This window comes from Pseudomonas sp. GOM7, from assembly GCF_026723825.1.
Lineage (GTDB): Bacteria > Pseudomonadota > Gammaproteobacteria > Pseudomonadales > Pseudomonadaceae > Aquipseudomonas.
The window spans coordinates 3,297,283-3,354,953 of sequence record NZ_CP113519.1; the positions used below are offsets into that span (position 1 = coordinate 3,297,283).

52 protein-coding genes, 3 tRNA genes and 1 pseudogene (2 of these 56 only partly in view) are annotated in these 57,671 nt (G+C 57.9%); 6 read left to right on the forward strand and 50 right to left on the reverse strand.

From position 1 onward, the window contains the following. Positions 1-1,473 carry the 3' portion of an MDR family MFS transporter gene (locus OU800_RS14445; RefSeq protein WP_268184331.1) on the forward strand. The gene continues 21 nt to the left of window position 1, outside the view, so 1,473 of the gene's 1,494 nt are visible here — the last part of the coding sequence; the start codon falls outside the window, past its left edge; its stop codon occupies positions 1,471-1,473. A gap of 178 nt (positions 1,474-1,651) precedes the next feature. Here OU800_RS14445 and uvrB read toward each other — a convergent pair whose 3' ends face one another. After that, positions 1,652-3,667: an excinuclease ABC subunit UvrB gene (gene uvrB / locus OU800_RS14450; protein WP_268177986.1), complete on the reverse strand. Its 2,016-nt coding sequence runs from the start codon at positions 3,665-3,667 to the stop codon at positions 1,652-1,654. Between the two features lie 245 nt (positions 3,668-3,912). On the opposite strand from uvrB, the gene OU800_RS14455 reads away from it, so the two are divergent. Both OU800_RS14455 and OU800_RS14460 read left to right on the forward strand, forming a co-directional pair. Next, positions 3,913-5,109, forward strand: a complete 1,197-nt coding sequence (locus OU800_RS14455; protein WP_268177987.1) for an amino acid aminotransferase — start codon at positions 3,913-3,915, stop codon at positions 5,107-5,109. A 193-nt stretch (positions 5,110-5,302) separates the two neighbouring features. Then, a tRNA-Asn gene (locus OU800_RS14460) sits at positions 5,303-5,378 on the forward strand. A 476-nt stretch (positions 5,379-5,854) separates the two neighbouring features. Here OU800_RS14460 and OU800_RS14465 read toward each other — a convergent pair. The 26 genes and pseudogenes from OU800_RS14465 to OU800_RS14590 all read right to left on the reverse strand — a co-directional run bounded on the left by OU800_RS14465 (position 5,855) and on the right by OU800_RS14590 (position 33,514). Then, complete coding sequence (locus tag OU800_RS14465; protein WP_268177988.1) at positions 5,855-6,178, reverse strand: ComEA family DNA-binding protein; 324 nt, start codon at positions 6,176-6,178, stop codon at positions 5,855-5,857. A 79-nt stretch (positions 6,179-6,257) separates the two neighbouring features. Continuing rightward, a pseudogene (locus tag OU800_RS14470) lies at positions 6,258-6,398 on the reverse strand (hypothetical protein); the annotation flags it as partial. Positions 6,399-6,477: 79 nt separating this feature from the next. After that, complete coding sequence (locus tag OU800_RS14475) at positions 6,478-8,163, reverse strand: glucosamine inositolphosphorylceramide transferase family protein (RefSeq protein ID WP_268177990.1); 1,686 nt, start codon at positions 8,161-8,163, stop codon at positions 6,478-6,480. Between the two features lie 334 nt (positions 8,164-8,497). Continuing rightward, complete coding sequence (locus tag OU800_RS14480) at positions 8,498-10,501, reverse strand: polysaccharide biosynthesis protein (RefSeq protein ID WP_268177992.1); 2,004 nt, start codon at positions 10,499-10,501, stop codon at positions 8,498-8,500. Positions 10,502-10,578: 77 nt separating this feature from the next. Then, entirely contained in the window at positions 10,579-11,136 is a 558-nt protein-coding gene (locus OU800_RS14485; protein ID WP_268177993.1) for a sugar transferase, read from the reverse strand. Then, the gene (locus OU800_RS14490) at positions 11,120-12,076 is read right to left on the reverse strand and encodes a UDP-glucose 4-epimerase family protein (RefSeq protein WP_268177994.1); all 957 of its coding nucleotides are present in this window, start codon (positions 12,074-12,076) and stop codon (positions 11,120-11,122) included. Before OU800_RS14490 ends, OU800_RS14485 begins: the two co-directional genes overlap by 17 nt. Beyond that, positions 12,073-13,200, reverse strand: a complete 1,128-nt coding sequence (locus OU800_RS14495) for a glycosyltransferase family 4 protein (protein ID WP_268177995.1) — start codon at positions 13,198-13,200, stop codon at positions 12,073-12,075. The genes OU800_RS14490 and OU800_RS14495 overlap by 4 nt, the downstream gene beginning before the upstream one ends. 26 nt (positions 13,201-13,226) lie before the next feature. Then, positions 13,227-15,425, reverse strand: coding sequence for a lysylphosphatidylglycerol synthase domain-containing protein (locus OU800_RS14500; RefSeq protein ID WP_268177996.1), 2,199 nt, complete (start codon positions 15,423-15,425; stop codon positions 13,227-13,229). Between the two features lie 95 nt (positions 15,426-15,520). After that, the gene (gene asnB / locus OU800_RS14505) at positions 15,521-17,497 is read right to left on the reverse strand and encodes an asparagine synthase (glutamine-hydrolyzing) (RefSeq protein WP_268177997.1); all 1,977 of its coding nucleotides are present in this window, start codon (positions 17,495-17,497) and stop codon (positions 15,521-15,523) included. Between the two features lie 54 nt (positions 17,498-17,551). Beyond that, a complete protein-coding gene (locus OU800_RS14510) occupies positions 17,552-18,739 on the reverse strand; it encodes a glycosyltransferase (protein WP_268177998.1) in 1,188 nt (395 codons plus the stop codon). Between the two features lie 15 nt (positions 18,740-18,754). Continuing rightward, positions 18,755-19,426: a class I SAM-dependent methyltransferase gene (locus OU800_RS14515; RefSeq protein ID WP_268177999.1), complete on the reverse strand. Its 672-nt coding sequence runs from the start codon at positions 19,424-19,426 to the stop codon at positions 18,755-18,757. A 33-nt stretch (positions 19,427-19,459) separates the two neighbouring features. Continuing rightward, positions 19,460-20,650, reverse strand: coding sequence for a lipid II flippase MurJ (locus tag OU800_RS14520; RefSeq protein ID WP_268178000.1), 1,191 nt, complete (start codon positions 20,648-20,650; stop codon positions 19,460-19,462). Positions 20,651-20,981: 331 nt separating this feature from the next. Continuing rightward, the gene (locus OU800_RS14525) at positions 20,982-22,016 is read right to left on the reverse strand and encodes an SDR family oxidoreductase (protein WP_268178001.1); all 1,035 of its coding nucleotides are present in this window, start codon (positions 22,014-22,016) and stop codon (positions 20,982-20,984) included. A gap of 113 nt (positions 22,017-22,129) precedes the next feature. Continuing rightward, positions 22,130-23,407, reverse strand: a complete 1,278-nt coding sequence (tviB, locus tag OU800_RS14530) for a Vi polysaccharide biosynthesis UDP-N-acetylglucosamine C-6 dehydrogenase TviB (RefSeq protein ID WP_268178003.1) — start codon at positions 23,405-23,407, stop codon at positions 22,130-22,132. Positions 23,408-23,446: 39 nt separating this feature from the next. Further along, positions 23,447-24,907 carry an MBL fold metallo-hydrolase RNA specificity domain-containing protein gene (locus OU800_RS14535; RefSeq protein ID WP_268178004.1) on the reverse strand — a complete coding sequence of 487 codons (1,461 nt, stop codon included), beginning with the start codon at positions 24,905-24,907 and terminating at the stop codon, positions 23,447-23,449. A gap of 213 nt (positions 24,908-25,120) precedes the next feature. Next, positions 25,121-25,405, reverse strand: coding sequence for an integration host factor subunit beta (ihfB, locus tag OU800_RS14540; RefSeq protein WP_129483565.1), 285 nt, complete (start codon positions 25,403-25,405; stop codon positions 25,121-25,123). 318 nt (positions 25,406-25,723) lie between these two features. After that, positions 25,724-25,800: transfer RNA gene (locus tag OU800_RS14545), tRNA-Pro, on the reverse strand. Positions 25,801-25,875: 75 nt separating this feature from the next. Beyond that, complete coding sequence (locus OU800_RS14550; RefSeq protein ID WP_013716019.1) at positions 25,876-26,232, reverse strand: MerR family transcriptional regulator; 357 nt, start codon at positions 26,230-26,232, stop codon at positions 25,876-25,878. After that, positions 26,213-26,515 carry an integration host factor subunit alpha gene (gene ihfA / locus OU800_RS14555; RefSeq protein WP_003243414.1) on the reverse strand — a complete coding sequence of 101 codons (303 nt, stop codon included), beginning with the start codon at positions 26,513-26,515 and terminating at the stop codon, positions 26,213-26,215. Before ihfA ends, OU800_RS14550 begins: the two co-directional genes overlap by 20 nt. A 3-nt stretch (positions 26,516-26,518) precedes the next feature. Further along, the gene (gene pheT, locus OU800_RS14560) at positions 26,519-28,897 is read right to left on the reverse strand and encodes a phenylalanine--tRNA ligase subunit beta (protein WP_268178005.1); all 2,379 of its coding nucleotides are present in this window, start codon (positions 28,895-28,897) and stop codon (positions 26,519-26,521) included. Between the two features lie 44 nt (positions 28,898-28,941). Then, on the reverse strand, positions 28,942-29,958 hold the full coding sequence (gene pheS / locus OU800_RS14565) for a phenylalanine--tRNA ligase subunit alpha (protein ID WP_268178006.1): 1,017 nt from the start codon (positions 29,956-29,958) through the stop codon (positions 28,942-28,944). A gap of 96 nt (positions 29,959-30,054) precedes the next feature. Next, on the reverse strand, positions 30,055-30,411 hold the full coding sequence (rplT, locus tag OU800_RS14570; protein ID WP_003243409.1) for a 50S ribosomal protein L20: 357 nt from the start codon (positions 30,409-30,411) through the stop codon (positions 30,055-30,057). Between the two features lie 29 nt (positions 30,412-30,440). Further along, positions 30,441-30,635 carry a 50S ribosomal protein L35 gene (gene rpmI, locus OU800_RS14575; RefSeq protein ID WP_044401775.1) on the reverse strand — a complete coding sequence of 65 codons (195 nt, stop codon included), beginning with the start codon at positions 30,633-30,635 and terminating at the stop codon, positions 30,441-30,443. Positions 30,636-30,695: 60 nt separating this feature from the next. After that, a complete protein-coding gene (gene infC, locus OU800_RS14580; protein ID WP_268178007.1) occupies positions 30,696-31,229 on the reverse strand; it encodes a translation initiation factor IF-3 in 534 nt (177 codons plus the stop codon). A gap of 17 nt (positions 31,230-31,246) precedes the next feature. Then, positions 31,247-33,169 carry a threonine--tRNA ligase gene (gene thrS, locus OU800_RS14585; RefSeq protein WP_268178008.1) on the reverse strand — a complete coding sequence of 641 codons (1,923 nt, stop codon included), beginning with the start codon at positions 33,167-33,169 and terminating at the stop codon, positions 31,247-31,249. Between the two features lie 268 nt (positions 33,170-33,437). Then, positions 33,438-33,514, reverse strand: a tRNA-Val gene (locus OU800_RS14590). A 183-nt stretch (positions 33,515-33,697) separates the two neighbouring features. On the opposite strand from OU800_RS14590, the gene OU800_RS14595 reads away from it, so the two are divergent. Next, positions 33,698-34,981, forward strand: coding sequence for an NAD(P)/FAD-dependent oxidoreductase (locus OU800_RS14595; protein ID WP_268178009.1), 1,284 nt, complete (start codon positions 33,698-33,700; stop codon positions 34,979-34,981). 49 nt (positions 34,982-35,030) lie between these two features. Here OU800_RS14595 and OU800_RS14600 read toward each other — a convergent pair whose 3' ends face one another. The 12 genes from OU800_RS14600 to OU800_RS14655 all read right to left on the reverse strand — a co-directional run bounded on the left by OU800_RS14600 (position 35,031) and on the right by OU800_RS14655 (position 48,673). Continuing rightward, positions 35,031-35,984: a PA2778 family cysteine peptidase gene (locus tag OU800_RS14600; RefSeq protein WP_268178010.1), complete on the reverse strand. Its 954-nt coding sequence runs from the start codon at positions 35,982-35,984 to the stop codon at positions 35,031-35,033. Continuing rightward, positions 35,969-36,376 (reverse strand): PA2779 family protein, encoded by a 408-nt coding sequence (locus OU800_RS14605; RefSeq protein ID WP_268178011.1) that lies wholly within the window; start codon positions 36,374-36,376, stop codon positions 35,969-35,971. The genes OU800_RS14600 and OU800_RS14605 overlap by 16 nt, the downstream gene beginning before the upstream one ends. A gap of 78 nt (positions 36,377-36,454) precedes the next feature. Continuing rightward, positions 36,455-38,179 carry a hybrid sensor histidine kinase/response regulator gene (locus OU800_RS14610; protein WP_268178012.1) on the reverse strand — a complete coding sequence of 575 codons (1,725 nt, stop codon included), beginning with the start codon at positions 38,177-38,179 and terminating at the stop codon, positions 36,455-36,457. Next, positions 38,163-39,326, reverse strand: a complete 1,164-nt coding sequence (gene ercA, locus OU800_RS14615) for an alcohol dehydrogenase-like regulatory protein ErcA (protein ID WP_268178013.1) — start codon at positions 39,324-39,326, stop codon at positions 38,163-38,165. The genes OU800_RS14610 and ercA overlap by 17 nt, the downstream gene beginning before the upstream one ends. Before the next feature lie 71 nt (positions 39,327-39,397). Then, positions 39,398-41,281: a S9 family peptidase gene (locus OU800_RS14620; RefSeq protein WP_268178014.1), complete on the reverse strand. Its 1,884-nt coding sequence runs from the start codon at positions 41,279-41,281 to the stop codon at positions 39,398-39,400. Then, positions 41,269-42,423 carry a pyrroloquinoline quinone biosynthesis protein PqqE gene (gene pqqE, locus OU800_RS14625; protein ID WP_268178015.1) on the reverse strand — a complete coding sequence of 385 codons (1,155 nt, stop codon included), beginning with the start codon at positions 42,421-42,423 and terminating at the stop codon, positions 41,269-41,271. The genes OU800_RS14620 and pqqE overlap by 13 nt, the downstream gene beginning before the upstream one ends. Continuing rightward, entirely contained in the window at positions 42,395-42,673 is a 279-nt protein-coding gene (pqqD, locus tag OU800_RS14630) for a pyrroloquinoline quinone biosynthesis peptide chaperone PqqD (protein ID WP_268178016.1), read from the reverse strand. Before pqqD ends, pqqE begins: the two co-directional genes overlap by 29 nt. 91 nt (positions 42,674-42,764) lie before the next feature. After that, the gene (gene pqqC, locus OU800_RS14635; RefSeq protein WP_268178017.1) at positions 42,765-43,517 is read right to left on the reverse strand and encodes a pyrroloquinoline-quinone synthase PqqC; all 753 of its coding nucleotides are present in this window, start codon (positions 43,515-43,517) and stop codon (positions 42,765-42,767) included. A gap of 87 nt (positions 43,518-43,604) precedes the next feature. Beyond that, positions 43,605-44,519: a pyrroloquinoline quinone biosynthesis protein PqqB gene (gene pqqB / locus OU800_RS14640; RefSeq protein WP_268178019.1), complete on the reverse strand. Its 915-nt coding sequence runs from the start codon at positions 44,517-44,519 to the stop codon at positions 43,605-43,607. A 46-nt stretch (positions 44,520-44,565) separates the two neighbouring features. After that, positions 44,566-44,637: a pyrroloquinoline quinone precursor peptide PqqA gene (gene pqqA / locus OU800_RS14645; protein ID WP_003243383.1), complete on the reverse strand. Its 72-nt coding sequence runs from the start codon at positions 44,635-44,637 to the stop codon at positions 44,566-44,568. Positions 44,638-45,069: 432 nt separating this feature from the next. Beyond that, positions 45,070-46,590, reverse strand: a complete 1,521-nt coding sequence (exaC, locus tag OU800_RS14650) for an acetaldehyde dehydrogenase ExaC (protein ID WP_268178020.1) — start codon at positions 46,588-46,590, stop codon at positions 45,070-45,072. Positions 46,591-46,897: 307 nt separating this feature from the next. Further along, the gene (locus tag OU800_RS14655) at positions 46,898-48,673 is read right to left on the reverse strand and encodes a methanol/ethanol family PQQ-dependent dehydrogenase (RefSeq protein WP_268178021.1); all 1,776 of its coding nucleotides are present in this window, start codon (positions 48,671-48,673) and stop codon (positions 46,898-46,900) included. 180 nt (positions 48,674-48,853) lie between these two features. Here OU800_RS14655 and OU800_RS14660 point away from each other — a divergent pair, with 180 nt between their 5' ends. Then, complete coding sequence (locus OU800_RS14660) at positions 48,854-49,249, forward strand: hypothetical protein (protein ID WP_268178022.1); 396 nt, start codon at positions 48,854-48,856, stop codon at positions 49,247-49,249. A gap of 260 nt (positions 49,250-49,509) precedes the next feature. Here the strand turns inward: OU800_RS14660 and OU800_RS14665 are convergent, their stop codons facing one another. Beyond that, complete coding sequence (locus OU800_RS14665; protein ID WP_268178023.1) at positions 49,510-50,265, reverse strand: sulfite exporter TauE/SafE family protein; 756 nt, start codon at positions 50,263-50,265, stop codon at positions 49,510-49,512. A 98-nt stretch (positions 50,266-50,363) separates the two neighbouring features. On the opposite strand from OU800_RS14665, the gene OU800_RS14670 reads away from it, so the two are divergent. Continuing rightward, positions 50,364-51,314 carry a LysR family transcriptional regulator gene (locus OU800_RS14670; RefSeq protein ID WP_268178024.1) on the forward strand — a complete coding sequence of 317 codons (951 nt, stop codon included), beginning with the start codon at positions 50,364-50,366 and terminating at the stop codon, positions 51,312-51,314. A 10-nt stretch (positions 51,315-51,324) separates the two neighbouring features. On the opposite strand, the gene OU800_RS14675 is transcribed toward OU800_RS14670, so the two are convergent. The 10 genes from OU800_RS14675 to OU800_RS14720 form a co-directional block, all read right to left on the reverse strand. Next, the gene (locus OU800_RS14675; RefSeq protein ID WP_268178025.1) at positions 51,325-51,825 is read right to left on the reverse strand and encodes an RDD family protein; all 501 of its coding nucleotides are present in this window, start codon (positions 51,823-51,825) and stop codon (positions 51,325-51,327) included. A gap of 73 nt (positions 51,826-51,898) precedes the next feature. Next, positions 51,899-52,471: an elongation factor P gene (gene efp, locus OU800_RS14680; protein ID WP_268178026.1), complete on the reverse strand. Its 573-nt coding sequence runs from the start codon at positions 52,469-52,471 to the stop codon at positions 51,899-51,901. A 43-nt stretch (positions 52,472-52,514) separates the two neighbouring features. Beyond that, complete coding sequence (gene earP, locus OU800_RS14685) at positions 52,515-53,642, reverse strand: elongation factor P maturation arginine rhamnosyltransferase EarP (protein WP_268178027.1); 1,128 nt, start codon at positions 53,640-53,642, stop codon at positions 52,515-52,517. A gap of 136 nt (positions 53,643-53,778) precedes the next feature. Next, the gene (locus OU800_RS14690) at positions 53,779-53,988 is read right to left on the reverse strand and encodes a hypothetical protein (RefSeq protein ID WP_268178028.1); all 210 of its coding nucleotides are present in this window, start codon (positions 53,986-53,988) and stop codon (positions 53,779-53,781) included. A gap of 296 nt (positions 53,989-54,284) precedes the next feature. Then, on the reverse strand, positions 54,285-54,641 hold the full coding sequence (locus OU800_RS14695; RefSeq protein ID WP_268178029.1) for a nuclear transport factor 2 family protein: 357 nt from the start codon (positions 54,639-54,641) through the stop codon (positions 54,285-54,287). A 324-nt stretch (positions 54,642-54,965) separates the two neighbouring features. Then, entirely contained in the window at positions 54,966-55,367 is a 402-nt protein-coding gene (locus OU800_RS14700) for a type II TA system antitoxin MqsA family protein (protein ID WP_268178030.1), read from the reverse strand. Between the two features lie 2 nt (positions 55,368-55,369). Continuing rightward, positions 55,370-55,552, reverse strand: a complete 183-nt coding sequence (locus OU800_RS24390) for a type II toxin-antitoxin system MqsR family toxin (RefSeq protein WP_442964705.1) — start codon at positions 55,550-55,552, stop codon at positions 55,370-55,372. 523 nt (positions 55,553-56,075) lie between these two features. Next, a complete protein-coding gene (locus OU800_RS14710; protein WP_268178031.1) occupies positions 56,076-56,834 on the reverse strand; it encodes a hypothetical protein in 759 nt (252 codons plus the stop codon). 7 nt (positions 56,835-56,841) lie between these two features. Beyond that, positions 56,842-57,612 (reverse strand): hypothetical protein, encoded by a 771-nt coding sequence (locus OU800_RS14715; protein ID WP_268178032.1) that lies wholly within the window; start codon positions 57,610-57,612, stop codon positions 56,842-56,844. 38 nt (positions 57,613-57,650) lie between these two features. Then, positions 57,651-57,671: the final stretch of a PIN-like domain-containing protein gene (locus OU800_RS14720; RefSeq protein WP_268178033.1), read on the reverse strand. It continues 1,287 nt past the right edge of the window; the window shows 21 of its 1,308 coding nt (coding positions 1,288-1,308); its start codon lies off the right edge, out of view; its stop codon occupies positions 57,651-57,653.

Genomic DNA, 57,671 nt, shown 5'->3' on the forward strand with positions numbered 1-57,671 from the left:
GCCTTCATGGCGGTGCTGGACATCCAGATCACCAACTCCTCGCTCAAGGACATCCAGGGCGCGCTATCGGCCACACTGGAGGAAGGTTCGTGGATTTCCACGTCCTATCTGGTGGCCGAGATCATCATGATTCCGCTGACCGCCTGGTTGGTGCAGTTGCTCTCGGCGCGGCGCCTGGCGGTGTGGGTATCAGTGGGCTTTCTGATCGCCTCGCTGCTGTGCTCCATGGCCTGGAGCCTGGAGAGCATGATCGTGTTTCGCGCCCTGCAGGGCTTCACCGGCGGCGCGTTGATCCCGCTGGCGTTCACCATGACGCTGATCAAGCTACCCGAGCATCACCGCGCCAAGGGCATGGCGCTGTTCGCCATCACCGCTACCTTCGCCCCCTCCATCGGCCCCACGCTCGGCGGCTGGCTGACCGAGAACTGGGGCTGGGAATACATCTTCTACATCAACGTCCCGCCTGGCCTGATCATGATTGCCGGCCTGCTCTACGGCCTGGAGAAGAAGGCGCCGCACTGGGAGCTGCTGAAGACCACCGACTACGCCGGCATCCTCACTCTGGGCCTGGGCCTGGGCTGCCTGCAGGTGTTTCTCGAGGAAGGTCACCGCAAGGACTGGCTGGAATCGCAACTGATCGTGGGCCTGGGCAGCGTGGCGCTGGTCAGCCTGATCCTGTTCGTCATCCTGCAGCTTTCCCGCCCCAACCCGCTGATCAACCTCGGCGTGCTGCGCGAGCGCAACTTCGGCCTGTCCAGCATTTCCAGCCTGGGGCTCGGCGTGGGGCTGTACGGTTCGATCTACGTGCTGCCGCTGTATCTGGCACAAATCCAGGGCTACAACGCCATGCAGATCGGCGAGGTGATCATGTGGATGGGCATACCGCAGCTGTTCCTGATTCCGCTGGTGCCCAAGCTGATGAAGATCATCTCGCCGAAATGGCTGTGCGCCCTGGGCTTCGCCCTGTTCGGCGCGGCGAGTTTCTTCTCCGGCGTACTCAACCCGGACTTCGCCGGCCCGCAGTTCAACCATATCCAGATCGTCCGCGCGCTTGGCCAGCCGCTGGTGATGGTCACCGTATCGCTGATCGCCACAGCCTACATCCTGCCGCAGGATGCCGGCTCGGCCTCCAGTCTGTTCAACATCCTGCGCAACCTCGGCGGCGCCATCGGCATCGCCCTGCTGGCCACCCTGCTGGACGCCCGCACCAAGGTCTATTTCGACTACCTGCGCGAATCCATCGTGCCGACCAACCCGCAGGTGGACGAACGCCTGCACCTGCTGGCACAGACCCTGGGTAGCGAACAGGCGGCACTGGCCAGGCTGAGCCAGATCGCCCATGAACAGGCCACCATCATGGCCTACAACGATGCCTTCCATGCCATCGGCATCGCCCTAGCGGTGAGCATGCTGGCGATTCTGCTGACACGAAAGCTGCCGCAGAACATGGCTGGGGCCAGCGCGGCGCATTGAGTCCGGTCGTAGGGTGGATGCCGCTTTTTACATCCACCAAGGCGGTGGATCGGTAAAGCGTGATCCACCCTACAGAACTTGGCTCCCATAACCGCCCGAACCCGTAGGCGAATTTATTCGCGATAGGTTTTGGCTCAGCAGGTAGCCCGGATGCAATCCGGGAATGGGAGTGGCTGCGCTACACCTGCAACAAGCGATCACGCAGCTTCTGAATCTCGTCGCGCAACTGCGCTGCGGCCTCGAACTCCAGGTCGCGAGCCAGGGCATACATCTTCTCCTCCAACTGGCGAATACGCTTGGTGATCTCACTCGGCGAGCGCAGCTCGGCCTCGTAACGGGCGCTCTCCTCTGCGGCCTTGGCCATGCCCTTGCGCTTGTTGCTGCGCGCCCCCGGCACCACGGCACCTTCGAGGATGTCCTTGATGTCCTTCTGCACGCCCTTGGGCACGATACCGTTGGCCTCGTTGAAGGCTACCTGCTTGGCGCGACGCCGCTCGGTCTCGTCGATGGCTCGGCGCATCGAGCCGGTGATGTTGTCGGCGTAGAGGATGGCCTTGCCATTGAGATTGCGCGCTGCGCGGCCAATGGTCTGGATCAGCGAGCGCTCGCTGCGCAGGAAGCCTTCCTTGTCCGCATCGAGGATGGCCACCAGCGCCACCTCCGGCATGTCCAGGCCCTCGCGCAACAGGTTGATGCCCACCAGCACATCGAAGGTGCCCAGGCGCAGATCGCGGATGATCTCCACCCGCTCCACCGTGTCAATGTCCGAGTGCAGGTAGCGCACCTTGACGTCGTGGTCACCCAGGTAGTCGGTCAGATCCTCGGCCATGCGCTTGGTCAGGGTGGTGACCAGCACGCGCTCGCCCACCGCAACACGCAGACGGATCTCCGACAGCAGGTCGTCGACCTGGGTGCGCGCCGGGCGCACTTCCACCTCGGGGTCGACCAGGCCGGTGGGGCGCACCACCTGCTCGATCACCCGCCCGGCATGCTCGCCCTCGTAGGGCCCGGGCGTGGCGGAAACGAAGATGGTCTGCGGGCAGGCGGACTCCCATTCCTCGAAGCGCATCGGCCGGTTGTCCAGTGCCGAAGGCAGGCGGAAGCCATACTCCACCAGGGTTTCCTTGCGCGAACGGTCGCCCTTGTACATGGCGCCAACCTGCGGCACCGAGACGTGGGATTCGTCGATCACCAGCAGCGCCTCGTCCGGCAGGTAGTCGTACAGGGTGGGTGGCGGCGCGCCGGCCGGGCGACCAGAGAGGTAGCGCGAGTAGTTCTCGATGCCGTTGCAATACCCTAACTCGAGGATCATCTCCAGATCGAAGCGGGTGCGCTGCTCCAGGCGCTGCGCCTCCACCAGCTTGTTGGCGCCACGCAGGTATTCCAGGCGCTGCTGCAGCTCGGCCTTGATGTGCTCCACCGCCTCCAGCAGGGTTTCACGCGGCGTGACGTAGTGGCTCTTGGGGTAGAAGGTGAAGCGCGGCAGCTTCTGGATCACCTCGCCAGTCAGCGGGTCGAAGGCGCTGATGCTCTCCACCTCATCGTCGAACAGCTCGACACGGATGGCTTCCAGATCCGATTCCGCCGGGAAGATGTCGATCACGTCGCCGCGCACACGGAAGGTGGCACGGGCGAAATCCATGTCGTTGCGCGTGTACTGCAGCTCGGCCAGGCGGCGCAGCAGCGCGCGCTGATCCATCTTGTCGCCACGGTCGAGGTGCAGCACCATCTTCAGGTACTCCTCGGGGCTGCCCAGACCGTAGATCGAGGACACGGTGCAGACCACGATGACGTCCTTGCGCTCGATCAGCGCCTTGGTCGCGGAAAGACGCATCTGCTCGATATGATCGTTGATCGAGGCGTCCTTCTCGATGAAGGTGTCGGACGACGGCACATAGGCTTCCGGCTGGTAGTAGTCGTAGTAGGAGACGAAATACTCCACCGCGTTGTTCGGGAAGAAGGCCTTGAATTCACCGTAGAGCTGCGCGGCCAGGGTCTTGTTTGGCGCCAATACCAGCGTGGGGCGCTGCACCTGGGCAATCACGTTGGCCACGGAGAAGGTCTTGCCCGAGCCGGTGACGCCCAGCAGGGTCTGGTGCGAAAGCCCGGCCTCCAGTCCCTCGACCATCTGCCGGATCGCCTCGGGCTGATCGCCGGCAGGTTTGAAGCGGGTCACCAACTGAAACTCGGACATGCAGTACCTCGACGAATGACTGTGACGCTTCTCTTCGGACTGCGTCAAAAGCCATGAATTGCAGGGCGAACTGGCGATAGGTTCAAGTAGAGTCGAATCACCTGGCAAAAGGCCTTAATTCAGGGCTTTGCGCTGTCGCCCCCTGGATTCAGGGTCGTTATACTAACGCCCCGATTACGCGCCCCCTAGCGCTTTTGTCGGGGACGCCTGGCCTCCCACCCCTCACTCGAGTTGCCGCACCCATCATGAGTCTCTTCTCCGCCGTCGAAATGGCTCCGCGCGATCCCATCCTGGGCCTCAACGAAGCATTCAACGCCGACACCCGCAGCACCAAGGTCAACCTTGGCGTGGGCGTCTACTACAACGAGGAGGGGCGAATTCCGCTGCTGCGCGCCGTCGCAGAAGCCGAAAAGGCACGTATCGAGGCCCATGCGCCGCGTGGCTACCTGCCGATCGAAGGCATCGCTGCCTATGACAAGGCCGTGCAGGAACTGCTGTTCGGCAAGGGCGCAGCGCTGATCGAAGCCGGCCGCGTGATCACCACCCAAGCCCTGGGCGGCACTGGCGCCCTGAAGATCGGCGCCGACTTCCTCAAACGCCTGCTGCCCGATGCCACCGTGGCCATCAGCGACCCGAGCTGGGAAAACCACCGCGCGCTGTTCGAGGCGGCCGGCTTCCCGGTGCAGAACTACCGCTACTACGATCCGTTCAGCAACGGCGTGAACCGTGGCGGTCTGCTCGAAGACCTGCGCAACCTGCCGGCGCGCTCCATCGTCGTGCTGCACGCCTGCTGCCACAACCCGACTGGTGTCGACCTGCAGATGGAAGACTGGAAAGCCGTGCTGGAAGTGTTGCGCGAGCGCGAGCACGTGCCCTTCCTCGATATCGCCTACCAGGGCTTCGGTGACGGTATCGATCAGGACGCCGAAGCCGTGCGCCTGTTCGCCGATTCGGGCCTGGAGTTCTTCGTCTCCAGCTCCTTCTCCAAGTCGTTCTCGCTGTATGGCGAGCGCGTCGGCGCGCTGTCGCTGGTCACCGGCAGCCGCGAAGAGGCTACCCGCGTACTGTCGCAGCTCAAGCGCGTGATCCGCACCAACTACTCCAACCCGCCGACCCACGGCGCCACTGTGGTCGCCAGCGTGCTCAACAGCCCCGAGCTACGCGCCATGTGGGAAGCGGAGCTGGGCGAGATGCGCGAACGCATCCGCAACATGCGCCTGGCCATGGTCGAGCAACTGGCTGCCCTGGGTGCCAAGCGCGACTTCGGCTTCGTTGCCGAGCAACGCGGCATGTTCTCCTACTCCGGCCTCACCGTGGAGCAGGTCGAGCGCCTCAAGGAAGAGTTCGGCATCTACGCCGTCGGCACCGGTCGCATCTGCGTCGCTGCCCTGAACAACGGCAACCTGGACAGCGTCACCCGCGCGATTCATGCGGTGCTGTAAGTCTCGACGCTAGCCCACAAAAACGCCGGTCTTTGAGCCGGCGTTTTTTATGGGAGGGGCTGTAACCTGCAGTTGCTGTTGCGGCTACCCCTCCTCCCACAGCACCAACGCGAATGTTCCGAATCATAGCCAGGCAGGAGTCACGGCAAGGTGTTGACTTCCCTTTTTTAATCAGTAACATACGCGCCGTTGTTCCGCGATAGCTCAGTCGGTAGAGCAAATGACTGTTAATCATTGGGTCCCTGGTTCGAGTCCAGGTCGCGGAGCCAGATTCAAGAACCCAGCCCAGTGCTGGGTTTTTTATTGCCTGCGGACTCTCACCAGGGCCTACGTCCCAGGTTATTCGCTTCGCTCACCCCTTCGGGGCCGCGCTGAAGCGCGTTCAGCTTCGCTGTCGAGTCCAGGTCGCGGAGCCAAATTCAAAGCCTCGGTTCATGCCGAGGCTTTTTCGTTTTCGGCGGACTCTCACCAGGGACTGCGTCCCAGGTTATTCGCTTCGCTCACCCCTTCGGGGCCGCGCTAAAGCGCGTTCAGCTTCGCTGTCGAGTCCAGGTCGCGGAGCCAAATTCAAGAACCCAGCCCAGTGCTGAGTTTTTTATTGCGCCTGTGGACTCTCACCCAGAGCACACCTTGTAGGAGCGGATTTATCCGTGATCATTCACAGCGAAGTTGTGAATGCCCTCCTCCTAACAACGAAAAAGGCCGGTCAAAAGACCGGCCTCATACAGCGCAACGTCGCCAGGCGTCAGTTCACGCTCAACTTGTCGCGATTCTTCTCCAGAGTTGCCTCGCCAATCCCCTTGACCTCCAACAGCTCGTCAACCGACGCGAAATTACCGTGCTGCTCACGGTATGCGACGATCGCCTGTGCCTTGGTCTCGCCGATACCCACCAGCTCACGCTGCAAGGTCGCAGCATCGGCGGTATTGAGATTGACCATGGTAGCCGGCGCCACCTGAGCGGCAACGGGCTTGGCGGCATCGGCCTTGGAGGTTTCGGCTGCGGAAACAGCCAGGGAGAAGGAAGCCAGAACGGCAAACAGCAGAGAAGCAAGACGAACGTTCATCATGATATGTATCCTTACGTCAGTTGATCCATGCGAGGGCACCTAGCCCACATGGATCAACATACACAATGATGGCAGCCTGTCAACTCTCCGTGCGCTTTTGCAAATAAAGCCAGTCGACGATCTCCCCCTCGGGGCGATAGCCCGAGACTACCTCGCGTAGAAGCTGCCGCACGCGCTCGTAGTCCTCACGCGCCACCGCTTCATGGAGCGCCTGCAGCACTTGCTGGTATTGCACCATACCGCGCTTTTTCGCCTGTTTTTCCTTGCGTTGGCTGCCTGGCCTACGTTTTAGTCGCCCTCTAGCGGAAAATTTTTCCGTCGATAACTTCAATAGTCTCAGATACATTATATGTGTGCGTCCCCTTCAAACCCCTTAACCAAACTGGGTCTATCCGCCCCACCAACTCCTCCTTGAAAACATCTCTGGTCAACTCAACAATTTCAAAAAACTGAATGGCATATCCATATGATTTAGAGCAGTCTTGAGCCGGCCTAATAAGTCGCCCCTCATGTTTAAATATTTTACCAGCCGGCCTTGAGCTACGCACATCAGACTTTATTGGATTGAGTGCATGCGGCATCCATGGCCCCAATGGGGAGTCAGCAAAGAACAGAAACAACTCATCACAAGTTGATCCCCCGCACTCGCTGACATTGACAAACATATACCAAGTGCCCTCATGCTCGATCAAGGTCGCATCTGCAGCATTAATATTCTCTAGCAGATTCCCAACAACTTCCCATTCCGCCGGAAAGGAAACAGCACGAAATAGAGTGACTGTTCGCCCCTGTGCCGTTTCAGGAATCATAAACACTTCCTCATTCCACTCAAACAGAAATGGATAAGAAAGATGAGTATCAGTAGACAAAGCCACCCTCGGTGAAGAAGGTTTATTTTCCTCGTCAAGCTCAATATAAGAGATGACACCTTTATCTTCGCTATACTTCAGCTCTTCAAAGAAGATAAAATTCCTACCTGAAACTTGAATAGGAAAGGGATCAGCATAAAAACGATCTTTCGGAGGAAACAAGGGTATAAATCCCTCTACCTTCGGCACAGCCAACTCAGTCTTGACCCTTGGTCTATAAGCAATAAACCACTGCTCCCTTTTTTTTGTTAACTTAGAGGCAAGAACAGTAAACGCCAGGCGAGCTAAAAAAGGCAGCATCTGCAAGTTGGTTGGCGTTCTATAGATAGATTTATCATAGGGCTGCGCTGGTTCTACGACCAACCCCTTCTCCCCATGCAAATATAGACTGCGCAAACAACGCATGACATATGCAGCAGCCTTCCAATATGTGCGACTGCGATTTGCGCTCAGCCATATTTTGTCCTCCGTGGCGCTATAAGAGCGATATATAACCTGACCGCCATCTAACGTCTCTGTCAACTTTTGCAAGATCGTTCCGGAAAGTGGATTACGCTCATACATCTCCCAAAATAAAGCCGGCCCTCCTCTGTACTCATTATTGTCACCATGATGATAAGACCACACACCATACCTAGCGCTATTTAAGATATCACCCTTTAATATATTGAACCCAAACCTAAGAATAACATCCAGATCATGTGAACCAATAATCTCCAAATCTCGCTCTACAAAGCGATCAACATACCTCCCCCTAATACTGTTAATTTGAAGCAGGGGCAATCCATCAACCAGATAGCATACATTTTTGCTGTGCAAAGCCGTTACAAGGTGACCATGCCTAGCATTATCAAATGAAATATACCGAGAATACAACGCATTCTTCATCTGCCCAGTTATTAGCCTCTTAAATCGACTTGCGGGCAACGGAGATTCTGTAACATTGGCATTCAATAGGACAAGTGAAATTTCAGCAAAACCAGAAGACTTTATGTCCGATAGTACTTTTTCCACCCAAGCAGGAACATCTAACCCGTCAAGCATGACGCCGACTCTAAGCGACGGACGATCAAAATTAACTTCTGAATATATATTGAAGGTTGGATATGTATGCATTAGCTCGCTTCATAGTATTTTAAATAGAGACCCAGCCCCATAACAATTTCGCGCCTTTCCACGCTCAACCAGTCTTACCCCCCAGAATCCACAACCAGCAGACGCAATGAAATCTTAATATGCTAAAAAAACCAGACAACATAGGCTGTCATTAAGAGCGTCCCAGAAAAAAGTGCAACCCAAGTAAGCTTAAGTAGCTCCCTCACAATATGCGAAGAAGCTCATACTATAGACTTGCGTATAACAATTCATAAAACACTGAACTCAGTCCTGCTTCACTAACTAACGTATCCCTATGCCGCTACCGCGCCATCAACTGATGCCGGCTGTAGAGCTACTCTGTGCGTTTCTGCAAGTAAAGCCAATCGACGATCTCGCCCTCGGGGCGATAGCCCGAGACTACCTCGCGTAGAAGCTGCCGCACGCGCTCGTAGTCCTCACGCGCCACCGCCTCATGCAGCGCCTGCAGCACTTGCCTGTATTGCGCCCAGGGCAACATCTCTTCGTTGGCACGCATGATCATCGAATGCTCGGTGGGGCTGACATTGTCACCGATCAATAGCTCTTCGTAGAGCTTCTCACCGGGGCGCAACCCCGAAAACTCGATGGAAATATCGCCATGGGGATTATCGACCGAGCGCACGCTCAAACCACTGAGCTGAATCATTTTTTCCGCCAGGTCGGCAATCTTTACCGGCTGCCCCATATCCAGAACGAAGACGTCACCGCCCTCACCCATCGACCCAGCCTGAATCACCAATTGCGCGGCTTCGGGAATGGTCATGAAGTAACGCGTGATATTGGGGTGCGTCACCGTCACTGGGCCACCACGGCGAATCTGCTCATGGAATAGCGGAATCACCGAACCAGAAGAACCCAGCACATTACCGAAGCGCACCATGGTAAAACGGGTCTTGTTCACCCGATGCACCTTCTCTTCGCGCCCCCAGAGCACAGGCGCCGGTTCACCACTGAGTGCCTGCAACACCATCTCGGCCAAACGCTTGGTGCTACCCATCACATTGGTCGGTCGGACCGCCTTGTCCGTGGAAATCAGGACGAAATGTGCAACCCCGGCCTTGACTGCAGCCTGAGCAGTGAACAGGGTGCCGAACACGTTGTTCAGTAAGCCTTCGGCGATGTTGTGCTCCACCATCGGCACATGCTTGTACGCCGCCGCGTGATAGACCGTATCCACCGCCCAGCTCGACATCACCTCATCGAGCCGCTCCGGGTTGCGAATCGAGCCCAGAATGGGGATCAACTGAACGGCAAGCGACTCGCGCTTGATCCGGCCCAGCAACTCGGCATGGATGCTGTAGAGATTGAACTCGCTGTGCTCGAACAACAGCAGGGTCTTAGGCTCACTGGAAAGAATCTGCCGGCAGAGCTCCGAGCCAATCGACCCCCCCGCCCCGGTGACCATGACCACCTGGTTACGAATGCAGCGCTCGAACAAGGCCTTCTGCGGCGGCACCGGATCACGCCCCAGCAGGTCGGCGATGTCAACCTCCTGTACGTCATCCACCTTCACCCGGCCACTGGCCAGATCCATGAACCCCGGCACACTGCGTACATGCAAGCTGTACTGACCGAGCAACTCGAGGATCTCTCGTCGACGCGCGCGAGAAGCAGAAGGCACCGCAAGAAGAATTTCCTGAGCGGCGGTTTCCTCGATCATTTGCAGGATATGCTTGGGCTTGTAGACCCTCAGCCCCGCTATCGCACGATTGGCAATCGACGAATCATCGTCGATAAAGGCAACGGGCGTCAGCGAACGCCCCATACGCAGCGCAGCCAGCAATTGATTCCCCGCCGCACCGGCACCGTATATAGCCACTCGTGGCAGGCCCTGGTCACGTATCTGCAGGCGATTGGGGCGCTCGGCAGAAAACCAGTCCCCCATGAAGTACTGACGCATCAGCAAGCGCAGCCCGCCGATCATCATCAGACTCAACCACCAATAATTGAGCACCATGGAGCGAGGTATCACGGCTGTCGTGTCTCGATACCAATAGACCGCCAAGGCCAGCAGCAAGGCAGAAAGGGAAACGGCCTTGAAAATGCTCTTCAGCGCATCATTGCCGAAGTAACGCATCACCGCCCGATACATGCCCATGCGGATGAAAATGGGGACGGAAATCAAGGGTGTAAAAACAAAAAGCCATGCATGCTCACCAAATGGATCAGCGGCATCCAACTCCCCCATTCGCACCACGAAAGCCAACCACAGTGCGCACCAGACCAGCACGACATCCGTCATGACCTGGAGTATGCGCTTGGAGCGCCTCGACAACCCTATCAGGCGCTCACGCAGGCGATCAGCAGCCTTCAGCATCACAACCTCTCTTCATATCCCTTGAGCATGAATATCAGCAACCACTCTTGCCTAGGCCAATAGAATGATCCCAAAGCTTATGACGAAGAGCGCACGCGATCACCAGCGCCCTTGCCTAGCACTGTCATGAAGATGTACTTGAAATAATGCGCCAGTGTCAGGTCACGGATCATCCGCTGATCGGTTTCTGCCAGCAACTGCGGTGTCGACATATCGATATCGCTCACCTGAGCCAGCCCGGTGATACCCGGCCGCACATTGAATACACCACGACAGGCCCGCTCTGCAGTCAGTTCCTGTTGATTGAACAGCCCTGGGCGCGGCCCTACCAGACTCATTTCCCCTTTCAGTACATTCCAAAGCTGTGGCAATTCATCGAGCTTGGTTTTACGCAAAAAAGCACCAAGTCGCGTAATGGAGGCACTGGAAGCCAAGTGGCTGGCGACAGAGGCCGTATCGACCGTCATGGTGCGAAATTTGATCAGGATGAAAGGCTTCTGGTTACGTCCCACCCGTTCCTGACGAAACAGAGGTGAACCTGTATCGAACAGGCCCAGCACATAGATCAGCAGCAAGACAGGAAAACCGAACACCAATCCCAGAGAAGCAAACAGAACATCAAACAGACGAATCACGAACGCACCTTCTCAATCCTTCTTTGACAGACACGGGAGGCTCCCAACCCAACAATTCTCGTGCTTTGCCGATATCCACCTGCAGTGACCCCAGCAAACGCTGAGCGACGGCACGCTTACCCAACAACGCTGCACCCAGGCTGAGCAAAGCCGCTGGCACAGGAATCAGACGTGCGGGCCGCCCCATGGCTTCCGCCACGCCACGCAAAAGCTCGGTCGTTGACAGATCCTCACCATCCCCAGCAAGGAAGACCTGATTGGCAGCTGCCGGATGGTCAATGCAACGGATGATCAGGTCAACCAGATTGTCTATACCCACCAGAGAGCGTTTGTTATGAATAGCCCCTAATGGCAGCGGCAACCCTTTGCTCACGAGCTTGATCAGGCTGGCAAAGTTGCCCTTGACGCCCGGCCCATAGACCAAGGGCGGTCGGATGATGACGATTTCCATTCCGGTCTCACCAGCCAACCTCATAAGACCTTGTTCGGCCTCTAACTTGGATAGACCATAAGGATCCTCAGGAGCAGGTACATCAATAGGACTGAAAGGCTTGCCTTGCTCGGTCGACTCACCATTGACCTTAACTGAACTGATAAAGAGGAAACGCCGCACACCTGCTGCTGCCGCTTGACGAGCTAAATTTAGTGTCGCATGGACGTTTATTTTTTGAAATTCAAAAAGAGGATCAGGTACCTGATCAGACATTACATGTACACGAGCAGCGCAATGTACGACTGTATCGACACCACTCAAGAAATCAGAAAAACAAGCTGTTTCAAGCTCCGCTAAATGTACATGTTCCACACCGAGAGGCCAATCCGGGTTGATCTTACGAGAAGCGGCCAGCGCCGAAAAATTGGAATGATCGACGATTCGTCTAACCAGAGCCGTCCCAATAAATCCATTCGCACCGGTGATCAAGATCTTCTGCCGAGTCATGATGCTTTCTCCGATCCACGGTAAATATCCAAATGTTGAGAAATGACATTATGGATAGAAAACTCACGCTCGGCAAAAGCACGACCAGCAAGTCCCATTTGCTGACGTAAAGACGGGCTCTCGACCAAAGCTTGTATAGCATCAGCAAGCGCAGCGGCATTCATTACAGGAACTAATAACCCCGTCTGCCCAGGAATGATGGCATCTCGGCAACCAGGCACATCGGTGGTGACTACGGGCCGGCCACAGGCAGCAGCCTCGATCAGACCTTTAGGTAGACCCTCGCGATAAGAGGGTAAGCATACGATATGAGCATTCGTATAATGCTGAGCCACCTGATCACTGTAGCCTGACAGCTCAACGACCCCCTCTTTCTTCCATAGCTCAATTTGCTCAGAGGTTACGGAAGACGGGTTACCTGGATCTGGCGCCCCGATCAATTTGAACTTAACGCTCACGTTCCGATGGCGCAATATCCTGGCGGCGTCCAAATACTCATATACCCCCTTATCCTTGAGCAATCGAGCAGCCATGACGACAGTCGGCACACCATCTGGCTCCGGAAAATAACCGTAACTATCGAGATCCACCCCAGAGCCGCGTATGAGACATGCTTGCTCAGAACTCACAGCACCAGAATCCAGCAATAATTGACGATCATCCGGATTTTGAAAAATCACAACCAACTTATTCTGTTTAAATGCATGACGATATAAAAAGGAAATGAGCACTTTGCGAAATCGAGCCAACACTGAATCTGCAGTGAACACGGTGCCCAAGCCTGAGACTGCAGCCACCACGGATTGCACACGTAGAAAGCGTGCAGCCACCCCCCCATACAATACAGGCTTGATGGTTACCAGATGCACGATATCAGGCCTCACATGCCTGAACAGCCCAAAAATCTGAACCAACGTCATCAACTCTTTCAAAGGGTTCTGCCCACTTCTCTCCATCTCGATCGAGTGATGCTGAAAACCCATATCCTGAATGCGCTGGACACTATCGGCATGAGGAGTAGCCACATGCACTTCATAACCGATACCTCTAGCAGCAACTGCGATCACCGCCCGATGCGACAAGAAGAAATCAGCCGAGTTAACCAAGAAAAGAAGTTTCTTCATCAAAAAAAGCCTAAACCAAGCACGCCCTAAACCTCTCTACTACTGACGCGGGGCACAGCAATACACGCACCCAGAAAGACCCAAAAAATGCGCTGATAGAACACCTCATGAAACAGACTCATAGCCGCAAAAACCAGAAAAAGCATTATCAACGCGTTACGCACAACCCTGAGACCACAACCGGAGAGTGCATATTTAAATATACAGATAAAAGGAGCGGCGAACAGAGCAAAACCAACAACGCCGAACTCAGCCAATATCCATAAAGCTGTATTATGGATTATGACATCAATACCTAGGAGTTCTGAACTTTCATGATAGAAAGCCCCCAAACCTGCGCCGAAAAGCGGATTTTTCAGCCACATATCAAAAGAAGCAGTCAAGAGCGTCAGCCTGAGCGAATCGCTTTCTTGGCTAGACACAGGCAGAGCTATAGCGGATATCCCTGCAGAGAAATCAGGAGCCCCCTCACCCCCAGAGGAGAATAGAGACACAATCAAATGATACACATAAAGAAGGTAATACTCACAAAGCCCCCAGACATACGGACCGTACTGTGCGACCAGAAAGCCTACACCGCCCAACAAAAAAGAACCGACCAGAAACTTACGCCTGGCCACACCAAAATAAAAAGCATATAAAAACACCATTGCTAGGACAATGGTAGCCGACCGCGATGCGGTTATCAAAATCGCTGTAACCATCACTGCCACAGCAAAGAACAAAACATCAAAACCAGCCAACTTCAACGGCCGCCGCAAATACCACGGCTCAAAGGCGAGCACCAGAGCAAGAACCATAAGCACCTGGAAAGCGAGAGCATTACGATTACCTGAATAGGCCTCCAGAATATAGCTAAACCCTTCAAAACGAAGCAAGCCGTGAACAGACAAAAACCACTTAACAATACTTACAACAAGAACAAGCACGAGAGATACAACCATGAATTTAGAAAGCCTGAAAAATCCAGACATTCTGAAGTACCTCACCACCATGTAGCCACAAAACAAATACCCCAACAAAACCAACCAGCCAACCAGCTTTCCTGAGGCCCACGCCGTACTGCCAAAAGAAAGATAACCGTGAAGATATGCCCCCACAAAAGCCAGGCTTATCAGCAACAGATAGACATTGAGCCACGAAACCCGCCATTGCGGCAACTCGCGCTTCAAGAACAAATTCAACATAACCACTGAAAAAATCAATACTGCAAAAGGATCAGCCAAGTTTACGTTAAGATATCCCTCACCTATCTGAACATGAACCTGGAAGAAAATCAGCCCACCCACCATCAGCGTCAAAATCCATACTGCGATTTCTTCCAACCCTAGAACAGATGAAGAGCGTATCATGGAGCTGAGCCCAACCTTGGCCTCTTGAAACTTTCGTTTGATAATTAAAACCGGAAACAGAACAAGTACCGCAGCAATTGAAACAAAGCCCAGAAGTACTGATGCAGCCAAAGCACTTGCAGCCGCGCCGCCAAGCAAAGAAATAAGGGATATGGACGAAACCTCCCGCAGCCCCCACCCGCCAAAACTTACAGGAAGTCCAGCTAAAAAAGAAACGATCGCCGCAACAGACAGAACACTAAGCGCATTGACATCCGGCAGCACAACGGAGAAAACCGTAAAAAAAGAAAGAAGAACAAGAATGTTGGCCAAAAGAGAAAGCGCGTAAACCTCAAGAAAACTCAACACTGCCCCCCAAGCAAAGACCCTCTTGATAACGACACCCTCTGCCCGGCTAGCCACCCAGTAGAAATAAGACGAAATAGATAATAAAAATATTAATGAAACCTCAAAAAGAGGAACGTCCTTAACGTAATCGACCACCTCCGAGGAAAAAATAAAAAAACCTCCCAACAGCGCCAGCACACCACTCAAGCTACCAACGACGAATCGCTCATAGAAAGCTATAGCGGCATTCTCCACTGCAGAGACGCCAGCACGCTCAAGCATTACATGCCTTCCTGCAACCTGCCCCAGCAATGGGATCATCAATAGAGACGCAATACTACCAGAAACATTAGCTTTCACTACATCTACAAAACCCACAGCATAACCAAAGTGCTTCAAGACCCTCCAGTAGCGTATGGTCACAACAACGAAGTTAAGCAGAAACAGCAGGAATACTCCAACAACGGTTGTCAGCGGAAAGCTGAACAGCGAAGCGAGGAACTTATCGAAATCTACAAAGTAGAAAACGAATGCGATCAGAATCATCGAAAAGATTAAAAGAAACTTCCTCACAACGCCCCCATGCAGACCGAGCCCGCAAAACTCAATTTATATGTACGATTCACAGCTAAAATAGTTAATTATGATGACAGTGCCGTGAATCTGGCCTCTTCATCCAACCAGGCCTGAAACATCAAGACATCCCACAACTGATACTGCCAATTACGTTTGCCTGCCAGATGCTCACTCCACTTGGCACGAACAACGGATGCATTAAAGAAACCATCGTTATTCAATCGCACCTCGCTCAGCAGATTTTCAGCCCACTCACGCAGCGGCCCACGTAACCAGCTATCTATCGGCACGCCAAAACCCATTTTGGGTCTCTCGATCAGCTCTTTTGGTACATGCCGGTACAACACCTGCCTGAGCGCCCACTTGGCTTGGCCATCACGTAACTTCACAGTCTGAGGTAGGCTCCAGGCAAACTCTACAACTCGATGATCAAGGAACGGCACTCGAGTTTCTAGCGAGACACCCATAGCCGCACGATCTACCTTGGTCAGGATGTCGTCAGGCAAATAAGTCAGCATATCGAGCGCCATCATGCGCTGCACATCATCAAGCCCCTCGAGCGCCGGCGTACTACCATTCAACAAAGTAGCTGGCTCATACCCACCAATCACCACTGATGCTGGATCATGCCAATGCGAAACCAAACCGAGATATAACTCACTCGCTGATTGGCATGACAACACATCCGCTCCTTTGTGTAGCTTGTCGCCCATGTTCGCAAGTCGAGCACTTGAGGGCATCAAAGAAGATAAACGAGCAGCCAACTTGTCCCATGATTGAGGCGCAATACTGGTCAACATCATGGCTACCATCTTGCGCATAGGTCTCGGCACGGAAGCTAGTTTACGCCAGAGATTTGCCGTCATTTGGTAACGGTTGTAGCCACAGAACAGCTCATCCCCTGCATCCCCTGAAAGAGCTACAGTGACGTGCTGCCGAGCAAGTTGCGATACGAGAAAGGTCGGTATCTGCGATGAGTCAGAGAAAGGTTCATCATACAATGAAGGTAAACGCGGAATTACTGCAAGGGCTTGCTCAGCAGTTACATACAGCTCAGTATGAGAAGTCCCCAGGTGTTTCGCTACTGCTTTGGCATGAACCGCCTCATTGTAACCCTCTTCATTAAAACCAATGGTAAATGTTTGAACAGGCCGCGATGATTGCGCTTGCATGAGCGCAACTACAGTAGAAGAGTCCACGCCACCAGACAGGAAAGCTCCAAGGGGTACATCGGCCATCATCTGCTGGCGTACCGCATCCTTCAGCAAAGCCTCCAGATCATCGACTGCTTGAGTTGCGCTGCCAGTATAGATGTTGCTCCTCCCCTCGGTGGCCACTCTGGCACCAGACCAGTAGGAGACTATAGTCGGCTCGGGTTGAGCAAGCGAGACCGTAAGTACACAGCCAGGCCGCAGTTTTGAAACACCCTTGTAAATTGAATACGGAGTGGGAATATAATTATGACGCATATACAGCGACAACGCGCCACGGTCAATCTCACCTTTCCAAGCCGGATGAACCTTTAATGCTTTTAACTCGGATCCAAATAAAAAAGCGCCATTCATCCAACCATAATAAAGTGGCTTCTCACCCAGCCGATCTCGGGCAAGTGTGAGCGTACAGCTTTGCCGATCCCATACCGCAAAAGCAAACATCCCGATAGCCTGCTCGAGCGTCTTCTGGACACCCCAAGCATCGAAACCTGCTAAAAGCGTTTCCGTATCGGAATGTCCTCGCCAAGACATCACGGCGTGATTACGCTCAAGCTCAGCACGAATATCTAGATGATTATAAATTTCACCGTTGAACGCTATTACATAGCGTCCGGATGCAGAAAACATCGGCTGGTGGCCTGCCGATGACAAATCCACTATAGACAAGCGCCTATGAGCCAGGCCGATACCAGCCACGTCATCTTGCCAGGCGCCGAAGTCATCCGGTCCCCGCGTAATAATCGTGTCAGTCATGCGCGCAAGTATTTTTGGGGCCTGCCCAGCTACGCCCCAAGCCCCCTGCCCCAAATATCCGGCAAACCCACACATTAGGCTTAAATCCTATAATAAGAACGAAATTTTATTTAAAAACTCGCAACTGACTCAGCGCAACTGCGCGCCTACTTCACGATATAGGGCTTCATAGGCATCGATACAGGCATTCATTGAAAATTTTTCTCTGACCCGCTCTCTTCCCTTATCTCCCATTAAAGCCCGGCCATCATCCAGCGCCACTTTCAACAAGGCGCCAGCGAGATGCTCCGGGCTGTGAGCAGGAACAACATATCCCGTCACACCGTCCAGCACAGCTTCCGCATTACCACCAACATCAGTTACTACCATTGGCAGCCCGGCGGCCATGCCTTCAAGCACGGCATTGGAAAAACCTTCCTCGTGCGAGCAGAGTACACCTATATCGGCTAAGCGTAGAAAAGTCGGCACATCTGAGCGCGAACCCAAAAAACGTATATTGGGGCCTATACCATGAGAGTTAGCCTGTTGCTGGAGATCAGCACCGATTCCGTCATCGCGACCAATGCACAGTACGGACCAAGGCTCGGGAAGTTCGTCTTTTATTTTGGCCAAGGCTTTGATCAGGTCAGCATGCCCCTTGTAGGGTATCAGGTTTGCAACAACGACGAACACCAGAGCATCATCCGGCACCTCGAACTCAGCACGGATCGCGTCAAGATCAAGTGAATGATCGTATGGAGGCAAGTCAATTCCATTATAAATAAGCCTAAGGCGTTGCTCACTTATCCCTTCACGGACCAACTCGTCTACAACCGCCCTCGAGTTACCACATACCAGTGTCATCCTTGGATGCAGGTACCTCTCGATTTTTGCAAAAAATGGATGAGCGGCTTGATAGTTATTCAAACTTCTGCGGCTCATGATACGAGCTGGAACTCTGGTAAATAAAGAAGCCAACCCACCAACCACATAGGCGGCAGGGAGAAAGAAATGTACTACTGCAGGCCGTCGGAACCACATCGTATAAATGAGCGCAACCGAGGTGAGCATTAGCCCTACACGTGCTTGCAGGCGCTTATTTTTAAAAAGGCGCGAAACCCAAGTAGGTAAAGTGACACCATGAATAGGCACCTTCGCGTCATTTAATAGGCGCGTCAAAGGCCCACCAGGCGTCAATACAAAAACCTCTGGCTCCCAACCACGCTTCTTCAGGCGCACGGCTATCTGAGCAACATGGCGCTCTGCGCCCCCGACCTCAAGCGAACCTATTACGTAAAAAACCCGGTTATTTTTCTGCCAAATATTTTTTTTAACCAATGCCTTTACTCTGTTCTATACTCGAGAGCCAATAACCGCGATGCTGTATGCATAGCCGCGATTCTGCATAAACCTTAGAACCGCCCGAGGTAAAAATCTACGAGCAAAAATATGCATAGGGGTAGCAGACAAATCTCCATAACCAAATTTTGCAATAACTTTTAGCCCTGCATCCTCAACCATACTTGCAAGTTGGCTCACCGTATAAATACGCTCATCAGTGATACCACCAGAATAAGTAGTATATTTCGTAGGGATTTCTATAACCACATACGGAGCACACCGAGACTGCTCTTTCAACAACTTAACAGTCACTTCACGATCAAAATGCTCAAGCACACCGCAGGAAAAAACCAAATCAAACTTCGATTCAAAACTCGACAAATCGAATGCATCCGCAACTTCAAACTTGGCCGGCACACCAATAAGTGATGCACGCTCACGCGCCAATTCAACCAATGACGGTTCGTTGTCAATCCCAGTAACATCATAACCGATTGAGGCCAAATATAATTCGGACCAGCCAGGACCACTGCCTACATTCAAGATACGAGCTGGCGCAGGACAATGACGTGAAATCATGCCGTAGAGTGTTTCATGAAATCCCCAATGTGCTACTGCCGTACCTAACCAATTTTGATCAAATGCCCCATGGGAATCGAAATATTTTTTCCAACGCTCTGACAAAATTCACCTCACAAACTCTAATAATTGATAACTCTAGGATCTTCCAAGAAAACTGTATCTCAGCCCCCAAAAACCTATAAGCAATGAAAAGAAAGCCCCCAACGTAATAGACAGTGCAATAGATAGCTCCCCAAAACGAGAGCTCAACAACCAATAACTAATACAAAGTACAAGTAAGCTAGCGACTGCCAATACAGTCATCATAAGCGGCATTCTTTGGGCTTGAAAAAATTTAGCAAATACATTTCCAAGCATGACGAATGGCAAACCAATCGATAACAACAACCAATGAGAGGAAACACGCGCAGCAGCCTCATCATCAAATCGCCCACTAAATAGCCATTCAAGCCCTATAGCGCCGAACACCCAAACACCGAGCGCGTAAAATACTCCGACAAGAGCAGACAAGAAAGCAGCTTTAACCAGAATTCTTTTCACTGCCACTGTATTGTTATGAGCGACAAGGTCAGAAAATCGCGCCAACAGCAAGGTGGAACAAGCCATTACCAAGAGCTGCAAGGCCGAAGAATGTAATCGATATGCATAGCCGAAAGCTGAAATGGCACCCTCCCCGTATTTAGCAGCCCACAAAGGAGGCAATGACACCACGACATTGGAGACAACAACCCCTGGCAAAATCCAGCCACCGAGCAACAGCATTTCCTGCCAAAGTGCTTTTATATTACTCCAGGCGGGAAGACGACCCCAAAAGATAAAGCCCGTGAATTTAAGTCCCCACAAGCAAATACAAACCTGCAGAGCCAAGCCAAGCACGGTTCCTGCAATCAAATTGAATAACCCCCCCTCGGGCCAAACGGCCAAAAGGGAAGCCCCCAAAATACCATTAGCTACAGGGGCAGCCGCAGCGATAGCGAAGCGATCACGCATTGCCAGTAAATAACCACAAGAGTCACCGATGAAGTTAAGCATCACCAAAGCCGCAGCAAATGGAAATGCAAATGCCATCGCGTTACGAACCTCGACCGTTGCCGAGGCGGCAAGTATTTCAACTAGCCAGGGACTGATGATTGCCAATAATAGAGAAATACATGCACCTAGCCCCAACATAACTAATAGTACGGATCGCTCGAACGCAAGGACTTCTGCACCACTGCAAGCAACGTTTAGTTTGGCCCTAACGGGGAATAGGCCTGTTTGCAGTACAGCGGCTGCAACGCCTGCAATCATGGTAGGCAAGACAATGGATAGGTTATAACCATCCATCTCTGAGCCAACCCCTAAGATGCGCGCGGTGAACCACAGCTTTATAAAAGCTGCTAACTGCGAGGCCACTGTAAGGACTGAAATAACAACTAGCTGCCTTCTCATATAAATGGCAGCATCGACATCGCTTCAAGCCGTATGATTTCCAGGCCAAATATTTTTTCCATCTTATCACTCATGATATTGGACTTATTAGCACACCTTGGCAGGACACGGCATTAAATATAAACAATCATCTGCAAGCCATTATCAACAACGCCCCTACACCCTCTCCCGCAAGCATGCAATGCCTAAAAACACAAGGCCCAGCACTTAACCATGCTTTGTTTTTTTATTTTTCAGACATAAAAAACGAAACATACCAAGGCATTGCCTTACTAATGCCAGCTCCTATATCCATTCTTGGCTCATAACCGAGCAGCCGTGAAGCCTTGCTAATATCCGCCTGCGAGTGACGTACATCACCAGCACGAAAATCACGATACACCGGAAGCTTGGTATAAATAACGCCATTATTCGCCAAGCTTTCTTTGATGGATGAAAATAGCTGATTAAGACTAGTTCGCCCTCCAACAGCGACGTTATAAACCTCATTTCCGGTAGAGCTAATATCACTGGTCGCAGCTAGCAGATTCGCTTGCACGGTATTTTCAATAAAGCAAAAATCTCGACTGGTTTCGCCGTCACCATTAATGAAAACATCCTCACCATTAATCATCGCGGCAGTCCACTTGGGGATGACAGCAGCATAGGCGCCACTTGGATCTTGACGCTTACCAAATACGTTAAAGTAGCGCAAACCTATCGCTTTAAAACCGTAGGTTCTGGAAAACACGTCAGCGTACAGCTCGTTGACATACTTGGTCACAGCATAAGGTGACAGCGGCTTACCTATTACCTCTTCTACCTTGGGCAAGCCTGGATGATCGCCATAAGTAGAGCTTGAAGCTGCATAGGTGAAGCTTTTTACCTCGGCGTCCCGGGCAGCAACCAACATATTGAGAAAGCCGCTGATATTGACCTCATTAGTAGTGATTGGATCAGCGATAGAGCGCGGCACTGAACCCAACGCAGCCTGATGCAACACATAGTCGACCCCGTCGCAAGCTTTTTGGCATGCGCTCAGATCACGAATATCAGCCTCAATAAAATTAAATCGCTGCCATTGCTCTACACTAACGACCTGCTGTACTTCGTCGAGATTACGCTGATGACCAGTGGCGAAGTTATCTAACCCAACGACACGTTGGTCAAGCTTGAGTAAGGCCTCCAACAGATTGGAGCCTATGAAGCCGGCCACACCAGTAATGAGCCATGTCTTAGGATTTTCAGGTAGTTCTTGCAGCAAAACATCATAGGGCATCATGGGCTCAATTCTTTGTGTGTAACTGGTTTAAATCTCGTCAGCTTGACCTAACAACGAAATCACTGTTTTAAACTAAACTTCATCAATATCTGCAAGGGGTTGCGCAGCCACCATTACAGGCGAATATCAGATTCCGAAGCACTCAACAAATACTTGAGGTCGTACAGAACATGCTCAGCCTTACCATACTTCCGGATATTTTCCGCACCCAAAGATCTAAACTGGTTATGCGCTACAGCCAGGATGATCCCGTCATACGTATTGGACGCAGGCGTCATAATGGGTTTAAGCCCATACTCATGCTTAGCCTCTTCAGGATTCACCCATGGGTCGTAGACATCGACTTGAATATTATAATCTGCCAACTCACGAACAATATCCACTACCTTGGTATTGCGCAGATCCGGGCAGTTCTCTTTAAACGTCAGTCCCATTACCAACACACGAGCCCCATCAACATGGATGCGACGCTTAAGCATAGCTTTGATAAGTTGCGATGCGACATAGGCGCTCATGCTGTCGTTAAGCCGGCGACCCGCAAGAATGATTTCAGGGTGATAGCCGATGCTCTCCGCTTTGTGGGTCAAATAATAAGGATCCACTCCAATACAGTGCCCCCCCACCAGCCCCGGCCTGAACGGCAAGAAATTCCACTTGGTACCCGCAGCTTTGAGTACTGCTTCGGTATCGATACCCATCTTATTGAAGATCAGCGCCAGCTCATTGATCAAGGCAATATTCAAGTCACGTTGAGTATTCTCAATTACCTTGGCCGCCTCAGCAACTTTGATACTGCTGGCCTTGTATGTGCCAGCCGTGATGATTTGTCGATACAGAGAATCCACCAGCTCGGCAACCTCCGGCGTGGAACCCGAGGTGACTTTCATGATAGTGGTTACGCGGTGTTCCTTGTCTCCTGGATTTATACGCTCCGGGCTATACCCTGCATAAAAATCCTCATTGAATTTGAGACCAGAGAACTGCTCCAGCACAGGAACACAATCATCCTCAGTCGCACCGGGATAGACAGTGGACTCATAAATGACTATATCGCCCTTCTTCAAAACCTTGCCGATGGTTTGCGAGGCTTTGATAAGAGGCGTTAGATCAGGCTTTTTGTGGACATCAATAGGCGTCGGCACAGTGACGATATATGTATTGCAGGCTTTGAGATCCTCGATATCGGCGCTGTAATTAAGGTGAACGGCATGCTTCAGCTCTTCATCGCTGACTTCAAGGGTCTCGTCATGCCCTGCCTTGAGCGCTTCGATGCGTTGCTGATTGATGTCGAATCCCACTACGGAACGAGATTTACCAAATTCCGCGGCAAGAGGCAGACCAACATAACCAAGACCGATGATGGCGAGCTTGATATCGTCCACTTTAAGCATGAAGTACGTCCAAATAATTGATCATAAATTTATTTAAATTCATTCAGGAATCACTACCCTTACCTGTCGCCTGGCTAGGCTATAGCGTTCCTGCAAAGTTTCGCTCAACTGGGCTTTAGCTCCAACATCCCCGTGCACGATACGCACCTCTGACGGCCAGCGCGTCATTCTGCTAACAAAGCCAAGCAGACCCTTCTGATCGGCATGGGCCGAGTAGCCGCCTATGGTATGCACCTGAGCGCGAATGTCATAGCGCTCGCCATCAATTTCTACATAACCGTTATGAGGGCCGAAGCGCTGGATCTGTCGCCCGGGTGTGCCATCTGCCTGATAGCCAACGAAAAGCACATCATGCCGCTCATCACCCAGCATTGCTTTGAGGTAGTTGACGATACGCCCACTGGAGCACATGCCGCTGCCAGCGATAACGATAGCCGGCTGAGCGGCTTGCTTCAGGCGGTTGACCATAGCCAGGTGGGCCTTGTGGCTATCGACCGTGAGCAGGTTGCGAAAGGCCAGTGGGTTACGCCCCTTGGTCAAACGCGCCCTCGCCTCTGCATCCCAGAAGTGATCGAGCTCGCGATACACCGCACTAAAACGACTGGCCAGCGGGGAGTCGAGGATGATCGGCAGGTTGGCCCAGTCCAATGCCGGAGCTTTACTTGATCTGGAGTCGTCAAACTTGACTGAGTCAGCCTTGGCCATCCCGCGATGAATGATGTCCTCGAGCTCGTAGAGCAGCTCCTGAGTGCGGCCAATACTGAAAGCCGGAATCAGAACCGTGCCCTGGTTGCTCAAGGCATGCACCAGTACTTTTTCGAGACGCTGACGGCGCGTGCGGCGGTCTTCGTGCAGACGGTCGCCATAGGTGCTTTCGATGACCAGCACATCGGCTTTATAGGGTGCTTTGGGAGCAGGCAGGATCGGCGCATGAGGGGCGCCGAGGTCACCGGAGAAAACGATGCGCTTCTTTAGGCCCGTCTCGGGGTAGCGCACATCCACCTCGACATAAGCCGAGCCCAGGATATGGCCGGCGCGCTGCAAGCGCAGGCGGGCTTGCAACTGCTTGTTGTCGACCAGAGTGAACCACTGCTTGTAGGGCAACGCGACGATGCGCTGCTCGACCAGCTTCAGGTAGCGTTCGACCTGCTTCTGATCACGGCTGAAGCCAAGCTTGAAAGCATCTTCGAGCACGATGGGCAACAGTTTGGCCGATGGCTCGCTGCAGAGGATGGGGCCCTTGAAACCGGCCGCCAGCAGATAGGGAATACGGCCGACATGATCTATGTGAACATGCGTAGCGACCAGGGCCTTGATGCCCTCTATGGGGAAGTCGATAGCGAGCTGCCCGGCACGGGCACTACCATCGGGAGAGGTTTCAGCCCCTTGAAAGAGACCGCAATCGACCAGTAATGAAAATCCATCATCCATCATCAATTGATGGCAAGAGCCTGTCACGCCCGTGACGGCACCGTGATGAATGATAGAGGGGTACCGCACGACTCAATCCCTTAGCACTTGTGAAACCTGAGAGGACTCAGCCCCAGCGGTACAGACGCAGATACGTTGAAAAGCGAAAAAAACCAAAAGCCATCTGCTGGCTAATAGTGTGAATAGCCTCACATTTTGCCGGTTTTTAAAGATTTGGCAAGCGCAGCAAAGGGACTTTAAAAGGCACGAGCGTCCCGTATCAAAGAGCCTGAAAAACCTGCATCATTCCTCCTCATTGACCCGATCCCGCAACTCCTTCCCAGGCTTGAAGTGCGGCACGAACTTGCCATCCAGGCGCACGGACTGCCCGGTCTTGGGGTTACGCCCAACGCGCGGCGCGCGGTAATGAAGAGAAAAGCTACCGAAGCCGCGAATCTCGATCCGATCGCCTGTGGCCAAGGCCTGGGACATCTGCTCCAGCATGGTCTTGATGGCCAGCTCGACATCCTTGGAGGAAAGCTGCCCCTGGTGGGTGACGATTCTTTCGATCAACTCCGACTTGGTCATGGTTTTCCCTTCTTTTTCAAGCGGCTAGAAGATTCGGCGAATTGGTTTTAGCACGCTGATCACCTTTTGAACAGCCCTAAAAACAATGCCTTAGCACGCTTATCTGGCAAACCTCGACAGCGATGGCCAAACGACGGCAACGCCCTGGAAGCCAACGACAACAACCGACGCCATGACCAGGCAAGCCGAGCACATCCTCGAACGGCAGCAAAGAGGAGAAAAGCAGGAGGTAGAGCCGCCGCAGAGATAAGCACGGCGCACGCTCCGGAAACAAAAAAGCCTGGTCATCACTGACCAGGCTTTGATGTAGGGATTTGTTGGTCGGGACGGAGTGATTCGAACACTCGACCCCTTGCACCCCATGCAAGTGCGCTACCGGGCTGCGCTACGCCCCGACAATGCTTCCGGGTCACCGGAAGCGGGAGGAACTATACATTAAGCTTTTGAAATAAGGCAACTTTTTCTTTGCCTTACTTTTTCAGGACGTGCAGAACGTCTTCGAGCTCGGCGATCATCTGCTTGATCAGTTGACGATACTGAGTGGTGTCGTCCTTGGCTTCATCGCCGGACAAGCGCTGACGAGCGCCGCCGATAGTGAAGCCCTGATCGTACAGCAATGCGCGAATCTGCCGAATCATCAGCACATCCTGACGCTGGTAATAGCGACGGTTGCCCCGCCGCTTCACCGGGTTCAACTGTGGGAATTCCTGCTCCCAGTAACGCAGAACATGGGGCTTGACCGCGCAGAGTTCGCTCACTTCACCGATGGTGAAGTAGCGTTTGCCGGGGATCGCCGGTAGTTCGTCGTTATGACTTGGTTCCAGCATAGGCCTCGACCCTGGCTTTCAGTTTTTGCCCTGGACGAAAAGTGACCACACGGCGAGCCGTGATCGGAATCTCTTCCCCTGTTTTCGGGTTACGGCCCGGTCGCTGGCGTTTGTCGCGCAAGTCGAAGTTGCCAAAACCCGAAAGCTTGACCTGTTCATTCAGTTCAAGAGCCTGGCGGATCTCTTCAAAAAACAGCTCCACCAGTTCCTTGGCTTCCCGTTTGTTCAGGCCGAGCTCTTCGTACAGACGTTCGGCCATCTCAGCTTTCGTCAGAGCCCCCATACGCTACTTCCTTAACGTGGCGTTGAACCTTTGTTCGAGGGAGGTGAGGATATCCTGCGTCGCGGCACTCACCTCATCGTCGTTAAGAGTGCGCGATGGATGTTGCCAGGTCAAGCCAACCGCAAGGCTTTTTCTAAGCGGATCAATACCTTTACCCTGATAGACGTCAAAAAGCTTGAGGTCTGTCAGCCACTCGCCCGCCGCCTCACGGATGGCCGCCAGCACGGCTTCTGCCGGCTGCTCGCGATCGACCAGCAGCGCCAGATCGCGACGCACTTCAGGGAAGCGCGACAGCTCATTGAACACAGGCAGACGCCCAGCCGCCACTTCGGCCAACAGCAACTCGAAGAGGAACATCGGCTGATCCAGCTCCAGGGTCTTGGCCAACTCGGGATGCAAGGCCCCCATGAAGCCGACCAGGTGCCCTTCCCGCTCGATTCGCGCGGTCTGCCCCGGATGCAGGACGGCATGCTCGCCCGGCAAGAAGCTGAATGCATCGGCCGCACCGGCATACCCCAGCAGCGCCTCGACATCGGCTTTCAGGTCGTAGAAGTCGACGCTCTCACGGCTATTGGCCCAGCCTTCCGGCAGGCGACTGCCCGTGATCACGCCCGCCAGCATGGCTTCCTGCTTGAGCTCACCTAGCTGACCGACGAAGCGCAGGCCGCTCTCGAACAAGCGCACGCGCGACTGCTGGCGATTGAGGTTGTGCTGCAGCGCCTTGATCAGCCCCGGCCACAACGAGCAACGCATGGCCGCCATGTCGGCGGAAATCGGGTTGGCCAGTTGCAGGGGTTCGACGCCCGGCGCGAACAGCTCGAACAGCTTGGGATCGATGAAGCTATAGGTGATCGCTTCCTGATAACCACGCGCCACCAGCAGACGGCGCAGCGCCGGCAGCTCGGCACGCGCTTCGGCACGTGCCTGCGGCGCGAGACGCGCTTGCGGATAGCGCACCGGCAGGCGGTTGTAGCCGTACAGCCGGCCCAGCTCCTCGATCAGATCCACTTCCAGGCTGATATCGAAGCGGTGGCTGGGCACACTGACCTGCCACTGACCGGCACCCTGAGCACTGACGCCCAAGCCCAGCGAGGTCAGCAGGCGCTCGACCTCGGCGCCGTTCATATCCATGCCCAGCATCTGGCTGATGCGCTCGGCGCGTAGGGTAATCGGAGCCACCTTAGGCAGATCGACCTCGCTGACAGCCTCGATGATCGGCCCCGCTTCACCGCCGACGATTTCCAGCAGCAGCGCGGTCGCGCGCTCCATGGCCTGGCGCGCCAGTTGCGAGTCCACACCACGCTCGAAGCGGTGCGAAGAGTCGGTGTGCAGGCCATAGGAACGCGCCTTGCCGGCCACGGCAATGGTGTCGAAGAAGGCGCTTTCCAGGAACAGGTCGCGGGTCTTGTCACTGACGCCGCTGTGCTCACCACCCATGACGCCAGCGATGGCCAGGGCACGACTGTGATCGGCGATCACCAAGGTGTCGGCGCGCAAGCTGACCTCCTGGCCATCGAGCAGCACCAGCTTCTCGCCCTCTTCGGCCATGCGCACGCGAATGCCGCCGTTGATTTCGGCGAGATCGAAGGCATGCATCGGCTGACCCAGCTCGAGCATCACGTAGTTGGTGATGTCCACTGCCGCATCGATGCTGCGGATGTCGGAACGACGCAGGCGCTCGACCATCCACAGCGGGGTCGGACGAGACAGGTCGACGTTGCGCACAACGCGGCCGAGGTAACGCGGACAGGCCTTAGGCGCCAGCACTTCGACCGGGCGCACTTCGTCATGGGCAGGCGCGACGGCGTCGATGACCACCGGCGACACTGCGGCGCCATACATGGCACCGACTTCACGGGCCAGACCGGCGAGCGACAGGCAGTCGCCACGGTTGGGAGTCAAGCCGATCTCGATGCTGGCATCGTCCAGATTCAGGTAGGCACGGATGTCCTGACCAACCGGCGCATCGGCCGCCAGCTCCATCAGGCCGCTGTTGTCGTCGCTGATCTGCAACTCGGAAGCCGAACACAGCATGCCCTGGGATTCCACGCCGCGCAGCTTGGCCTTCTTGATCTTGAAGTCGCCCGGCAGCTCGGCACCGATCATGGCGAACGGAATCTTGATGCCGACGCGAGCGTTGGGCGCGCCGCAGACGACCTGGAAGGTCTCGCCGCCATTGCTTACCTGGCATACGCGCAGCTTGTCGGCGTCCGGGTGCTGTTCGGCACTGAGGATCTCGCCGACCACCACGCCACTGAAGGCACCGGCCACCGGCTGCACGGCATCGACCTCGAGGCCGACCATGGAAAGGCGCGCGACCAGATCCTCACGGGATACGTCGGGGTTCACCCAGCCACGCAACCATTGTTCACTGAATTTCATGTTGTCTGTTCTCCTTAAACGAATTCGATCACGAGGGGCGGTTACTAGCGAAATTGCGCCAGGAACCGCAGGTCGTTATCGAAGAACAGGCGCAAGTCATTGACGCCGTAACGCAGCATGGCCAGACGCTCGGCGCCCATACCGAAGGCGAAGCCGGAGTATTTCTCCGGGTCGATGCCGCTCATGCGCAGCACGTTCGGGTGCACCATGCCGCAGCCCATCACTTCCAGCCAGCCGGTTTGCTTGCATACACGGCAGCCCTTGCCGGAGCACATGACGCACTGCATGTCGACTTCGGCCGATGGCTCGGTGAAGGGGAAGAAGGAAGGACGGAAACGCACGCCCAAAGGCTTCTCGAAGAACACGCGAAGGAACTCTTCGATGGTGCCCTTGAGGTCGGCGAAGCTGATGCCCTCGTCGACCAGCAGGCCTTCGACCTGATGGAACATCGGCGAGTGAGTGATATCCGAGTCGCAACGATAGACGCGGCCAGGGCAGACGATGCGGATAGGCGGCTGCTGCGACTCCATGGTGCGCACCTGTACCGGCGAGGTATGGGTGCGCAGCAACATGTTGGCGTTGAAATAGAAGGTGTCGTGCATCGCCCGCGCCGGGTGGTGGCCGGGGATGTTGAGCGCCTCGAAATTATGGTAGTCGTCCTCGACTTCCGGGCCCTCGGCCACGCTGAAGCCGATATGGGTGAAGAACTGCTCGACACGCTCGAGCGTGCGCGTGACCGGGTGCAGGCCGCCGGAGGCCTGGCCGCGACCCGGCAGGGTCACGTCGATACGCTCGGAGGCCAGCTTCTCGGCGAGCAGGGCCTGCTCGAGCACGGATTTGCGGGCGCTAAGCGCATCCTGAACCTGCGTCTTGGCGGCGTTGATCAGGGCGCCGGCCTGCGGACGCTCCTCTGCCGACAGCTTGCCCAGGGTCTGCATCAGGGCAGTCAGTTCACCCTTCTTGCCCAGGTACTGAACCCGGAGCTGCTCCAGGGCGTTGACATCTTCGCTTCGTTGCACGGCCTCGAGCGCTTGGGAGACCAATGCATCCAGATTTTCCATGTACAGACTCCAGATACGAAATAGGGGAAGAGCTGTTAAGGCTCTTCCCCTATCTTTGACGTTGCCACCGGGCGAACCCGGTGATTGTCGGGGGACTTAAGCCAGAACGGCCTTGGCCTTCTCGACAATCGCAGCAAACGCCGCTTTTTCGTTCACTGCCAGATCGGCCAGAACCTTGCGGTCGATCTCGATCGACGCCTTTTTCAGGCCAGCGATCAGACGGCTGTAGGACAGACCGTTGACGCGAGCGCCGGCGTTGATACGAGCGATCCACAGTGCGCGGAACTGACGCTTGCGCTGACGACGGTCACGGTAGGCGTACTGGCCTGCCTTGATCACCGCCTGCTTGGCGACGCGGAACACGCGCGAACGCGCGCCGTAGTAGCCCTTGGCGAGCTTCAGGATTTTCTTGTGACGAGCACGAGCGATAACGCCACGCTTAACACGAGCCATGAGTAATTACCTCTAAGTATCTTGACCGATTAACGAACGCGCAGCATGCGCTCGACTTTTGCCTTGTCCGACGGATGCATCAGCTCGCTACCGCGCAGTTGACGCTTACGCTTGGTGGACATCTTGGTCAGGATATGGCTCTTGAAAGCGTGCTTGTGCTTGTAGCCCGAAGCAGTCTTCAGGAAGCGCTTTGCAGCACCGCTCTTGGTTTTCATCTTTGGCATGTTTAGTACTCCGCATTCATTAACAACTGATAACCATCAGGCCTGCCAGTGCCCGGGAGGTTATTTACGCTTCTTGGGAGCGATGACCATCATCAGCTGGCGTCCTTCCAGCTTGGGATGCTGTTCGACGGTGCCGAGCTCGATCAGGTCTTGTTCGACCCGCTTGAGCAGCTCCATCCCCAGCTCCTGGTGGGCCATCTCACGGCCGCGGAATCGAAGCGATACCTTGGCCTTGTCCCCATCTTCAAGGAAACGTACCAGGTTGCGTAGTTTTACCTGGTAATCCCCTTCTTCCGTCCCTGGACGAAACTTGATCTCTTTGATCTGCTGCTGGTGCTGGTTCTTCTTGGCAATAGCAGCCTGCTTTTTCTTCTCGAACAGGTGCTTGCCGTAGTCCATGATGCGGCAAACCGGAGGCACCGCATCAGCGGAGATTTCCACCAGATCCAGCTTGGCTTCCTCGGCAGCGCTCAGCGCCTCATCGATGGAAACCACACCAATCTGCTGACCGTCCGGCCCAATCAGGCGAACCTCACGCGCGGTGATGTTCTCGTTGATAGGCGCCTTGGGGGCGGCCCGCTTGTCCTGTCTCATATCACGCTTAATAGTTCTTACTCCAAATCTTGGCGACCACGCCGGGAAACCGTTTGCTGCAGTTGCGCCATGAACTGCTCGATGGGCAACGAGCCCATATCGACGCCTTCGCGAGTGCGCACAGCAACGGATCGTGTCTCGACTTCCCGATCTCCAATAACCAAGAGATAGGGAACCTTGAGCAAAGTATGCTCGCGGATTTTAAAGCCGATCTTCTCGTTTCTCAAGTCGGCCTTGGCACGGAATCCGCTTTGATTGAGGGTTTTCTCCACCTCACGGGCGAAATCGGCCTGTTTGTCGGTGATATTCATGATCACCGCCTGAGTCGGCGCCAGCCAGGCCGGGAAGGAACCGGCATAGTGCTCGATCAGCATACCGATGAAGCGCTCGAAGGAGCCGAGTATCGCACGATGCAGCATGACCGGGCGCTTGCGATTGTTGTCCTCGGCGATGTAGCTGGCCTCCAGGCGCTCCGGCAGGTTCGGATCGTACTGCAGCGTACCGCACTGCCAGTTGCGCCCCAGGCAGTCCTTGAGGGTGAACTCGATCTTCGGCCCGTAGAAGGCGCCCTCGCCCGGTTGATATTCCCAGGTCAGGCCCGACTCGTTGAGCGCGTCGGCCAGCGCTCCTTCGGCACGATCCCACAGCTCTTCGGAACCCACGCGCTTGGCCGGACGGGTCGACAGCTTCATGGACACATCGGTGAAGCCGAAGTCCTGGTAAACCTGCAAGGTCAGCTTGATGAAGTCGGCCGCCTCCTTCTTCACCTGCTCTTCGGTGCAGAAGATGTGTGCATCGTCCTGGGTGAAGCCACGCACACGCATGATGCCGTGCAGCGCACCGGACGGCTCGTTGCGGTGGCAGGCGCCGAACTCGGCGAGGCGCAGCGGCAGGTCGCGGTAGGACTTCAGGCCCTGGTTGAAGATCTGCACGTGGCACGGGCAGTTCATCGGCTTGACCGCGTAGTCGCGATTCTCCGACGACGTGGTGAACATGTTCTCGGCGTAGTTGGACCAGTGCCCGGAGCGCTCCCAGAGGATGCGATCGACCACCTGCGGCGTGCGCACCTCCACGTAGCCATGCTCACGCTGCACCTGGCGCATGTACTGCTCCAGCACCTGATAGACAGTCCAGCCATTGGGGTGCCAGAACACCATGCCCGGCGCCTCTTCCTGCAGATGGAACAGGTCGAGCTGCTTGCCGATGCGGCGATGATCGCGCTTCTCGGCCTCTTCGATGCGCTGGATGTAGGCAGCCAGTTGCTTCTTGTCTGCCCAGGCAGTGCCATAGATGCGCTGCAACTGCTCGTTCTTCGAGTCACCGCGCCAGTAGGCACCGGAAATGCGGGTCAGCTTGAACGCCTTGAGGAAGCGGGTATTGGGCACGTGCGGACCGCGGCACATGTCCACGTATTCTTCGTGGTAGTACAGGCCCATGGCCTGCTCGTCCGGCATGTCGTCGATCAGGCGCAGCTTGTACTCTTCGCCACGCGCCTTGAACAGCTCGATGACCTCGGCCCGCGGCGTCATCTTCTTGATGACGTCGTAGTCCTTGTCGATCAACTCCTTCATACGCTGCTCGATGGCGGCCATGTCCTCGGGAGTGAAAGGCCGACCGATGGCGATGTCGTAATAGAAGCCTTCCTCGATGACCGGGCCAATCACCATCTTGGCATCCGGGTAGAGTTGCTTGACCGCATGCCCAACCAGGTGCGCACAGGAGTGACGGATGATCTCCAGCCCCTCTTCGTCCTTCGGCGTGATGATCTGCAGGGTCGCATCGCTGTCGATCACGTCACAGGCATCGACCTGCTTGCCGTTCACCTTGCCAGCTAGGGTGGCCTTGGCCAGGCCTGCACCGATGGATTGGGCGACCTCCAGCACGGATACCGGATGATCGAACGAACGCTGACTGCCGTCGGGAAGAGTAATGGTGGGCATGGCGCCTCCTCTCCTAGTGGTGACCCCTACCAAAGGTCACGTGGGTTGGGATGAGCCAGGAAGCGATTCGGCGGTATACCCACCTAACGATGGCAGGAGCCCGAAGGCCAACCAGACCGAACCAGAGTCACTGGGGAAGTAAAGAGAGCGGATGCTTCCAGAAAGCCGCCACGCTGGCAAGCGCAACGACACTCAAGGGAGCACGCCCCGGCACCGGAAAATCCGGACAATAAAAAAGGGGTCGCCTGGCGACCCCTTTTTATCGATTTGGTAGGCACAATTGGACTCGAACCAACGACCCCCACCATGTCAAGGTGGTGCTCTAACCAACTGAGCTATGTGCCTTCGATGGGTGCGCATTCTACGCAGATCTTTTTGGCCGTCAACAGGTTTTTTCGCTAACCCACTGAAATAGGCCAATTTTTTTACCAGACACCCTTGTTGGATATTTTGCACGGGCACTAGCCGGCCATTTTCAACTCAGGTAGCATCGGGCCATTCGTAAAAAATAAAGAACAGAGGTTCAATATGATGCACACGGCTTATCCGCAATCCTATTACGCCGCTTCAGCCAACCCCGTCCCGCAGCGCCCTGCCCTGCAAGGCGAGGTGGAAACCGATGTGTGCATCATCGGCGCTGGCTATACCGGCCTGTCCACTGCGCTGTTCCTCCTGGAGAACGGCTTCAAGGTAAGCATCGTCGAGGCGGCCAAGGTCGGCTTCGGCGCCTCGGGGCGTAACGGCGGGCAGATCGTCAACAGCTACAGCCGCGACATCGATGTGATCGAGCGCAGCGTCGGCCCCAAGCAGGCGCAACTGCTCGGGCAGATGGCCTTCGAGGGCGGCCGCATCATCCGTGAGCGCATCGCCAAGTACGATATCCAGTGCGACCTCAAGGACGGTGGTGTGTTCGCCGCGCTGACTGGCAAGCAGATGGGCCATCTGGAGTCGCAGAAGAAGCTGTGGGAGCGCTACGGCCATACCCAACTGGAGCTGATGGATGCACAGCGCATCCGCGAGGTGGTGGCCACCGACAACTATGTCGGCGGCATGCTGGACATGAGCGGCGGCCATATCCATCCGCTGAACCTGGCGCTCGGCGAAGCCGCTGCCGTGGAATCGCTCGGCGGCGTGATCTATGAACAGTCCCCGGCCACACGCATCGAGCGTGGCGCCAACCCCGTGGTGCATACCCCGGAAGGCCGCATCAAGGCCAAGTTCGTGGTGGTGGCCGGCAACGCCTACCTGGGCAATCTGGTCCCGGAGCTGGCGTCCAAATCAATGCCGTGCGGCACTCAGGTGATCACTACCGAGCCGCTGAGCGATGAAATGGCTGCCAGCCTGCTGCCGCAGGACTACTGCGTCGAGGACTGCAACTACCTGCTCGACTACTACCGCCTCTCCGGCGACAAGCGCCTGATCTACGGTGGCGGTGTGGTCTACGGTGCGCGCGACCCGGCCAACATCGAAGCAATCATCCGCCCGAAGATGCTCAAGACCTTCCCGCAGCTCAAGGATGTGAAGATCGACTTCGCCTGGACCGGCAACTTCCTGCTGACCCTGTCGCGCCTGCCACAGGTCGGCCGCATCGGCGACAACATCTATTACTCGCAGGGCTGCAGTGGCCATGGCGTGACCTACACGCACCTGGCCGGCAAGGTGCTGGCCGAGGCACTGCGCGGCCAAGCCGAGCGCTTCGATGCCTTCGCCGACCTGCCGCACTACCCCTTCCCGGGTGGCCGCCTGTTCCAGGTGCCCTTCAGCGCCATCGGCGCCTGGTACTACACGCTGCGTGACAAGCTGGGCGTCTGAACCCACCCAGTAACGAAAACGGCGCCCGCGGGCGCCGTTTTCGATTGCATCAGGGGCAAGCCGGCAAGGCCTGGCACTGCCCTTCTGAACCACTGGCTTTCGGTGGTGCGGCGAAGCGCGAATCCTTCGGTGCCAAACGTTGCGCACAGGCCTGAGCCTGCTGCGCCTCGCGCGCGCAGCCCTGCTCGCCCAGCACCTGCGACAGGTTGAACCAGCCAGCCGCGAAACCTGGCTCTCGCTTGAGGCTCTCGCGCAGGGCCTGCTCGGCGCCCTTGCGGTCACCGTCGGCATAGCGGCTGTTGCTCAGGGCGAACCAAGGCAACGACTCCTTCGGCCAGGCCTCGCTCGCCGTGCGGTAGGCGCGGCGCGCGGCAGCGGCCTGACCGGTCTGCTCCAGATCGCTGGCCGCCTTCATCCAGGTGTGCATATCAGCCTGTGCGGGCAAACGATCGGGCGACAGCGTCACCACCGCCCAGCGCCCGCCTCGGGCCCAGGTTCTGTCGAAGGTATTGAAACTGGTTTCCAGCCGGCGCGTGGTGCCAGAGCGCAGCATCAGCTCGCGCTCGCGGCGGTCATAGCCCACCACCACAGCGAAATGCCACTGTGGGTACCAGTCGAAGCCCAGGTTCTGCAGCACCAGCACCGGATTGCCGGCCGCCACTTCGGCCAGCACGGCATCCAGCCGCGGCTGCAGCGGGTAGACCAGCATTTCATGGCTGCGCGCGGCAGCCACCATCTCCACCTGCAGGCTGCCTTCGCGGCCTGGGATGTAGACCTTGTCCTTGAGCAGGCCGGGCGACGTCATCACACCACGCTGGTTGAGCATGGTGGACAAGGCCGCCGGCCCGCACTGGTAGGCCTGCTGCGGAAAGAAGGGAACGTCGCTCAGCTCGACCCGTTCAGGCAAACGCTCGCCCTCCGGTGACAGCACCGGAGAGCGAGCACAAGCAGCGAGTAAAGCGAGAGAAGCGATGCAGCAGAGACGAATCAGCGATTTATGCATTTGACGAAACTGAAGATGTCGGTGGCGCACAGCATATCAGTGATGATGAAGATCACCAGAAACAACACGATGATACCCACCACACCAGCACCGGCAGGCGCCTGATCCAGTTGCTGGTTGAACTGTGCCAGCTCGGCCGGCGTCAGGCTGGCGATGCGCGCCTCCACCTGCTCGCGATCCACGCCCATGGCCAGCAGTTTGTCCTTGACCTGCTGATCGTCGAGCATGGCCAGCAGTTGCTGCTGGTCGACCTGGTGCTGCTGCTCGGCGATGACCTCGGGCGTGCCGATCATGGCCGCATTGGCCGCGGGAATCTGTACCACCAGCAGCAACTGCAGCAATGCGGTGAAGGCGGCCAGACGACGCATGAAGGGGGTCATGGATATTGTCATTGTAGTGATCTCCTGAGGGACGAACTAGCCAATAGACAGCATCGTATCGACGGAGGTTCAGCCCTCACAGCGCCCCGCTCAAGCCCCCTGGAGCAACTGGCTGAGCACCGCGCGCAGCTTGCCGGGCTTGACCGGCTTGTTCAGCAAGGGCACGCCCAGAACCTGCAGCTCACGCCGACAGGCATCGCTACGGTCGGCACTGATGACCAGTGCCGGAATCGGCTGAGCGAAACGCTCGCGCAACTGCTCGATCACCTGCGAACCAAGCACACCATGATCGAGGTGGAAGTCGGCGACGATCACCTCCGGCGCCCTGCCCTGCAGCCGTTGCATGGCCTCGGAAAGATCGACAGCGGTGATCACCTCGCAGCCCCACTGCCCGAGCAAGGCCGCCATGCTATGCAGGATATCCACTTCATTGTCGATCACCAGCAGGCGCCGGCCTGGCAAGGGATTGCCGAGCAGCGCCTGCGCCGCTGGCTGCACCTGGCGCTGCGGCCGCTCATGGGCCAGCGGCACGCGAATGCTGAATACCGAACCACGCCCCGGCTGCGAACGCACCTGTACCGGGTAGCCGAGCATGCGCGCGATGCGCTCGACGATGGCCAAGCCCAGACCAACCCCCTTGCGCTCAGCAGCGCGGCCGACCTCGAGCTGGTTGAACTCGAGGAAGATCTTGTCCAGTTGATCGGTGGCGATGCCCCGGCCGCTGTCCCACACCTGTATGTCGAGAAAGGCGCCGCGCCGCCGCGCGCCGAGCAGTACGCCGCCGCGCTCGGTGTAACGGCAGGCATTGCTGAGAAAATTGCGCAGGATGCGCGTCAGCAGGCGGAAGTCGGTACGCACCGCACAGTCGGCGATGCGCACGCGTAGGCGCAGACCGCTGGCCACTGCCACCCCCTCGAACTCCGAGGCCAACGGCGCCAGCAGTTCTTCCAGGCGATAGACGTCCACGTCCGGTTTGATCGCGGCCTGATCCAGCTTGGAGATGTCCAGCAGATCGGTGAGCAGGTCTTCCGCCCCCTCCAGCGCCAGGTGGCTGCGCTCCACCAGATTGTGCTCGGCGTTCGGCAGCTCGCGCTCGCGCAGGGTGGAGATCAGCAGGCGCGCGGCATTGAGCGGCTGCAGCAGGTCGTGGCTGGCGGCTGCCAGGTACTTGTCCTTACTGCGATTGGCCGCCTCGGCGGCATCGCGCGCCTCGCGCAGGGCCCGCTCGATGCGCTCGCGTTCGGCAATCTGCTGCTGCAGGTTGCGGTTGGATTCGAGCAGCTCGAAGGTGCGCGCCGCCACCCGTCGCTCCAGCTCGTCATTGAGTTGCTGCAGGCGCTGCTGGGCCTGCTTGCGCTCGGTGATATCGGCGACGAAGCCCTCGAACACGCCATCACCATCCGGTTTGAGCAGCAGGTTCATCAGCACGTCGATGGTGCTGCCATCGCGCCGCCGCAGGCGCGTCTCGTAACCCAGCAGTGCTTGCCCCTGGTTCAGCCGCTCACGGATCAGCGCCAGTTCGTCGAAGCCACCGACGAACAGGTGCCGGGCCAGGTCGCCCGGCGACCACAGCACCTGCTGCGGGTCGTCATAGCCGAGCATGCGCGCCATCGCCGGGTTGGCCGCCAGCACACCGTCCTGCAGGCTGGCCTGGATGATGCCGTGCACGGCATGCTCGAACAGCCATTTGTAGCGGTTGCGCTCGGTTTCCAGCTCTTCCAGACGCGCCAGCAGCTCCGGGTAATGACTCTTGCGCGCCGACTGGCTGCCCAGGCCCAGCAGCCCGGCCAGGGCCTCGTCAGAGCGCCTCGCCATAGACCACCTCGACATCGCGCTGGGTCGACTCGCGCGGGTTGGTGAGGATGCATGGGTCGTCCATGGCATGGCTGGAAAGGAAGGGAATATCCGAACTGCCGACGCCATGCAGGCCCAGGGTTTCACGGAAACCCACGGCATGCTTGAAGGCGATCAGGTGTTCGACCAGGCGCTGGCGGATCTGCGCGTGAGCAAGGCCTCGGCAGTCGATGCCGAGGGTTTCGGCGATGACCTTGAAACGCTCCGGCGCTGCGCTGTAGTTGAAGGCCACCACATGCTCGATCAACACCGCATTGCACAGGCCGTGCGGCAGGTCGAGGAAACCGCCCAGGCTGTGGCTCATGGCATGCACCGCGCCGAGAATGGCGTTGGAGAAAGCCAGGCCGGCCTGCATGCTGCCGAGCATGATCTTCTCGCGCAGGGCGATATCCTGCGGGTTGGCGATCATCTGCACCAGGTTGCCGTTGATCAGGCGCATGGCCTCCAGCGCGTGGGGGTCGGTGAGCGGGCCGTGGCCGGTGGAGACGAAGGCCTCGATGGCATGCACCATGGCGTCGATGCCGGTGCAGGCGCTGAGGAAGGGATCCATGCTCAGGGTGGTTTCCGGGTCGATCAGCGACACGTCCGGCACCACCGCCTTGCTGACGATGGAGAACTTCATCCGCTCCTGCTGGTTGGAGATGATCACGAACTGCGACACATCCGCCGAGGTGCCGGCAGTGGTGGGAATCAGAATCAACGGCGGGCTGGGCACACGGATGGTGTCCACCCCCTCGAATTCGAGAATGCTGCGGCCATGGGCGACGACGATGCCGATACCCTTGGCGCAGTCCATGGGGCTGCCGCCGCCGACCGCGACTATGACGTTGCAGCCCTCGCTGCGATACAGCTCGGCGCCCTCCATCACCTCTTCCACACGCGGGTTGGGCGACACCTTGGTGTACAGGCAGTAGGCGATGCCCAGGGCCTGCAGGCTGGCCTCGACATCCCCGGCCCAGCCGGCGGCGACCACGCCGGGGTCGGAGACGATCAGCACCTTGCGGGCACCGAAGGTTCGGGCGTAGTTACCGACATTGTGTCGGGAGCCAGCGCCGAAAATGATCTCGGGGGAAACGAACTTACGCAGTTGCCTCAAATCGTGGCTCATACAACGGCCTGAATCTTGTTGTTATGGACTGACCATCAGCCTACTGCATTGCTCGGTTTATGCAATGCGACCTAGGTCAGGCGCTGGTAGAAGTCATGCTCGGCACGCAGGGCTTCGGCCAGATGGGCGGCCTGGCGAAAGCCATGGCGCTCGCCGGGGAAGAGGAGGTATTCGACTGCCAGGCCGCGCTCGCGCAGGGCTTCGACCATCGACTCGGTCTGGCTCGGCACCACCACGGCGTCCAACCCACCCTGGAAGAAGATCACCGGCACCTGGATGCGCCCGGCCTGCAAAAGAGGCGTGCGGCGCCGGTAGCGCTCGGCATCCCGCTCGGGGTCGCCGATCAGCCAGTCCAGATAGTCGGCCTCGAACTTGTGAGTCGCCTCGCGCAGCGCCAGAGGATCACTGACGCCGTAGAGGCTGGCGCCACCGCGCAGAAATGGCAGTTCCACCAATGCCCGCAGCGCGCTGAAACCACCGGCACTGCCGCCGCGCACGAACACCCGCTGCGCGTCGATACGGCCGCTGGCAGCCAGCGCCTTGATGGCGGCGCCGATGTCCTCCACCTCCAGCTCGCCCCACTGCCCGGCCAGGCGCAGGCGATAGGCGCGGCCATAACCGCTGCTGCCCCGGTAGTTGAGATCGAGCACGGCGTAGCCGCGCAGCGTCCAGAAGGCGATGCGCGGGTCGAACACCGGATAGCAGGCCGAAGTGGGCCCGCCATGCAGAAAGATCACCAGCGGCGGACATCCACCGGAAGAAACCGGGGCGTAGAAAAATCCATGGCAGTGCTCGCCCTGCCCCACTTCACAGCTCAAGGGCTCCGGCCGGGAAAGCTGTGCGCTGGGCAAGGGCTGTTCGCCACCGGCGCGTATATGCAGTGCGCCATCGCTGCGACCAATAGCGAGCACGGCCGGCAGGCGATCCGGCGCAGCAGCGATGCAGTAGAAATATTCGCTATCGGCAGCCAGGGAGCGGAAGCGGGTGAATTCTTCAGCCAGCCTCCGTTCGTAGGGTGCGCTGTGCGCACCGATTGTTTTGCCGTCGAGATCGCTGGTGCGCACGGCGCACCCTACCAGCACGCCGACACCCTGCTCGAACCGTGTCAGCAGCAGCTCGTCGTTCGCCAGCGGCAGATAGGTGCAGCCACCCAGTTGCCAGGGCGCCGGGGCATGATCGCCAGGCGCACCCAGGGGTTGTGCCTCGCTGTCGACACACCAGGGCTGCCACCAGCCGGCCTGGTCGCTCAGCACCCATAACTGTCCCTGGGCGTCGAAGCGTGGCTGCTGCAAGGAGCGATCCCCCGCCGCACCAGCCAGTATGCGGGCAGGCTCGCCGGACTCACGCAGGCACAGGCGCGTGGCGACCCAGGGCTGGTTCGGCCTGTCCCATTCGATCCAGGCCAGGCGCTGACCTTGGGCATCGGCCACCGGCGCGGCATAGAAATCGGCGCCCTCGGCCAGTACCTCGCGCTTGCCGTTCAGACCGATACGCACCAGGCGATGCACCACCGCGTCGCCTTCATGGCTTTCCTCCACCGCCAGCAGCGCTTGCCAGGCAGGCACGAAGGACAGGTCGCCATAACGGCAGTGAGCCGCATCGGTGATGGCGTAGGGTGCGCTGTGCGCACCGCCGTCCACCGCGAAATCGATGCGATAGACCTGCTGATCACGCTCATTGACGAACGCTACGCCCAGCTCCGTGGCGCAGCAGGCACCGCCACCGTATTCGTAGACCCGGCTGCGCACGGAAAACCCTGGCGGCGTCAGCTCATGTACGACGCCATCGCAGCAGAAGAACAGCCCGCAACGCGCCAGCCCGGGATCGAACGCCACCCACAGCACACCGCCATGGGCAACGTGCAACTCGGCGAAATCGGCGCTGGCGGCTGCGGCCTGCTCGGCACTCCAGATGCTGTCGGGATCGGTGCGCACGGCGCACCCTACGCCTTGCATATGATCCGCGAGGCCTTCTCGTTGCGGTACTGCAGGGCATCCAGGCCCAGCGGCGCCTCGTCGGCCTGCCGCCGCGCGGCGAGAATCACCTCATGGTGCGCCGACTTGCTGCACACCGGGTCGGCGTTGCTGGCGTCGCCGGTGAGCATGAAGGCCTGGCAGCGACAGCCGCCGAAATCCTTGTGCTTCTCGTCGCAGCTACGGCAGGGCTCGGGCATCCAGTCGTCGCCGCGAAAGCGGTTGAAGCCGAAGGAATGCCGCCATATATGTTCGAGGCTGTGCTCGCGCACGTTGGGAAATTGCACCGGCAACTGCCGCGCACTGTGGCAGGGCAGCGCCGTGCCGTCCGGGGTGATGTCGAGGAACAGGCTGCCCCAGCCGTTCATGCAGGCCTTGGGGCGTTCCTCGTAGTAATCCGGGGTGACAAAGATCAGCTTGCAGGGGTGCTTCTCGGCCGCCAGCTTGTCGCGCCACTGATTGGTGATGCGCTCGGCACGTTCGAGCTGCGCACGGGTCGGCAAGAGCCCGGCACGGTTGAGCTCGGCCCAGCCATAGAACTGGCAGGTGGCGAGTTCGACGAAGTCCGCCTCCAGCTCCAGGCACAGCTCGATGATGCGCTCGATATTGTCGATGTTGTGCCGATGGGTGACAAAGTTGAGCACCATCGGGTAGCCATGGGCCTTGACCGCACGGGCCATGGCCAGCTTCTGCGCGAAGGCCTTCTTCGAGCCGGCCAGCAGGTTATTCACCTCCTCGTCGGCGGCCTGGAAGCTGATCTGGATATGGTCCAGGCCGGCGTCGGCGAACTCGGCGATGCGCGCTTCGGTCAGACCGATGCCGGAGGTGATCAGGTTGGTGTAGTAACCCAGGCCACGCGCCGCTGTGATCAGCTCAGCCAGATCCTGGCGCACCAGCGGCTCGCCGCCGGAAAAGCCCAACTGCGCCGCACCCAGCTCACGGGCCTGGCGAAACACCTCGATCCACTCGGCGGTGGACAGCTCCGCGCCCTGTTGAGCGAAGTCCAGCGGGTTGGAACAGTACGGGCATTGCAGCGGGCAGCGGTAGGTCAACTCGGCCAGCAGCCACAACGGCTGGCCGATTTGCACACCCGGCTTAGCGAAGCTCGATCCAGAACTGTGCATGGGCCACCTCGATAAAGGCCAGGATGTCTTCGTCGATGCCCGGCACATCGGGGAAACGCTGCTGCAGGTTGGCGATGATCTCCCCCACCGAGCGCGTGCCGTCGACCTGCTGGAGAATCTCGCCGGCACTGTCGTTGAGTTTGATCATGCCCTCCGGGTAAAGCAGTACATGGCAGTCCTGAGCGGGCTCGAATTGCAGGCGGAAACCACGGCGAATGGCGGGCACGCTGGGCAGAAGGTTGGCAGTCATGGAACGGACTCCGTCATGGTGCTGGTGCGCACAGCGCACCCTACAAAAGGCTCAACCGTAGGGTGCGCCACGCGCACCGACACATCGAGGTTCATAGCGCGATCCCCCGATGCCAGACGCGCTGCTCGGTCACCGTGTGATACGGCGGGCGCTGCAGTTCGTAGGCCATGCTCATGGCGTCGAGCATGCTCCACAGCACGTCCAGCTTGAATTGCAGGATCTGCAGCATGCGCTCCTGCGCCTCACGGGTGCGGTAGTGCTCGAGGGTGATGCGCAGGCCATGCTCGGCATCCCGGCGCGCCTCCTTCAGGCGCTTGCGGAAATAGTCGTAGCCGGTGGCATCGATCCACGGATAGTGCTGCGGCCAGGCATCCAGGCGCGACTGATGGATCTGCGGGGCGAACAACTCGGTCAGCGAGCTGCTGGCCGCTTCCTGCCAACTGGCGCGGCGGGCGAAGTTGACGTAGGCATCGACGGCGAAGCGCACGCCGGGCAATACCAGCTCCTGCGACAGCACCTGTTCACGGTCAAGACCGACCGCCTCGGCCAGGCGCAGCCAGGCTTCGATACCGCCCTCCTCGCCAGGCGCGCCATCGTGGTCGAGGATGCGCTGAATCCACTCGCGGCGGGTTTCGCGATCCGGGCAGTTGGCGAGAATCGCCGCATCCTTGAGCGGGATATTGACCTGGTAGTAGAAGCGGTTGGCCACCCAGCCCTGGATCTGCTCGCGGGTGGCACGGCCTTCGTACATAGCGCGATGGAAGGGGTGATGGATGTGGTACAGCGCACCCTTGGCACGCAGCGCCTGCTCGAACTCGGCAGGGGTCATGGCAGGTTGACTCATCAGTATCTCCGATACGCGTTGCCGTAGGGTGCGCCGTGCGCACCAGCATTCTTCAAGATGCGCACGGCCTGCACGGCCGCGCACACCCTACAAAACGATGCTCATGCCATCGAATGCGACCTCGATGCCATGAGCGTCCAGTTCGGCGCGCTCGGGCGAGTCCAGGTCGAGAATCGGGTTGGTGTTGTTGATATGAATGAGGATCTTGCGCGCCGAAGGCAGGCCGTCGAGTACCTCGATCATGCCGCCTGGGCCGCTCTGGCACAGGTGGCCCATCTCGCTGCCGAGCTTGTCGCCCACCTCGCATACGCGCATTTCGTCATCACGCCAGAGGGTGCCGTCCACCAGCAGGCAATCGGCGCGGCGCATCCAGCTCAGCAGGTGCTCGTCCACCTGGCCGAGGCCGGGGGCGTAGAACAGGCTGCGGCCGCTGCGGCTGTCCTCGATGAACAGGCCGATGTTGTCGCCCGGATGCGGATTGCCGCGATGCGGCGAATACGGCGGCGCGCTGCTGCGCAAGGCGATGGCGGTGATGCTCAGCGCCGGGCAGGCGGGAATGGCGAAGGGTTTGGCGTCCAGCTCGATCAAGCGGTGCTGCAGGCCACCGTTCCAGTGGGCAAGCATGTTGAACAGCGGAAAGCCCGTGGTCAGATCCTGATGCACCATCTCGGTACACCAGACCTCATGGGGGCAGCCTTCGCGCAGGGTCAGAAGCCCGGTGCAATGGTCGATCTGGCTGTCAAGCAGGACGATGCCGGCAATCGCCGTGTCGCGCAGCTTGCGCGCCGGTTGCAGCGCCGGGAAGGCTTCGATCTGGGCGCGGATGTCCGGCGAGGCATTGCACAGGATCCACTGCTCGCCGTTATCGGAAATGGCGATGGACGATTGCGTGCGCGGCTGCGCGCGCAGGGTGCCAGCACGCACACCGCGGCAGTTGCGGCAGTTGCAGTTCCACTGGGGAAAGCCACCGCCAGCGGCGGAGCCGAGAATCTGGATATGCATGGGAGTCACCAGCGGGATGCCCCGGACGGGCCGGGGCCAGGGGCAATCAGCGGTTGGCGAAATACATGGTCACTTCGAAGCCAATACGCAGATCGGTGTAGGCGGGTTTAGTCCACATGGTGCGGTCCTCTTGTTATGGCGCCGGGGCATTCCGGCACCCTCATTAAGCCCCCGCCAGGCAAGAGGCCAAATGGTACTTTGGGATGAGTCGGCACTGGCATTGGTAGGTGAATCCACTTAGTAGGAATGGATCGTGCCATGAAGGTTCCAGCAATTGCTCGGGCTGAAACATGTGCCAATACAAAAGCGCCTAGAGGAATGTGGGTGGCGCATTCGCGATCATGGCCCGGTACAGGGTCAAAACCCATCACCAATAAAAAACGCGGCCGAAGCCGCGTCGCGATAAGGTTCTGCTGCCGCGCATCAGGTAGGGTGCGCTGCGCGCACCGAACGATCACCTGGGCACCAGCAAGCGGTGCGCACAGCGCACCCTACGCCAGACATCAAAGCCGCACGCCGGAGCGAACGTGCGGCCTCGGGGGTCGATGAATCAGAAGAAACCCAGCGGGTTGATGTCGTAGCTGACCAGCAGGTTCTTGGTCTGCTGGTAGTGGTCGAGCATCATCTTGTGGGTTTCACGCCCGACCCCGGACTTCTTGTAGCCGCCGAAAGCCGCATGCGCCGGGTACAGGTGGTAGCAGTTGGTCCATACGCGGCCAGCCTTGATCGCACGGCCCATGCGGTAGGCGACGTTCATATCGCGGCTCCACACGCCGGCCCCCAGGCCGAACTCGGTGTCGTTGGCAATCGCCAGGGCTTCGGCTTCGTCCTTGAAGGTGGTCACGCCGATCACCGGGCCGAAGATCTCTTCCTGGAACACGCGCATCTGGTTGGTGCCCTTGAGCAGGGTCGGCTGAATGTAGTAGCCGCTGGCCAGGTCGCCTTCGAGTTTTTCCGCTGCGCCGCCGGTCAGCACCTGGGCGCCTTCCTGCTGGGCGATCTCCAGGTAGCTGAGGATCTTGTCGAACTGCTGCTGCGAAGCCTGGGCGCCGACCATGGTCTCGGTGTCCAGCGGGTTGCCACGCTTGATCTGCTTGACCTTCTTCATCACCTCGACCATGAAGGCGTCGTAGATCGACTCCTGCACCAGCGCGCGCGACGGACAGGTGCACACCTCGCCCTGGTTGAAGAAGCCCAGCACCAGGCCTTCGGCGGCTTTCTCGATGAAGGCCGGCTCGGCGTTCATGATGTCGGCGAAGAAGATGTTCGGCGATTTGCCGCCCAGCTCGACAGTGGACGGGATGATGTTCTCGGCCGCGCATTTCATGATGTGCGAGCCCACCGGGGTGGAGCCGGTGAAGGCGATCTTGGCGATGCGCTTGCTGGTGGCCAGCGCTTCACCGGCCTCGCGGCCGAAGCCCTGGACGATGTTGAGCACGCCCGGCGGCAGCAGGTCGCCGATGATTTCCACCAGCAGGGTGATGGACAGCGGGGTCTGCTCGGCCGGCTTGAGCACGATGGCGTTGCCGGCGGCCAGGGCCGGCGCGAGTTTCCAGGCGGCCATCAGCAGCGGGAAGTTCCACGGGATGATCTGCCCGACCACGCCCAGCGGCTCGTGGAAATGATAGGCCACGGTGCCGTCGTTGATCTCGGCGGTGCTGCCTTCCTGAGCGCGGATGCAGCCGGCGAAGTAGCGGAAGTGATCGGCAGCCAGTGGCACGTCGGCATTGAGGGTTTCGCGCACGGCCTTGCCGTTGTCCCAGGTTTCGGCCACGGCCAGCAGTTCGAGGTTGGCTTCGATGCGGTCGGCGATCTTCAGCAGGATGTGCGAACGCTCCTGCACGCTGGTACGGCCCCAGGCATCGGCGGCGGCATGAGCGGCGTCCAGTGCCTTGTCGACGTCGGCGGCATTGGAACGGGGGAATTCACCGATCACCGAAGCGTCGACCGGGCTGGTATTGGTGAAGTACTGGCCGCTGAGCGGAGCGACGAACTCACCACCGATGTAGTTGCCGTAGCGCGGTTTGAGGGTGACGACGGCGCCTTGGGTACCGGGTTTGGCGTAAATCATGATGCGGTCCTCTCTTCTTGTCGGAGCCTGCAGCCGACGGGTGGAAGCAGGTCATGGTTCGATCTTAGAAAGCCCTCCGCGCCCTCGGTATGCGCCCATGGCACAGATCGCCTCGTCATTTGGTAGTAGAGCGGCGAGCAGTCTGGCGCGGGCCTTCAGCAGCGAGGTGCGAGGTCATGGAAGCTAAAGGCTAGACCGGCTCGCTCGACATTGCGTTCCCCGCCGAGAAAAAACGTCAGTGGCCGTTCAGGGTCATGAAACGACGATGACCGGACAGAGGCCGGCCATCGTCTGCTGCATCAGCCCGTTACTGCTTGGCCACCAGCTCCTTGGGCAGCTTGAAGGTCCACAGCATGCCGCCCTGGTTCAGGTGCTTGACGCGCTTGGCCACCTCGCCGCCCCACAGCGGTACCGCACCACCCCAGCCGGACAGCACCGAGACGTACTGCTCACCGTCCATTTCCCAGGTCACCGGCGAGCCGATCACCCCAGAACCGGTCTGGAACTGCCAGAGCTTCTCGCCGGTCTTGGCGTTGAAGGCCTGCAGATAGCCCTCGGGATTGCCGGTGAATACCAGGTTGCCCTTGGTGGTCAGCACCCCGCCCCACAGCGGCGCGTAGTTGGTCTGGCGCCAGACCTCCTTGCCGGTCTTCGGGTCGATGGCGCGCAGCACGCCAATGTAGTCCTCGTTGAGCGGTTTGATGGTGAAGCCGGCACCGAGGTAGGCCGCGCCCTTCTTGTAGGCGATGTCCTCGTTCCAGATGTCCATGCCCCACTCGTTGGACGGCACGTAAAACAGGCCAGTGTCCTGGCTGTAGGCCATGGGCATCCAGTTCTTCGCGCCGAGGAAGGCCGGTGCGGAAAATACGCTGCTGCCCTTTTCCTTGGCGCTGGGCGAACCGGGGCGGTTGCTGTCGTCGTAGATCGGCCGGCCATTCTTGTCCAGGCCCTTGGCCCAGGTGATCTTGTCGACGAAGGGGAAGCCGCGGATGAACTTGCCGTTGGTACGGTCAAGCACATAGAAGAAGCCGTTACGGTCGGCGGTTGCAGCCGCCTTCACGGTCTTGCCGCCTTCCTGGTAATCGAAAGAGATCAGCTCGTTGACGCCATCGAAGTCCCAGCCGTCGTGCGGGGTAGTCTGGAAGTGCCACTTGATGCTGCCGTCGTCCGGGTTCAGGGCCAAGCGCGAGGAGGAATAAAGGTTGTCGCCAGGGCGCAGGTGCGAGTTCCACGGTGCCGGGTTGCCGGTGCCGAAGAACAGCAGGTTGGTGTCGGCATCGTAGTAGCCACCAAGCCAGGGCGCGGCGCCGCCGGTCTTCCACAGGTCGCCCGGCCAGGTCTTGCCGGCCTGGCCACCGCTGATGCCGTTCTCCACCGCCTTGCCGTCCTTGTAGACATAGCCCATGTGGCCTTCCACGGTCGGGCGAGTCCACAGCAGGTCGCCATTCTTGGGGTCGTAGGCCTCGATCTTGCCGACCACGCCGAACTCGCCACCGGATACGCCGGTGATCAGCTTGCCGTTGACCACCAGGGGAGCGGCGGTGATGGAGTAACCAGCCTTGTGATCGGCCACGCGCTTGCTCCACACCACCTTGCCAGTGTCCTTGTTCAGGGCCACCAGCTTGGCATCCAGGGTACCGAAGATCACCAGATCGTCGTACAGCGCCACGCCGCGGTTGATCACGTCGCAGCAGGGGCGGATATCATCAGGCAGACGCGCTTCGTACTGCCACAATTCACGGCCGGTGCGCGCATCGACAGCGAATACTCGCGAATAGGAGGCGGTGACGTACATCACGCCATCCTTGATCATCGGCTGGGCCTGCTGGCCGCGCTGTTTCTCGCCACCGAAGGACATGGTCCACACCGGGCGCAGTTCCTTGACGTTGCGATCGTTGAGCGTGCTCAGCGGGCTGTAGCGCTGGCCCTGCAGCCCCAGACCGTTGGTGACGATCTGGTCGGTGGTGGTGGCGTCCTTGAGAATTTCGGCATCGGTCACCGCCAGTGCGGCAGCGGATGGCAACAGCATGGCAGCACAGAGTGCGGTGAGGAGGAAGGGCTGGCGAAGACCGGCGTGTTTCATTGCGGCTACCTCTGTGGGTTCATTGTTATTACCGGGAAATTTTCCCGGTCTGCCGCGAATTCTTGGCTCCCACCGCTTACCCAACAATTGCACCCAGTGCCGATTTTCCTCCTTCCTTGGTAGCAATACCTGGCCCGATCACCCACACTGCCGCCCTGCCCAACCGCCCTGGAGACCGCCATGCCCCTCGACCCGCTAGCCCGCAAAGCCGTGCTGGAACACCCGCAAGCGCTCGACTGCAGCGTCTATCGCCCGGACGAAAAGGATGAGGACGCCGAGGAACTCGACCTGGGCGAAGCACGGCTGCTGATGCTTGGCGCCTTCGAGGCGCCGTTGGACTGGGATGCCCGCCAGCGCGAGGAATATTTCGGTGAGGAAGACCCGGCGCTGTTCTTCAGCGCGCGTATCGAATGCCTCGCTGCACCGCTCAGCAAGGCCTTCTTCACGACCGAGAGCGGCGACTACGTGGCCGTACAGCCGAGCCAGGGCGAAGTGGTGATGTACTACGTCTACGATCAGGAAGAGGACGCCGAGGGGAGCCGCTATATCCTGATCCGCGATGACGAGGAGCTCTGACAGCCTGTTAGCAGGCCGTTGAAAAACGTAGGCGAGGCAGCCTGTGCAATACCGATGGCGGCCCCGCAAAAACAGCCGAAAAAAGCACTGGGCCCGCACTCGGGTTTACGTGTTGTAAATGAGCATTTTTGACGGGGGCGCCTAGCCTGGGCTCGCACGCGAGGCTGTTTTTAACGCAGCAATGGCAACGCACGACTGCATGGATGCAGGAGGTAGAGCGACGCAGGAAGCCAAAGCCGAGCTAGTTTTTCAACAGCCTGCTAGAGCTCCAGCGTCAGCAGCACCGCACAGATCAACAGAAAGCCGCAGAACAGGCTGCGCAGCAGACGCTCCGGCAGCGAGTGCGCCAAACGCACGCCCCAACTGATGCTGAGCAGCCCACCAGCCGCCAACGGCACGCCCAGCCACCAGTTGACGTGCTGGTGCAGCGCATAGGTGAACAGCGTGACGGCGGTGCTAGGCAACGCCAGCGATAGCGACAACCCCTGCGCCACCACCTGGCTGGTGCCGAACACGCTGGTCAGCACCGGCGTGGCCACCACTGCCCCACCCACGCCGAACAACCCGCCCATGCCACCGGCCACGCTGCCGAGCGCGCCGAACCAGCCCCAGGAATGGCGCAGCTCGCCACTCGGCACCGCCTGCTGCGTCAGCATACGCAGCAGGTTGTAGGCCGCCAGCGCCAGCAGGAAGCAGACGAAAGCCCAGCGCATGGTGCGCGCATCCAGGCCGACGGCATAGAGCGAGGCCAGCCAGGCACAGAGGAAACTGGTCACGCCCAGCAACAGGGCATGGCGTGGGTCGATACGGTTGCGCTGGTGATAGCGCCAGATTGCCAGCATCACGTTCGGCACCACCATCACCAGTGCCGTGCCCTGGGCCAGTTGCTGATCCAGCCCGAACAACACCCCGAGCACCGGAATGGCGATCAGCCCACCGCCAATGCCGAACAGCCCGCCCAGGGTGCCCAACGCCATGCCCAGCAACAGATTCAGCAGCAGATCGAACGCACTCATGACACCTCCACAGTTGTGCGCATGGTAGAAGCGCGCAGCTAGTATGGAAACGCACAAGCACGCAAAATGGTTGTGCTTATCACGCACAGCGAGCCCTCATGAACCCGGATGCCCTGACCGCTCAACTGGAGCTGTTTCTCGACGTACTGGAAGCCGGCAGCTTCTCCGCCGCCGCTCGCCGCCACCCGCTCACGCCCTCAGCGGTGGCGCGGCGCATCGATGCGCTGGAGCGCGCCATTGGCAGCAGCCTGTTCAGCCGCACCACCCATGCCGTGCGGATCACACCGGCAGGCCTGGCCTTCGCCGAACGGGCCCGGCGCATCCTCAACGAGCTGCATCTGGCCCGCGCCGAAGCGGTATCGCTGAGCAGCGCACCGGAAGGCCTGATCCGCATCGACGCACCGACGCCCTTCGGGCGCCGCCACCTGGGCCCGGCCATCGCCGACTTCCTCACCGCCAACCCGGGGCTGGACGTGCAACTGCGGCTGATCGACAGCTTCACCGACCTGCACGGCGAGCACCTGGGCGAAGTAGATATCGTGGTGCGCATAGGCCCCCTGCCGGACAGCCGACTGGTGGCCACGCCACTGGCTTCGATGACCCGCATCGTCTGCGCCAACCCGGACTACCTGCGCCGACGCGGCATCCCGCGTAGTCCGTTGGAGCTCGATCAGCATGACGGCCTCGACTGGGACAGCCTCGCCCCACCCTACGCCTGGCGCTTCGAGGTCGACGGCAAGCTGCAGCTATGCAAGCCCAAGCGCATGCGGCAAACCAGCAACAACGCCGAAACCCTGCTGTTCAGCGCCATCGCCGGCCTGGGCATTGCCCACCTGCCGACCTGGATGATCAGCGAGCACCTACAGCGCGGCGAGCTGGTGCCGCTGTTCTGCGAGAACGGCCTGCCCCCGAGCGAGCCCAGCACCATCTACGCGCTGCGCCTGGAGCGTGAAGCCAGCGCGCGAACGCGCCTGCTGCTCAGCTTCCTCAAACAGCGCTTCGGCTTTCCGCCGCCCTGGGATCAGGCGTTGCAGGCCAGCCTGGGCTGAGCAGCGTCGGTCAGGCGGCCACGACTCGCGTACCGGCCAGGTGGTCGTGCACACAGCGCCGGTCGCTGCGGAAGATGAATAGGTAATTGATGCTGCACAGCAAGGTGCCGGCGACAGGAATCAGCGACACCAGCCATACACTCAGGTAGCGCTTGAGCAACAGGCCGGGCAGCGCCGGCACCTGGCCCTGCATGTCGACGATCCGCACCTTGCAGATGCGTTTGCCCACGGTTTGCCCGTAGCGCTTGAGCCAGGCTCCGTTGATCAGCACGAACACGACCATGCCGATCAGCATGCCCTGCACCTGCAGCCAGATGCTCGGCTCGATGCCCTGCACGAACATCTCGAAATCACCCTTGAAATAGGAAATCGGCATCGTGATCAACGCGAGCAGCAGGGAGTCGATGATCACAGCGCCGAGACGTGCACCGCGCGACGCCAGCAACGGTTCATCCGCCGCCCGCTCCTGCAAGGCCGCCTGGGGTGTCTGATAAGGATTTAGAGTGTCCATGAAACCTCCCTGTCAAAAACGAGACATAAAAAAGCCCAGTCGGCTGACTGGGCTTTTCATCTTATCACCTGAATCAGGCCGGAGCCTGGGTGCGACCCTTGTAGGAAGCGTCGCGGGTGTCGATCTCGATCCAGTCGTCGATGTCGACGAACTCGGCAACCTTGATCTCGGTGCCATTGCGCAGCTTGGCAGGCTTCATCACCTTGCCGGAGGTGTCGCCACGGGCGGCGTTCTCGGTGTAGACCACCTGACGCACGATGGTGGTCGGCAGGTCGACGGAGATCACCTTGCCCTCGAAGAACACGGCTTCGCAGATATCGGTCATGCCTTCTTCGATGAACGGCAGAACACTTTCCAGATCTTCGGCACGCAGCTCGTAGGAGTTGTATTCCGGATCCATGAACACGTAGTCGTCACCGCTGATGTAGGACAGGGTCACTTCCTTGCGCTCGAGAATCACCGGTTCCATCTTGTCGTCGGCTTTGTAGACGGTCTCGGTCTTGGAGCCGTTGAGCAGGTTCTTCAGCTTCATCTTGACGATGGCGCTGTTACGGCCGGACTTGGTGAACTCGGCCTTCTGGATCAGCCACGGCTGGCCGTCGATCAGGGCCACGCTGTTGACTCTCATTTCCTGTGCAGTTTTCATGCGAATATCCGAAATATGCGGGAGGTACAGAATTCTAAGCCCGCTATGATAGCCAATTTCGGTGAAACTGCACCAGTGCCGAGGCAAGATCCGGCCGGGCGGCCTGTTGCGAGCACCAGCGCTCGGCATGTTCGCGCAACTCTTGCCAGTTGCGCTCTACCTCGCCCCAGGCCTCTGCCATGCCCTGCTCGGCGTTCCAGGCCTTCCATAGCTGCTGCAGCGCAGCATCCGCCGACGCACTGAGCCCCTGGCGATAGAGCGCGAGAAAGGCATCGAGCTTGTCCCAGTGCGCGCCCTCCTCCTGCCGATAGATATGCCAGAGCATGGGCCTTGCTGCCCACTGCGCGCGAATGAAGGAATCCTCGCCGCGCACGGCATTGAAATCGCAACACCACAGCAAGCGGTCGTAATCGGCCTGGGCCATGAACGGCAGCCCCTGCAGATGTAGATTGCCGCGCTGGCATCGTTCGCCAGGCGCCAGCGACCTGCCCAGCCAGGCCTGCACATCGGCGAGAATGCGCCCCTGCGGCACCAGCAGTTGCGTGGGCCGCTCGGCGCCGGCGAGCGCCTGCAGCCAGTCGGCCAGGCCGGCGTTTTCATAGGCGAACAGCGAGATCAGTTGCGCCTGGGCCTGGCGCACCACGCCCAATCGCGCCAGGAAAGCCGCTTGCGCGCCGACATCGGCCTGCAATGCATCTCGCTCGGCGAGCAGACTGGCCTCGCGCAGCAGACCACCAGTACCCTCGACGAAACCGGGAAAGAAGAAGAACTTCTGCAACCCGCCCGGCTGCGGCGACGGCAGGCCATGGCAGCCCGCCACCCAGTCCTCGGCGCTGAGGTATTCCAGATTCAGCCACAAGGGCGGCACCGTGCGTGCGGCCATCGCCTCGACGTATTCGCCCGGCAGCGTGCAGGCGAAGGCTTCGATCACCACATCGGCCACCTCCACCGGCTGCCAGGCGCCCGACCAGTGCCGCACCTCGACGCTCGCCTGCTCCTGCACTGCCGCGTGCGGGTCGAGGCTCGGGCACAGATGAGCGAAGGAGCCCAGATCATCCACCCACAGGCGTACCGCCAACCCATGTTCGGCCACCAGTTGCCGGGCCAGGCGCCAGGTCACGCCAATATCGCCGTAGTTGTCCACCACGGCGCAGAAAATGTCCCACTTCACGCCATACCCCGACCGGGAAAACGTCATTTTAACTGCACGAATAAAAGAAAAGCCCGCCACGTGGGGTAATGCTGTTTGGCTCCCCTCTCCCGTCATGGGAGAGGGGCTGGGGGAGAGGGCTGAGTGCGGAAATCGATCAGGCCAGAAAAGAGGATGACGCATCACCGCGAACGGCAGTGCTCAACTGCCAGATCGCCTGGCAGGCCAGCGCCGCCTCGCGAGAGGCGAAAGGGCCAGCCTTGGGCTGACCATCGACCGGCAGCAGCCAGCAGGCCATATGACCACCGGACTTGAGTTCATCGGGCACGGCACTGCCCACCAGAGAAACCACATCGATGCGCGGCATAGCCACCTCCAACCTGTTGCACGTTTCGTTGGAGTGAGCTTATGCCGGCGCACCAGCTCGCTGAAATCGACGCTTTCAATGGTCACCATAAGGGTAATCGATGCTCAGTCGGGCAGGAGGCTGCGTAGGCTGCGTAGGCTGCGTAGGCTGCGTAGGCTGCGTAGGCTGGCGCCACATTGCCGAAGGCGTTCACGAGGATCGAAGGAAAAGGAAGCGAATTTACCGAAAGGGAGAACAACTTGAGATTACGCAGCCAGGCAAAGCCTGGACGGGAAGCGGTTACTGGGTTCTACCGCTCATGAATAGCTCTTGATCACGGCAACGCAGTTCGCCTTCGTGTTGGTGAACTCAAGAATATGGCTGAAACGCCGCTTCTGCCCATTTGCAAAAGTCACCACACCGCTCGCTGCCCCGACCTTCCCATGAGAAATCGCGTGCTCGATAGCAACAGCGGCGGGCTTGGTCTTTGCAGCCAGCGCCTTGGCAATGGCGCTTCTTCCCTTGATGGGAGCGTCCGCAACGCCCTCCCAGACAGCATCATCACTAAAACCCTCCGCCATCGCCTGGCCGGTTTCCAGCGCTATCGCCACATCCTGCACGAACCTGTTCTTGGGAGAATTGCCACAGTCCCCGCTACCATGAATCTCGGTCATCTCGCCCCTCTTCTCTCACCTGTAACCATTTATCTCAAAGCGGTTCAATGCAAGCCACCAGAGCCCAAATCTCCGGTACCGCATATGCCTGAGCAGCCAAACTGTTTGATGGTAAGTCGAATGCGTTATCGGACTGTTTTTGTAGGAGCCGGCTTGCCGGCGATGCTTTTGCCTCGATCGCCCGCAAGCGGGCTCCTACGCGCTTGGTCATCCACATAGGCTTATGCTCAAGGCTCACCCGCTATGTCGGCGCATTGCAGCTCACGGGCTTTCCACCCCCCCGCCGGCTCGACTCGTCGCTATTCGGCGCCATGATTTCGACACTCAACCTGCACGCAGCTCGTCGATCAGCTCCGGGTGACGCCCCAGTATCTTGAACAACTGCACCAGCGGCTGCGGTGCTTCCGTGCTGCCTCGCTCATAGCGAGAAAACGCATTCGGGCCACCACCAAACAGCTCGGCCGCTTCACGCTGGCTCAAGCGCAACTGCTTGCGCACACTGCGAATCAGCTCCTGATTACCGCTCCGAGCGTTCACCTGCTGACGAAACTCGTTCATGGCACAGATGACGCGCTCGCTCTCAGCCGGCCCGGTCAGGGACTCGCCGCAGGCATCGCACCAGTCAGCCGTTACTGCGGCAATTTGAGTGGTCTGCCCCTTGTAGGTGAAGGGCATATCGCGGGTGTCGTGAACCAGTTCCGCCCCGCCGCATACTGGACATTTCATGGTCACTTCTCCTTGAAGGAAACGATCAGCAGATCGGCCACCAGCGTGAACTTCAGATAGACCTGCCCGAACTCGGTTTCGGGTCGGTAAACGTCTTGCCAGGTAGTATGATCCGCATAGGTTGTCATGCTCTTGAAAAAGTCGCGGCTGCTCAGGGCACTGATGACGGCCAGCATGTCGGCCATCCCCATACCCAGCTCAGCGCCCCTTCCAGGGCTACGCGGGTGAAGCGATAACGCTGCTCGGCTACGGCCTGCTTCACCAGCTCAAGCTTGAAATGGGGTTTGCGCTTTTCCATGCCGCTCAAAATAACCTTTTAGGTTAATTTCCTCAAGGGAGCATCCATGCCAGACGATAGCCCTAGACGATTGCGCAACGAGCTGCTTGCCGGGGCCGCATCCAGACCTGCCCAGCCCGCAGACCCGCAATACTTCGCTCGCCTGCGCCAACAAGTACAGCAGTCCGGGCAGGCAACTACGCCATCGAAATGAAACGAGTGGCAAATGGGTTGGTGCCTTGTGTCGACAGGACGGGACACCAAAAACAAAAAAGCCCCGAAAGCTTTTCAGCTTTCAGGGCTTCGGGTATTGCGAAAGTGGCGGTGAAGAAGAGATTCGAACCCGTTTCAGTAGCGTGTCAATTCGTGCCAAACCCGCTCGTTACGGGCTTTCCGCTCGACTCACCGTCTCGTTTCGTCTCTATTCGGCACTATAATTTCGACACTTTTTCGACATTTGCCCGTCTTTCCTCGTCCTTAACAGACCTTACTTTACCTAGATTTTGCTGTTCCCCTTTTAAGGTGTACTCCGAAAGCTTCACCACTTCAATTTCACCAGTAAGAATTCCGCCTGAGTCACTTGCCTTGAAATAAGCCAAAACTACGTTGTCGCCATATATCTCAACTAAAACCTTATCATCACCAACAACAAAGTATGAGACCTTTTCCAAAGCAACGTTATAACCAACCCCCAAACTAAGCCCCGCCATAAGAATAGCAACAAACAGAAAACCTTTAAACTTATCAACCAAAATAAGCGACTCGTCTTTTTTTGCCTCAACCTCCACACTACCCTTCTGCTTAATTAAATCCAAAACATACAGATAAAAAATAACAAAAAACGCCAGCGCCAACCATAACAACTGACTCACCCGGTACAATCCAGCAAACAATAAAACCATTAAGGAAGGAATTAAAGATATACAAAATGCAGTCAGATGCTTATTACTTTTTCTCGCAAAGTTAATAACAGTGTAAAAAATCTCAACAACAACATAAAGCAAAAACACCAAGCACATGCACGAAATGATTACCGTATACAGATCAACTTCTATAACATTAGGCGGAACACCATAAAAGCCCAAATACCCAATTTCAAAAAAGAAAGATGCCGCAATTGCAACCATAGGAATTGCGCTAAGCAGAAATGCCTCAGCCTTTAGGAAAGTTAAGATTTCAGAGGTTTTCATTTCTCCCCTACCCCATCGGATTAAAGCTACTCGCCGCAGAGCAATAGCGCGTCTTCATGCGGTCACTGCTTGTCTTGCGGTCACTGTCATAGCGGGCACGCCAGGTTCGGCACTGTTTGTGAAAGTGCTGCTTGGCGGCCTTGCGGCATTCGCGGTAGTCGATTGATCCGCGTCGGTGGTTGGCGCAGACGCTGGTGCCGTCGATGTAGTTGTTCACCGATATCCATTCCGCCAGGTAGTTCGTGCCACCATTCCAGCTCTTGATCCACTTGGAAGTCCGCTCGCGGCTTACCTGCTTGGATTTGCGTTGCTGCGTCTGTTGGGATGCCTGGGCTATGCGGTGAGTTGCGGGCGGTGTGTATGTGCTGGCCGGCTGTTTGGGGGTGTAGTTGTTGTCATTGAAGACATTCTGCGCACTGGCAACCGCCCTCGCCTTTTCTTCCTCCGTCCACTCCATCGAGGCGTATGGCTGAGGCTGATTGGCCGACCGGCGTGCAACCCGTTGCGCGGGTGGATCGAGGGGAATGGATGGCAGCCTTAGGTTCTCTTCCGGCTCGCTGTAGGGCTGTGGCGCCGGTTGCTGGCTGAACAGGGGTCTGCCGTCTACGTGTATCGCCTGCTTGAGCTGATCCACATTGATCACGATTGGCTTGGCAAACAATGCGATCACACCCCAGGTAATCGCGGAACCCACGCCCAGGATGGCCACTATTCGCCATGGGCCGGGCTTTTTCTTGCTGCATAGATAGTCTGGTGCGTCTTCCCAGTCGGATTTCATATTGCCTCCATGCCAATATCAAAATAAATATCGTTTAATTAAAGATCCTCTACCGACAC

Bases quoted from the DNA above. Each gene is read 5' to 3' on its own strand.
- uvrB (WP_268177986.1), bottom strand. From the start codon at position 3,667: ATGTCCGAGTTTCAGTTGGTGACCCGCTTCAAACCTGCCGGCGATCAG.
- OU800_RS14455 (WP_268177987.1), top strand. From the start codon at position 3,913: ATGAGTCTCTTCTCCGCCGTCGAAATGGCTCCGCGCGATCCCATCCTG.
- OU800_RS14465 (WP_268177988.1), bottom strand. From the start codon at position 6,178: ATGATGAACGTTCGTCTTGCTTCTCTGCTGTTTGCCGTTCTGGCTTCC.
- OU800_RS14475 (WP_268177990.1), bottom strand. From the start codon at position 8,163: ATGCATACATATCCAACCTTCAATATATATTCAGAAGTTAATTTTGAT.
- OU800_RS14480 (WP_268177992.1), bottom strand. From the start codon at position 10,501: ATGCTGAAGGCTGCTGATCGCCTGCGTGAGCGCCTGATAGGGTTGTCG.
- OU800_RS14490 (WP_268177994.1), bottom strand. From the start codon at position 12,076: ATGACTCGGCAGAAGATCTTGATCACCGGTGCGAATGGATTTATTGGG.
- OU800_RS14495 (WP_268177995.1), bottom strand. From the start codon at position 13,200: ATGAAGAAACTTCTTTTCTTGGTTAACTCGGCTGATTTCTTCTTGTCG.
- OU800_RS14500 (WP_268177996.1), bottom strand. From the start codon at position 15,425: ATGATTCTGATCGCATTCGTTTTCTACTTTGTAGATTTCGATAAGTTC.
- asnB (WP_268177997.1), bottom strand. From the start codon at position 17,497: ATGTGTGGGTTTGCCGGATATTTGGGGCAGGGGGCTTGGGGCGTAGCT.
- OU800_RS14520 (WP_268178000.1), bottom strand. From the start codon at position 20,650: ATGGATGGTTATAACCTATCCATTGTCTTGCCTACCATGATTGCAGGC.
- OU800_RS14525 (WP_268178001.1), bottom strand. From the start codon at position 22,016: ATGATGCCCTATGATGTTTTGCTGCAAGAACTACCTGAAAATCCTAAG.
- tviB (WP_268178003.1), bottom strand. From the start codon at position 23,407: ATGCTTAAAGTGGACGATATCAAGCTCGCCATCATCGGTCTTGGTTAT.
- ihfB (WP_129483565.1), bottom strand. From the start codon at position 25,405: ATGACCAAGTCGGAGTTGATCGAAAGAATCGTCACCCACCAGGGGCAG.
- OU800_RS14550 (WP_013716019.1), bottom strand. From the start codon at position 26,232: ATGCTGGAACCAAGTCATAACGACGAACTACCGGCGATCCCCGGCAAA.
- ihfA (WP_003243414.1), bottom strand. From the start codon at position 26,515: ATGGGGGCTCTGACGAAAGCTGAGATGGCCGAACGTCTGTACGAAGAG.
- pheT (WP_268178005.1), bottom strand. From the start codon at position 28,897: ATGAAATTCAGTGAACAATGGTTGCGTGGCTGGGTGAACCCCGACGTA.
- pheS (WP_268178006.1), bottom strand. From the start codon at position 29,958: ATGGAAAATCTGGATGCATTGGTCTCCCAAGCGCTCGAGGCCGTGCAA.
- rplT (WP_003243409.1), bottom strand. From the start codon at position 30,411: ATGGCTCGTGTTAAGCGTGGCGTTATCGCTCGTGCTCGTCACAAGAAA.
- rpmI (WP_044401775.1), bottom strand. From the start codon at position 30,635: ATGCCAAAGATGAAAACCAAGAGCGGTGCTGCAAAGCGCTTCCTGAAG.
- infC (WP_268178007.1), bottom strand. From the start codon at position 31,229: ATGAGACAGGACAAGCGGGCCGCCCCCAAGGCGCCTATCAACGAGAAC.
- thrS (WP_268178008.1), bottom strand. From the start codon at position 33,169: ATGCCCACCATTACTCTTCCCGACGGCAGTCAGCGTTCGTTCGATCAT.
- OU800_RS14595 (WP_268178009.1), top strand. From the start codon at position 33,698: ATGATGCACACGGCTTATCCGCAATCCTATTACGCCGCTTCAGCCAAC.
- OU800_RS14600 (WP_268178010.1), bottom strand. From the start codon at position 35,984: ATGCATAAATCGCTGATTCGTCTCTGCTGCATCGCTTCTCTCGCTTTA.
- OU800_RS14605 (WP_268178011.1), bottom strand. From the start codon at position 36,376: ATGACAATATCCATGACCCCCTTCATGCGTCGTCTGGCCGCCTTCACC.
- OU800_RS14610 (WP_268178012.1), bottom strand. From the start codon at position 38,179: ATGGCGAGGCGCTCTGACGAGGCCCTGGCCGGGCTGCTGGGCCTGGGC.
- ercA (WP_268178013.1), bottom strand. From the start codon at position 39,326: ATGAGCCACGATTTGAGGCAACTGCGTAAGTTCGTTTCCCCCGAGATC.
- OU800_RS14620 (WP_268178014.1), bottom strand. From the start codon at position 41,281: ATGCAAGGCGTAGGGTGCGCCGTGCGCACCGATCCCGACAGCATCTGG.
- pqqE (WP_268178015.1), bottom strand. From the start codon at position 42,423: ATGCACAGTTCTGGATCGAGCTTCGCTAAGCCGGGTGTGCAAATCGGC.
- pqqD (WP_268178016.1), bottom strand. From the start codon at position 42,673: ATGACTGCCAACCTTCTGCCCAGCGTGCCCGCCATTCGCCGTGGTTTC.
- pqqC (WP_268178017.1), bottom strand. From the start codon at position 43,517: ATGAGTCAACCTGCCATGACCCCTGCCGAGTTCGAGCAGGCGCTGCGT.
- pqqB (WP_268178019.1), bottom strand. From the start codon at position 44,519: ATGCATATCCAGATTCTCGGCTCCGCCGCTGGCGGTGGCTTTCCCCAG.
- exaC (WP_268178020.1), bottom strand. From the start codon at position 46,590: ATGATTTACGCCAAACCCGGTACCCAAGGCGCCGTCGTCACCCTCAAA.
- OU800_RS14655 (WP_268178021.1), bottom strand. From the start codon at position 48,673: ATGAAACACGCCGGTCTTCGCCAGCCCTTCCTCCTCACCGCACTCTGT.
- OU800_RS14660 (WP_268178022.1), top strand. From the start codon at position 48,854: ATGCCCCTCGACCCGCTAGCCCGCAAAGCCGTGCTGGAACACCCGCAA.
- OU800_RS14665 (WP_268178023.1), bottom strand. From the start codon at position 50,265: ATGAGTGCGTTCGATCTGCTGCTGAATCTGTTGCTGGGCATGGCGTTG.
- OU800_RS14670 (WP_268178024.1), top strand. From the start codon at position 50,364: ATGAACCCGGATGCCCTGACCGCTCAACTGGAGCTGTTTCTCGACGTA.
- OU800_RS14675 (WP_268178025.1), bottom strand. From the start codon at position 51,825: ATGGACACTCTAAATCCTTATCAGACACCCCAGGCGGCCTTGCAGGAG.
- efp (WP_268178026.1), bottom strand. From the start codon at position 52,471: ATGAAAACTGCACAGGAAATGAGAGTCAACAGCGTGGCCCTGATCGAC.
- OU800_RS14690 (WP_268178028.1), bottom strand. From the start codon at position 53,988: ATGCCGCGCATCGATGTGGTTTCTCTGGTGGGCAGTGCCGTGCCCGAT.
- OU800_RS14695 (WP_268178029.1), bottom strand. From the start codon at position 54,641: ATGACCGAGATTCATGGTAGCGGGGACTGTGGCAATTCTCCCAAGAAC.
- OU800_RS14700 (WP_268178030.1), bottom strand. From the start codon at position 55,367: ATGAAATGTCCAGTATGCGGCGGGGCGGAACTGGTTCACGACACCCGC.
- OU800_RS24390 (WP_442964705.1), bottom strand. From the start codon at position 55,552: ATGGCCGACATGCTGGCCGTCATCAGTGCCCTGAGCAGCCGCGACTTT.
- OU800_RS14710 (WP_268178031.1), bottom strand. From the start codon at position 56,834: ATGAAAACCTCTGAAATCTTAACTTTCCTAAAGGCTGAGGCATTTCTG.
- OU800_RS14715 (WP_268178032.1), bottom strand. From the start codon at position 57,612: ATGAAATCCGACTGGGAAGACGCACCAGACTATCTATGCAGCAAGAAA.